The organism is Prosthecobacter sp. Pr1, assembly GCF_057652315.1.
This window is the reverse complement of record NZ_JBYFBS010000012.1, coordinates 115,344-173,014: the sequence shown is the minus strand read 5'-3', so window position 1 is coordinate 173,014 and position 57,671 is coordinate 115,344. Positions and strand designations below refer to the sequence as shown.

39 protein-coding genes, 1 tRNA gene and 2 pseudogenes (2 of these 42 cut by a window edge) are annotated in these 57,671 nt (G+C 58.8%); 28 read left to right on the top strand and 14 right to left on the bottom strand.

The genetic code is table 11. The features are described 5' to 3' along the window. Window positions 1–976, bottom strand: the 5' portion of a protein-coding gene (locus AC24GY_RS19320) for an MFS transporter (protein ID WP_422317942.1). It extends 410 nt beyond the left edge of the window; 976 of the gene's 1,386 nt are visible here — the first part of the coding sequence; it begins with the start codon at window positions 974–976; its stop codon lies off the left edge, out of view. 204 nt (window positions 977–1,180) lie between these two features. Here AC24GY_RS19320 and AC24GY_RS19315 point away from each other — a divergent pair, with 204 nt between their 5' ends. Both AC24GY_RS19315 and AC24GY_RS19310 read left to right on the top strand, forming a co-directional pair. Then, window positions 1,181–1,909: a peptidoglycan recognition protein family protein gene (locus tag AC24GY_RS19315; protein WP_487686506.1), complete on the top strand. Its 729-nt coding sequence runs from the start codon at window positions 1,181–1,183 to the stop codon at window positions 1,907–1,909. A 6-nt stretch (window positions 1,910–1,915) separates the two neighbouring features. After that, window positions 1,916–2,842, top strand: coding sequence for a hypothetical protein (locus AC24GY_RS19310; RefSeq protein ID WP_487686504.1), 927 nt, complete (start codon window positions 1,916–1,918; stop codon window positions 2,840–2,842). A 5-nt stretch (window positions 2,843–2,847) separates the two neighbouring features. Here the strand turns inward: AC24GY_RS19310 and AC24GY_RS19305 are convergent, their stop codons facing one another. Next, window positions 2,848–3,774: a dihydrodipicolinate synthase family protein gene (locus AC24GY_RS19305; RefSeq protein WP_487686502.1), complete on the bottom strand. Its 927-nt coding sequence runs from the start codon at window positions 3,772–3,774 to the stop codon at window positions 2,848–2,850. Window positions 3,775–3,841: 67 nt separating this feature from the next. Here AC24GY_RS19305 and AC24GY_RS19300 point away from each other — a divergent pair, with 67 nt between their 5' ends. Beyond that, window positions 3,842–5,161, top strand: a complete 1,320-nt coding sequence (locus AC24GY_RS19300) for a PQQ-binding-like beta-propeller repeat protein (protein ID WP_487686500.1) — start codon at window positions 3,842–3,844, stop codon at window positions 5,159–5,161. A gap of 102 nt (window positions 5,162–5,263) precedes the next feature. Beyond that, entirely contained in the window at window positions 5,264–6,634 is a 1,371-nt protein-coding gene (locus AC24GY_RS19295) for a DUF1501 domain-containing protein (RefSeq protein ID WP_487686498.1), read from the top strand. Between the two features lie 40 nt (window positions 6,635–6,674). On the opposite strand, the gene AC24GY_RS19290 is transcribed toward AC24GY_RS19295, so the two are convergent. Both AC24GY_RS19290 and AC24GY_RS19285 read right to left on the bottom strand, forming a co-directional pair. After that, the gene (locus AC24GY_RS19290; RefSeq protein WP_487686496.1) at window positions 6,675–8,879 is read right to left on the bottom strand and encodes a M60 family metallopeptidase; all 2,205 of its coding nucleotides are present in this window, start codon (window positions 8,877–8,879) and stop codon (window positions 6,675–6,677) included. 20 nt (window positions 8,880–8,899) lie between these two features. Further along, window positions 8,900–9,502, bottom strand: coding sequence for a helix-turn-helix domain-containing protein (locus AC24GY_RS19285; RefSeq protein WP_487686494.1), 603 nt, complete (start codon window positions 9,500–9,502; stop codon window positions 8,900–8,902). 114 nt (window positions 9,503–9,616) lie between these two features. Between AC24GY_RS19285 and AC24GY_RS19280 the strand changes: the two are divergent. Next, window positions 9,617–10,657: pseudogene (locus AC24GY_RS19280) on the top strand (homocysteine S-methyltransferase family protein); the annotation flags it as partial. 57 nt (window positions 10,658–10,714) lie between these two features. After that, window positions 10,715–13,786: pseudogene (locus AC24GY_RS19275) on the top strand (vitamin B12 dependent-methionine synthase activation domain-containing protein); the annotation flags it as partial. A gap of 13 nt (window positions 13,787–13,799) precedes the next feature. Here AC24GY_RS19275 and AC24GY_RS19270 read toward each other — a convergent pair. Together AC24GY_RS19270 and AC24GY_RS19265 are read right to left on the bottom strand one after the other, a co-directional pair. Beyond that, complete coding sequence (locus tag AC24GY_RS19270) at window positions 13,800–15,977, bottom strand: transglycosylase domain-containing protein (RefSeq protein ID WP_487686492.1); 2,178 nt, start codon at window positions 15,975–15,977, stop codon at window positions 13,800–13,802. An 82-nt stretch (window positions 15,978–16,059) separates the two neighbouring features. Then, a complete protein-coding gene (locus tag AC24GY_RS19265) occupies window positions 16,060–16,500 on the bottom strand; it encodes a hypothetical protein (protein WP_487686490.1) in 441 nt (146 codons plus the stop codon). 123 nt (window positions 16,501–16,623) lie between these two features. Between AC24GY_RS19265 and AC24GY_RS19260 the strand changes: the two genes are divergently transcribed. Then, window positions 16,624–17,736 (top strand): hypothetical protein, encoded by a 1,113-nt coding sequence (locus tag AC24GY_RS19260; RefSeq protein WP_487686488.1) that lies wholly within the window; start codon window positions 16,624–16,626, stop codon window positions 17,734–17,736. Continuing rightward, on the top strand, window positions 17,733–18,737 hold the full coding sequence (locus tag AC24GY_RS19255) for an Ig-like domain-containing domain (protein ID WP_487686486.1): 1,005 nt from the start codon (window positions 17,733–17,735) through the stop codon (window positions 18,735–18,737). The genes AC24GY_RS19260 and AC24GY_RS19255 overlap by 4 nt, the downstream gene beginning before the upstream one ends. Before the next feature lie 15 nt (window positions 18,738–18,752). Here AC24GY_RS19255 and AC24GY_RS19250 read toward each other — a convergent pair whose 3' ends face one another. Beyond that, entirely contained in the window at window positions 18,753–19,337 is a 585-nt protein-coding gene (locus tag AC24GY_RS19250) for a DUF2726 domain-containing protein (protein WP_487686484.1), read from the bottom strand. Between the two features lie 140 nt (window positions 19,338–19,477). Here AC24GY_RS19250 and AC24GY_RS19245 point away from each other — a divergent pair, with 140 nt between their 5' ends. Next, entirely contained in the window at window positions 19,478–20,764 is a 1,287-nt protein-coding gene (locus tag AC24GY_RS19245) for a Y-family DNA polymerase (RefSeq protein ID WP_487686482.1), read from the top strand. An 81-nt stretch (window positions 20,765–20,845) separates the two neighbouring features. Here the strand turns inward: AC24GY_RS19245 and AC24GY_RS19240 are convergent, their stop codons facing one another. The 3 genes from AC24GY_RS19240 to AC24GY_RS19230 all read right to left on the bottom strand — a co-directional run bounded on the left by AC24GY_RS19240 (window position 20,846) and on the right by AC24GY_RS19230 (window position 25,107). Beyond that, window positions 20,846–21,673, bottom strand: a complete 828-nt coding sequence (locus AC24GY_RS19240; RefSeq protein WP_422321764.1) for a PEP-CTERM sorting domain-containing protein — start codon at window positions 21,671–21,673, stop codon at window positions 20,846–20,848. A gap of 484 nt (window positions 21,674–22,157) precedes the next feature. After that, window positions 22,158–23,042 (bottom strand): polysaccharide deacetylase family protein, encoded by an 885-nt coding sequence (locus AC24GY_RS19235; protein WP_422321763.1) that lies wholly within the window; start codon window positions 23,040–23,042, stop codon window positions 22,158–22,160. 85 nt (window positions 23,043–23,127) lie between these two features. After that, the gene (locus AC24GY_RS19230; RefSeq protein WP_487686480.1) at window positions 23,128–25,107 is read right to left on the bottom strand and encodes a TonB-dependent receptor; all 1,980 of its coding nucleotides are present in this window, start codon (window positions 25,105–25,107) and stop codon (window positions 23,128–23,130) included. 229 nt (window positions 25,108–25,336) lie between these two features. Here AC24GY_RS19230 and AC24GY_RS19225 point away from each other — a divergent pair, with 229 nt between their 5' ends. The 6 genes from AC24GY_RS19225 (at window position 25,337) to AC24GY_RS19200 (ending at window position 35,635) form a co-directional block, all read left to right on the top strand. Continuing rightward, window positions 25,337–25,978 (top strand): response regulator, encoded by a 642-nt coding sequence (locus AC24GY_RS19225; RefSeq protein WP_397384597.1) that lies wholly within the window; start codon window positions 25,337–25,339, stop codon window positions 25,976–25,978. Window positions 25,979–26,105: 127 nt separating this feature from the next. Next, entirely contained in the window at window positions 26,106–28,388 is a 2,283-nt protein-coding gene (locus AC24GY_RS19220) for a bifunctional SulP family inorganic anion transporter/carbonic anhydrase (RefSeq protein ID WP_487686478.1), read from the top strand. A gap of 19 nt (window positions 28,389–28,407) precedes the next feature. After that, the gene (locus AC24GY_RS19215; protein WP_422321760.1) at window positions 28,408–29,718 is read left to right on the top strand and encodes a sensor histidine kinase; all 1,311 of its coding nucleotides are present in this window, start codon (window positions 28,408–28,410) and stop codon (window positions 29,716–29,718) included. A 206-nt stretch (window positions 29,719–29,924) separates the two neighbouring features. After that, entirely contained in the window at window positions 29,925–32,852 is a 2,928-nt protein-coding gene (locus AC24GY_RS19210; RefSeq protein ID WP_487686476.1) for a DUF2309 domain-containing protein, read from the top strand. Window positions 32,853–32,879: 27 nt separating this feature from the next. Beyond that, a complete protein-coding gene (locus tag AC24GY_RS19205; protein WP_487686474.1) occupies window positions 32,880–34,229 on the top strand; it encodes a proton-conducting transporter transmembrane domain-containing protein in 1,350 nt (449 codons plus the stop codon). Between the two features lie 14 nt (window positions 34,230–34,243). Continuing rightward, a complete protein-coding gene (locus AC24GY_RS19200; RefSeq protein ID WP_487686472.1) occupies window positions 34,244–35,635 on the top strand; it encodes a proton-conducting transporter transmembrane domain-containing protein in 1,392 nt (463 codons plus the stop codon). Here the strand turns inward: AC24GY_RS19200 and AC24GY_RS19195 are convergent. Genes AC24GY_RS19195 through AC24GY_RS19185 form a run of 3 tightly spaced genes read right to left on the bottom strand, consistent with a single transcriptional unit; the run spans window position 35,629 to window position 36,927 of the window. Next, window positions 35,629–36,243: an RNA polymerase sigma factor gene (locus AC24GY_RS19195; RefSeq protein ID WP_487686470.1), complete on the bottom strand. Its 615-nt coding sequence runs from the start codon at window positions 36,241–36,243 to the stop codon at window positions 35,629–35,631. The genes AC24GY_RS19200 and AC24GY_RS19195 overlap by 7 nt on opposite strands. Next, window positions 36,221–36,658 carry a Spy/CpxP family protein refolding chaperone gene (locus tag AC24GY_RS19190; protein ID WP_487686468.1) on the bottom strand — a complete coding sequence of 146 codons (438 nt, stop codon included), beginning with the start codon at window positions 36,656–36,658 and terminating at the stop codon, window positions 36,221–36,223. The genes AC24GY_RS19195 and AC24GY_RS19190 overlap by 23 nt, the downstream gene beginning before the upstream one ends. Window positions 36,659–36,675: 17 nt before the next feature. Then, window positions 36,676–36,927 carry a hypothetical protein gene (locus AC24GY_RS19185; protein WP_487686466.1) on the bottom strand — a complete coding sequence of 84 codons (252 nt, stop codon included), beginning with the start codon at window positions 36,925–36,927 and terminating at the stop codon, window positions 36,676–36,678. Between the two features lie 206 nt (window positions 36,928–37,133). On the opposite strand from AC24GY_RS19185, the gene AC24GY_RS19180 reads away from it, so the two are divergent. The 9 genes from AC24GY_RS19180 to AC24GY_RS19140 all read left to right on the top strand — a co-directional run bounded on the left by AC24GY_RS19180 (window position 37,134) and on the right by AC24GY_RS19140 (window position 51,767). Then, the gene (locus AC24GY_RS19180) at window positions 37,134–38,075 is read left to right on the top strand and encodes a patatin-like phospholipase family protein (RefSeq protein ID WP_487686464.1); all 942 of its coding nucleotides are present in this window, start codon (window positions 37,134–37,136) and stop codon (window positions 38,073–38,075) included. After that, a complete protein-coding gene (locus tag AC24GY_RS19175) occupies window positions 38,029–39,516 on the top strand; it encodes a phenylacetate--CoA ligase family protein (protein WP_487686462.1) in 1,488 nt (495 codons plus the stop codon). Before AC24GY_RS19180 ends, AC24GY_RS19175 begins: the two co-directional genes overlap by 47 nt. Before the next feature lie 4 nt (window positions 39,517–39,520). Further along, the gene (locus tag AC24GY_RS19170; RefSeq protein ID WP_487686460.1) at window positions 39,521–40,792 is read left to right on the top strand and encodes a thiolase family protein; all 1,272 of its coding nucleotides are present in this window, start codon (window positions 39,521–39,523) and stop codon (window positions 40,790–40,792) included. 35 nt (window positions 40,793–40,827) lie between these two features. Then, window positions 40,828–42,861: a 3-hydroxyacyl-CoA dehydrogenase NAD-binding domain-containing protein gene (locus AC24GY_RS19165; protein WP_487686458.1), complete on the top strand. Its 2,034-nt coding sequence runs from the start codon at window positions 40,828–40,830 to the stop codon at window positions 42,859–42,861. A gap of 26 nt (window positions 42,862–42,887) precedes the next feature. Continuing rightward, the gene (locus tag AC24GY_RS19160; RefSeq protein WP_487686456.1) at window positions 42,888–44,744 is read left to right on the top strand and encodes an acyl-CoA dehydrogenase family protein; all 1,857 of its coding nucleotides are present in this window, start codon (window positions 42,888–42,890) and stop codon (window positions 44,742–44,744) included. A gap of 91 nt (window positions 44,745–44,835) precedes the next feature. Beyond that, window positions 44,836–45,303 (top strand): MscL family protein, encoded by a 468-nt coding sequence (locus AC24GY_RS19155; RefSeq protein WP_487686454.1) that lies wholly within the window; start codon window positions 44,836–44,838, stop codon window positions 45,301–45,303. A gap of 445 nt (window positions 45,304–45,748) precedes the next feature. Continuing rightward, on the top strand, window positions 45,749–50,293 hold the full coding sequence (locus tag AC24GY_RS19150; protein ID WP_487686452.1) for a putative Ig domain-containing protein: 4,545 nt from the start codon (window positions 45,749–45,751) through the stop codon (window positions 50,291–50,293). An 89-nt stretch (window positions 50,294–50,382) separates the two neighbouring features. Then, a complete protein-coding gene (locus AC24GY_RS19145) occupies window positions 50,383–51,297 on the top strand; it encodes a hypothetical protein (protein WP_487686450.1) in 915 nt (304 codons plus the stop codon). A gap of 5 nt (window positions 51,298–51,302) precedes the next feature. After that, window positions 51,303–51,767 carry a hypothetical protein gene (locus tag AC24GY_RS19140; protein ID WP_487686447.1) on the top strand — a complete coding sequence of 155 codons (465 nt, stop codon included), beginning with the start codon at window positions 51,303–51,305 and terminating at the stop codon, window positions 51,765–51,767. 397 nt (window positions 51,768–52,164) lie between these two features. Here AC24GY_RS19140 and dnaB read toward each other — a convergent pair whose 3' ends face one another. After that, on the bottom strand, window positions 52,165–53,676 hold the full coding sequence (gene dnaB / locus AC24GY_RS19135) for a replicative DNA helicase (protein WP_487686445.1): 1,512 nt from the start codon (window positions 53,674–53,676) through the stop codon (window positions 52,165–52,167). A gap of 262 nt (window positions 53,677–53,938) precedes the next feature. Here dnaB and AC24GY_RS19130 point away from each other — a divergent pair, with 262 nt between their 5' ends. From AC24GY_RS19130 to AC24GY_RS19115, 4 genes are all read left to right on the top strand, one after another. Further along, window positions 53,939–55,654, top strand: coding sequence for a tetratricopeptide repeat protein (locus AC24GY_RS19130; protein ID WP_487686443.1), 1,716 nt, complete (start codon window positions 53,939–53,941; stop codon window positions 55,652–55,654). Window positions 55,655–55,726: 72 nt separating this feature from the next. After that, window positions 55,727–55,802 (top strand) — tRNA-Ala (locus tag AC24GY_RS19125). 311 nt (window positions 55,803–56,113) lie between these two features. Further along, on the top strand, window positions 56,114–57,211 hold the full coding sequence (gene dnaN, locus AC24GY_RS19120; RefSeq protein WP_422320642.1) for a DNA polymerase III subunit beta: 1,098 nt from the start codon (window positions 56,114–56,116) through the stop codon (window positions 57,209–57,211). 28 nt (window positions 57,212–57,239) lie between these two features. Continuing rightward, window positions 57,240–57,671, top strand: the 5' portion of a protein-coding gene (locus tag AC24GY_RS19115; protein ID WP_487686441.1) for a hypothetical protein. Its footprint extends 60 nt past the window's final position; the window shows 432 of its 492 coding nt (coding positions 1–432); its start codon is at window positions 57,240–57,242; its stop codon lies off the right edge, out of view.

Sequence of the window (57,671 nt, the reverse complement as noted above, 5' to 3'; positions counted from 1 at the left end):
CCAGCTTGGCCACATTGGTGAACAAGGTCATGCCGACCGCAGCACCCATCATGTTCCAGAGATAGGCCACGGAGATGGCATTGTTCACTTCGGCGGCCACCTTGTCAGGAGCGACGCCCGCCTTTTCAAAGTACTGTTTGAACACCACCTTCTGCAAATCGACGGCATATTCACCGATGGCCCAAAGGCCGATCACGCCCGTGCTGGCGATGACGGCGCCCACGAACAGGTTTTTGCGCCAGCGGGCGCTGGCCAGCAGACTGGCATAAGGGGCGAAGATGCTGCCTTTCGGCAGCTGGTTGGTGTCCTTGAGGTGCTGCCATGAGGCAGGCTCCTTGAGGTAACCACGGGTGAAGATGATCATCAGCGCAGGGGCCGCGCCGATGAGGAACATCCAGCGCCAGCCAGATCCGGCGGTGATGGTGTGATTCGCCTCCAAGGCATCAATGCCGATCTTTGCAAAGCCTGCGGTGATGTTCCCGATGGTAGAGAGAATCTGAAGCAGTCCAAGGCACTGGGTGCGCGCGCCATTGGGAACGGTTTCAGCGATCAATGCCACGGCAAGGCCAAACACGCCGCCCACGCCCACGCCGGTGAGGAAGCGGAAGATGGTGAAGTCGAGCTGGGTTCGGCTGAAATAGCTCAGGCCGGTAAAGGCGGAGTATATCAGGATCGTCAGCGTCAGCATTCGGGCGCGGCCGAATTTGTCTCCCAAGGCACCGAAGGTCAGTCCGCCGACGCCCCAGCCGATGAGGAAGCAGGCGGTGACGACCTTGCCGAAGGCCTGCAAATCAGGATTCGTCGGCGGCAGCTTCATCAGTTCCACCAAGGCCGGCACACGAGCGAGCGAAAACAGGCGCTGGTCCAGGCAGTCAAAGAACCATGCGGCAGATGCGACGATCAGCACAAACCAGTGGTAGCCGGTCAGCTGCTTGTACCAAGGCGCATTGGAATCGGGAAGGGACGGGGTGCTCATGAGAAGCGCGGATGTTGAATGACGTGGAGGAGGATGACAATCCCGAAATCAAAGGAATCATGCCGCACCACAGGGGTCGTTTCTTTCACCTATTCGTGGTCGGCTGGAGAAGTTTATGAGACCAGAATGTGCGGCAGGTACGTTCTGCATGAACTTGCTTGAACAAGCGCATTGAATTTTGACCATTGGCCTTTAAACACTCTTATGCGCAAAAACGTCGCAATCTTCCTACCACTGACGCTTGCCTTCATTGTCGCGGCCTGCGCCACCTACGACGGCTCTCGCGTGGCACGCTGGGAGTCGCGGTTTGCGCCGGTGCCGCCCGGGGCGATGACGCCGGACCAGCTGCTCGCCGAGGCGCGCATCAAGCTCGACATCATCCCCGCCGGCACGGTGGGCCGCCGCTACTACCGGCCGATGAATCCGCGCTACATCACCATTCATAGTACGCAGAACTACACCGGCAATGCTTACCAGCACGCGCTGGCGCTGAAGCGTGGCGCACTGCGCGCGACGAAACGCAAGGGGGGCAACCGCATCGGCTTTCTCACCTGGCATTTCACCGTGCAGGATGACATCGCCATCCAGCACCTGCCCTGCCGTGAGCAGGGCGAGCACGCTGATTTCGACGGCGTCGGCAACAATTACAGCATCGGCATCGAAATGTGTGAGCACCATGGCAATGACCTTGGCCAGACCATTGACCGCACGGCACGGTTGGCGGCGTATCTGATGCGTGCGTATAACATTCCGCTGGATCACGTGGTGCCGCACTATCATTGGCCGCGTGTCGGAGTCAGCCCGCTGCACAAAGACTGTCCGCATTTCCTGCTGGAACATGGCCGCCCGGGTCAGACCTGGCGGTGGTTTCAGGGCCGTGTTCAGTTTCATTACAACCGAATGCTGCAAGGTCCGGCAACGCCGCTGGGTTGAAAAAACATGAATGCGTTTCTGCTCCAGTTTGTGTTCGCACTCACGGCAGTTTCTGCCTGCTGCGGGCAGAGTGCGGTCGCGTGGCCGGAAAAGCCGGTGCCCAGCACGAGCAAGCAGGTCGCCATCCTGGAAAACAAGCGCCTCAATGAAAGCTCCGGTCTGGCGCTGAGTGTCCGTGATCCCTCGATTTTCTGGACCTCGAACGATTCCGGCGGCGAGCCATGTGTCTTTGCCATCGACCGCAGTGGTAAAACGCGCGCCAAGGTGCGTGTGCGAGATGCGGCGAACTTTGACTGGGAGGACATCGCTTCCGGCAAAGATGAGCAAGGAACTCCGACGCTCTTCATTGGCGACATTGGCGACAATCTTTACATCCGCGCCTCGATTCAGGTCTATCAGATCCACGAGCCTGAAATCAGTGCGGCGGGCCAGCCTGTGGCGGAAACTGAAACCGCCGCGCCGCAGATCTGGCGCGCCAACTATCCCGACGGGAAGTACAATGCCGAAAGCCTGCTCGTGCACCCGCAGACACGTCGCCTTTACGTCCTGACCAAGAGTGATGACGGCAGGTGCGCGCTCTATGCTTTTCCACAGACGTTGCAGCCCAAGGTGAGCATGGTGCTCGAAAAAGTGGCCGACCTGACTTTTCCGAAGTTAATTCGCGCCGGCAAGCGCCCCCATGACAACTGCATGACCACGGCAGCGTGCTTTTCGCCGGATGGATCACGGATGGTCGTCTCCACTTACAGCAGCCTGTATGAGTGGCTGCTGCCCAAGGAGAAATCCCTCGCGGAGGCCCTGAAAGAAGCGCCGGTGCGCATCGAACCCCAACTCCTGCGGCAGCTGGAAGGAGTCTGCTATGACAGCGACAGCCGCACGCTGTGGATTATCAGCGAACACCTGCCGACGCCTCTGATTCGGATCACACGCTGATCTGCTTATTTGACCCACTCGAAAAAGCCCATGGCTTCGAGTTCGCCGTGCAGCCGGTCCTTTTGTGCGGGAGTGAGCGTGGTGTTGGGAAGGCGCGCCGGACCGACATCGACCCCGAGCATCGCCATCACAGCTTTTGCCGCGCCCATGTAGCCATAGTTGACAAGGGTGCTGATGATCTGCACCCCGCGAAACTGCTCTCGCTGAGCAGCAGCAAAATCGTTCTGAGCAAACGCGGCCAGCAGTCGCAGGTAAATAGGAGCGGCGAAATTGAACCCGCTGCCGACAGCGCCCTTTGCACCCATCGCCAAAGCACCGAGCATGTGCTCATCGCAGCCAAAGGGCACGTCCCAGGCACCATTGTCGGCACGCAGCGCGTACTGGTAGGCCATGAGGTCGGGATTGGTGAATTTGACGCCGGCCAGATTCGGGATGCGCTTGCCTGCCTGCTGCAGGAAGTCGGGCACCGAGAGATTCACGCCCGTCATCGAAGGGATGTCGTAGTAGTAGAAAGGGGTGTCCGGCGCTGCTGCAGCGATCTGGGCCATCGTCTCCACCAGCACCTCGACATTCTTGGGTTTGAAATACATCGGCGCCAGCGCTGCGATGGCTGCTGCGCCCAATTCCTCGGCCTGTTCCGCCAGCGCTTTCGCATCGGCAACGCAGTTGGCCCCCACGTGCACCACCACGCGCATAGCGGTGCCCTTCGTGACCGCCATCCAGAATTTGGCCAGGAGATGGCGCTCTTCATAGGTAAGCGAGTGGCTTTCGCCGGTGCTGCCACCGATGAAAACGGTGTTCACTCCTTTCGACAGGAGGAACTCCAGTTGTTTTTCCACGACCTTGAGATTAAGGGAGCCATCGGGATGAAATGGCGTGTGGGTGGCCGTGACCAGGCTGTGCAGGCGTTGGGAGTCGGGCAGGTTCATCATAATGCTCCAAACCTGCGATACACGAAATCCTCTGCAACATGATTCATGGTGGTGAGTTTGTTTGTCCATGCGCGCTGCCTTTTTCATCCTTCTCCTGCTGTCCGCCATGCTCCGTGCCGATGACTGGCCGCAGTGGCTGGGGCCTCAAAGCGACAGCGTCTGGCGCGAGTCCGGCATCATCGACACCTTTCCAGCAGGTGGTCCCAAGGTGCTATGGCGCGCGAAGATCGGTGGTGGCTACACCGGTCCGGCCGTCGCGGAAGGCCGGGTTTATATCATGGACCGCCAGGTGGCTGAGAAGAGCAACGTGCCCGGCAATGCCTTTGCGCGGGGCATCATTCCCGGCACCGAGCGCGTGTTTTGTCTGGATGCGAAGTCGGGTGCGCTCGTTTGGGAGCATCGCTACGAATGCACTTACACGATGAGCTATTCCACCGGCCCGCGCTGCACTCCGGTGGTGAGCGGTGGCAAAGTGTGGACTCTCGGCGCGGAGGGAAACCTCCTGTGCCTTGATGCCGCAAACGGCAAGGTGCTATGGTCGCATGACTTCAAAGCCGAATATGGAGCGAAGACACCGATGTGGGGTTTTGCCGGACATCCGCTGCTCGATGGACAGCGCCTGATCTGCCTCTGCGGCGGACCCGGCAGCGTGGCGGTCGCTTTTGACAAGGACAGTGGCAAAGAAATCTGGCGTGCGCTGGATGCGCGCGAGCCCGGTTACTGCCCGCCGACGATGATTGAGGCCGGGGGCTCAAAGCAACTCATCCTCTGGCATCCGCAGGCAGTGAATTCGCTCGATCCTGCCACGGGAAAAGTGTTCTGGTCCTATCCATGGGAGGTGCGTTTTGGCCTCACCGTAGCCACACCACGCCTTGCTGGGGATCTGCTCCTCTGCAGCTCCTTCTACACCAGTTCAAAATGCTTCAAGCTGGATGCCTCCAAACCAGCAGCCACGCTGCAATGGGAAGGCAAAAGCTTCAGCGAAAAGAATACGGACACACTGCACAGCCTCATCAGCACTCCGTTCATCGAGAACGGTCACATCTACGGCGTCTGCAGCTACGGTCAGCTCCGCTGCCTGAAGCTCGACACCGGCGAGCGTCTCTGGGAAACCTTCGCAGCCACCACTGGCGGCCCGCCCGTCCGCTGGGCGAACGCCTTCATCATCAAACATGAGAACCGCTTCTTCCTCGCCAACGAGCAGGGGGATCTCATCATCGCCAATCTCACACCCCAAGGCTATGAGGAGATCAGCCGCGCCAAGCTGCTGAAACCCACCACCACCGATCCACGCCGGGCCGTTGTGTGGTCACACCCTGCCTTCGCCAACCAGTGCGTCTTCATGCGGAATGACGAGGAGATTGTATGCGCTTCACTGGCGAAGTGATTCTCTGCTCCGAAGAATTCCCGGCTGGCAGCCGTATGGTTGCACATGCCTTCTGCCTCGCCCAAGTCTGTTTGTTCCGGTCCCTTGGACCGACGTGGCTTCATGCGCTTCGGACTCACGGGATTTGCGAGCCTGGGCTGGCCGGGATTGCTCAAGCTGCGCGCTGAGAATGCCGCGAAGCCTGCGCGTGAACGCACCGCTGTCATTTTGGTGTGGCTGCGAGGTGGTTGCTCGCACCTCGACACCTATGACCCCAAACCGGACATCGGCAGCGAGTATCGTGGTCCGTTTAAGACCATCAAAACGAAAGTGCCCGGAATGCAGCTCACCGAGTTGATTCCATTGCAGGCAAAGATCGCCGACAAATTCACCCTGCTGCGCTCCATGACGCACACCGGTGGCGGACATCCGGCGGGATCGCTGCAAATGCTCAGTGGCGATACGGATGCGCGTGACAAACCCAAGCCCTTGCTGCCGGACTGGATGACCGTGGCGAATTTCATGCGCTCGAAAAACAAGCGCGGCAGTCCGTTGCCGAACTACATCGGCGTGAACCCGATCATCAATTACGACAGCTTCACCATCGCCGGCCCGGGGTTTGTCAACGCTGCCTATTCGCCGCTGGCGGTGCTGAGTGATCCCAGCCGCCCGGATTTCGCCGTTCCAAACGTCGGCCTGTCCGACCCGTCCAAGCTGGCCCGTCTGAATGACCGCATGGCCTTGCTGCACAGTCTCGACAATCTGGAACGCAACGTCGATGCCGCTGGTGAAATGGGCGCGATGGATCAGTTCGAAGCGCAGGCGATGACGCTGCTCACCAATCCGCAGACGAGGCATGCGTTCGATCTCTCCAAAGAAGACAATCGCACACGCGAGCGCTACGGCATGCATCGCTGGGGGCAGCAGCTGCTGCTGGCGCGACGTCTCGTTGAATCGGGTGTGGAGATCATCACAAGCTGTCTTGATGGACCGCAATGCGGTCGTGTGGGCAACTGGGACGATCACGCCGTCAACCACCATGTCTTTGATGCGCTGCGCTTCCGTGCTGGAGCCTTCGATCAGGCCGTTTCAGCATTGATTGAGGATGTGTATGCGCGTGGCCTCGACAAACGCGTGCTCGTCGTGGTCAGTGGGGAGTTTGGGCGCACCCCAAGAATCAGTCACGTTGCCAGTTCCGGCGCAGGCGAGGCCAGTGCGCCGGCGGGTGTCGTGCAGCCGGGCCGTGACCACTGGCCGCGTGCCTTTACCAATCTCTGGGCCGGGGGCGGCCTGCAAACCGGCGGCATCATTGGTGCCAGCGACAAACGCGGTGAAGACGTGGCCGAGCACGCCTGCTCGCCGCACGATTTCCTCGCCACGATCTACCACCATCTGGGGATCGACTCCGCCAAAGAAACGATCAACGACTTCAGTGGCCGCCCCACTCCCATCGTTCCGAACGGGACACCCATCCGCGAATTGATTCGAGTGTAGGTGAGAGGTCGCAGGGAGGCGGGAGGCGAAGTAAATTGCCTCACATCCCTTTCGGCATCCACGGATCCAGCTTGCTCACTTCCGCCTTCGCGGCTGAGCTGACGGGAATGCCCCAGGCATCGAAGAAGGGGCCAAGGTTCTTGTTCGTGATCTTGGAGTAGCGCACGAGGAACTGGTCACGGCGCTCGTCATCGCCCTTCGGAGCGGGGCCGTATGAGGAGTCATCAAAGCTGTAGAGATATTTGCGCCAGCTCTCCCAGCCGAACTCCTGCATGAGCTGGATGTAGGTGGTCAGCGCGGTGAAGGGCTCGTTTTTCCACACCTGCCACTTGTTGGACGCCTTCTTGATCTTTTGAATGTTCTCCTTGCGCGCTTCTTCAGTGATGGCGGTGTGGCCGATGAGCCAGTCTTTCTTCAAGACGGCGTCATAGCAGTACATGCCGATGACGTTGTTTGTGACCTCGCCGGTGCCATCGAAGGTGAAATCGCCACGCTGATGGTTGTGGCCGATTTCGTGGTAGAAGCCCCAGCCGGGGAACTTCAGTTTGCCAAAGGTCGTCATCTCCGGTGCGGCGCTCGTCGGAATCATGATCGGATAACCGCTGTGCATGTAGCCGGCGCTGATTTGCACATCGGCCACGATGCGTTCGGGGCGTTTGCGTTCGGCTGTTTGATTGGTGATGTCGTCCTGCGCTTCGACGATCTTCTTCCAGAACTCCATGAGCTGGGTGGGATTGTTGATGGCGCGCGCGACCTCGGTGGGGCAGCTCACGATCATCTTGTCGCAGGCGAGCTCGGCCCACGGGGCGGGGCGCTTTTTAATCTCGCTCCATTTGGCATCGTCATCCTGACCGAGCACGAACAGCGGTGCAGGCACGGCGTTTTGAATCGTGGCGGTGAAAGGCTCGTCGTCCTTGGCGCGGCCTGGAACTTCGATGTAGATGAGCCCGCCAAAGGAGCTGGCGGTTTTCGTGGTGGCGGTGGCTAATCCGACGCTGCGGGTGATGTCCGGTGCGCGTTCCCATTTGTCGAGATGGTAAAGCGTGTCGCTGTGGCAGCCGATGCGCACGGCGTAGCCTTTGTCTGCGAGTTTTTCCGGCAGTGTGACGGTGATGGTGTCGCCTGCGGCCGCATAGAGGCCGGTGCTGGTCCAGCCGGGAATGCTGGGAGTCACTTTGATCTCTCCCGAGACACGTGGTGCACCCTCAGGCACTTTGCCGGGGAAGGATTCATGCGCAGGATGGGCGGCCACGCCTTCACCGGCGGCAAGGCGCAGCACGCGTGTCTCCATGCCGAGGCGCAAACGCTGCGCGGCATTTTTCTCGGCGGTAAGCGGTACCTGTTTCGTCGGCACCACGGCATCGGCGCCAGAGTTGCCCAGTGCGGCGAGCACAGCGGTCTTCAGATTGCTGCGGTCCGGTGGTTGAGCCGCCATGGCGATCTGGATGGCGTTCGTGCCCTGCTTCATCTGCTCAGCCGTCAGCGCCGGGCCGCCGTCGCGTTGCTTTTTGATCGCGCTGATGGCTTCCGAGGCGTTCATCATTTGGGGCAGTTCCACGCGTGCCTCAAAGCTGCGTAGCTGGTCGAATGCACTCATGTCCGTGATCGCGATGCCTGCGGGCATCAGCGCCTGGTTGAGGCCGTGCGACACCGCCAGGTCTTTGCCGCCGCTGGTCTGGCTGAAAGCCCAGCCCGTCATGCCGCCGATGAAGCCGCCGCCGCCTTTGACATACTCGGCCACCGCCGCGCCTTCCTCGGCGCTGATGATGCCCTGCATGTTGACGATGACGACATCGAAGTCGCTCAGGCTTTTCTTGTCGATCTTGTCAAAGGTTTCCACTTTGAATTCGTGCTGTTTGTACAAATTGACCGCGTTCACGCCTTTAAGGCCCAGACGAGGCTTTTCTTTGTTGGCCGCCCAATTCACGCAGTTCTCCATGAGCTTCGCGTGATCTCCGCCTTCACCCCCGGCGAGGTAGCTGTTGTGACCAAAAAGAATGACGCGCCCCTTGGCATAACCTGCCGCCGCTGCGACGGCGATCTCGACCCCATCTTTGTCAGGCGCGGAGAGAATGGGGAATGCCATGTTTCCCCAGATGCCGATGGGGCCCGGCGCACCTGCCTTCGGCACCGATTTGACGCCGCCGAGGATTTTGGCGCGTTCGGCATTCACGAGCGCAGGCGGCATCTGCGCATGCAGGACCCCGACAAAAGCGAGGAGGACGAGGGTGGTGGCTGATTTCATGGTTGGTTGAAAAAATGAGGCTAGCGGTAGATCACGACGAGGAACACCAGCGCGTCCCCTTTGCCGGTGTTGACGATGGCGTGCGGCACGTCGGCGCGATAGGTGCCGGAGTCGCCTTTGCCGAGTTCTTCGCTGTTTTGGTCGGATTCGATGCGCACGCTGCCATCCTCCACGGTCAGGAATTCGCGGGTGCCTTCAAAGTGAGCCTGGCTGCGCAGAGTGCCGCCGGGGCGCAGGGTCATCTCGTAAAACTCCACGTCTTTTTCGAGATTGATGGGTGAGAGCGTGCGGATCTCGCACTGCTTGTCGCTGCGGTAGACCTGAGCGCGGTCGCTGGCCCGGATGACCTGGATTTTCGAGGCGCTGGCCTCGGCGCTTTCGATCAGCTCCTGCAAAGTCAGCCCAAAGGCCCGGGCGATGCGGAAGGTAACGGTGAGGGTCGGATTGGCCTTCTCGCGCTCGATTTCACTGAGCATGGAGCGACTCACCCCGCTCGCCGTGGCGAGTTCTTCGAGCGACCAGCCGCGGTCCCCACGCAGTTTTTTGACGCGTTTCCCCAGATTCTCATTGATGGCCTCAGGGCTGGATTCAATAAGGGGGACGGCTTTGGGTTTTGGGGGCATGGGTGTCGGTATAACGGATGAATCTCTTGTAAATTAGAAATAATAGTCACATGCTCAAATCATGATGCGTTGATATGACTGTTGACCTGCCCAGCTGGAACGCTAATTTCCACCATGCCTGCACGACCCAATGTCCGCTCTGAACTCGAAGCCGCCATGCGCCAGAGAATCCTGGTTATTGATGGTGCCATGGGCACGACCATTCGCGGCTATGGGCTGAAAGAGGCCGACGCACGCGGCACCCGCTTCCTGTCGAACGAGAAGGATCTGCTCAACAACGGCGACATTCTTTCCATCACCCGCCCAGATATCATCGAGGACATCCACCGCCGCTTCCTGGAAGCCGGGGCGGACATCATCGAGACCAATACCTTCAGCGGCACCAGCATCGCCCAGGCGGAATTTTTCAAAGAGGTGCCGGAAGGACGGCGCAAAGATCCCGAGTTCTTCCAGACCGTGCTGGAAGACAAGTTCCTCAACGACCTCGCGTGGGAGATCAATTTCGAGTCCGCCAAGCAGTGCCGCAAATGGGCCGACCTCGTGGGCGAAAAGACCGGGCGGAAACGCTACGTGGCAGGAGCCATCGGGCCGCTCACCGTTTCGTTGTCGCAGTTCCCAGACCTTTCCGACCTCAGCTTCCGTTATGTAACGTTCGATCAAGTGAAGGAGGCGTACAAGCACCAGGTGCGCGCCCTTATCGCCGGTGGGGTGGACACCCTGATGGTCGAGACGATCTTTGACTCTCTCAACGCCAAGACCGCCCTCGTGGCGATTCGTGAGGTATTTGCCGAGGATCAGGTGGAACTACCCGTGCAGATCAGCGCGGCTGTCGGACCCGGTGGCGAGACGATGATATCGGGTCAGGTGACCGAGGCTTACCTCAACGCCATGCGGCATGTGAAGCCGCTGTCCATCGGTCTGAACTGCTCCCTTGGGCCGGACAAGATGCGCCCCTTCCTGGAGGAGCTTTCCTCGAAGGCTGACTGCTTCGTCTCTGCCTATCCGAACGCCGGCATGCCCAACCCGCTGGCCCCGACGGGCTTTGATCTGCTCCCACCAGACATGGCCGCCTATGCTAAGGACTTTGGCAGCAGCGGTTTCGTGAACATCATGGGCGGATGCTGTGGCAACACGCCGGAGCACATCGCCGCCATTGCCAAGGCGGTGGAAAACCTCCCGCCGAGGCAGGTGCCGAAGGATCCGCACACGATGCGTCTCAGCGGCTCTCAGCCCTTTGTGTTTGCCCCGGGCGCTCCTGCCGCCGACGATCCCGAGGCCAAGCCAACGCGTCCGCCCTATCTCATGATCGGCGAGCGTACGAACGTGGCCGGATCTCCCAAGTTCGCCAAGCTCATCAAGGAGGGCAAGCTGGAGGAGGCTGTGGCCGTAGCCCGTCAGCAGGTGGAGAGCGGTGCCAATGTGATCGACGTCTGCATGGACGAAGGCCTCATCGACGGCGTGCCCACGATGACCAAATTTCTGATCCTGCTCCAGACCGAGCCGGAGGTGAACAAGGTGCCAATCATGGTGGACTCCTCCAAATGGGAGATCATCGAGGCCGGTCTCAAATGCCTGCAAGGCAAGGGTATCGTGAACTCCATCTCCTTGAAGGAAGGCGAGGACAAGTTCAAGGAATACGCCCGCAAGATCAAACAGTACGGTGCCGCAACGGTGGTCATGGCTTTCGATGAGCAGGGCCAGGCCGCCACGTATGAGGACAAAATCCGCATCTGCGAACGCGCCTATCGCATCCTTGTGGATGAGGTGGAGTTCCCGCCGGAGGACATCATTTTCGACCCCAACATCCTCACCGTGGCCACCGGTCTGGAGGAGCACAACAACTACGCGCTCGACTTCATCAACGCCACACGCTGGATCAAGGAGAACCTGCCTTACGCAAAGGTAAGCGGCGGCGTCAGCAACATCAGCTTCAGCTTCCGCGGCAACAACAAGGTGCGCGAGGCCATGCACAGCGTGTTCCTCTATTATGCCATCAAGGCCGGCATGGACATGGGCATCGTGAATGCCGGCATGCTCGAAGTCTACGAGGAGATCCCGAAGGACATGCTCGAAAAGGTGGAGGACGTCATCCTCAACCGCCGCCCGGATGCCACGGAGATTCTCGTCGATTACGCCGAGCAGTTCAAAGGCCAGGCCGGCACCACCAAGAAGGTCGAGATCGACATGAGCTGGCGGCAGGGGCCAGTCAGCAAGCGTCTAGAACACGCGTTGCTGCGCGGCATCACGGACTTCATCAATGAAGACACCGCCGAAGCGCTGGCCCAGCTGGGCAAGCCTCTCTCTGTCATCGAAGGTCCTCTCATGGACGGCATGAGTGTCGTGGGCGATCTCTTCGGCGCTGGCAAAATGTTCCTCCCGCAGGTCGTCAAAAGCGCTCGCGTGATGAAACAGAGCGTGGCCTATCTGCAGCCCTTCATGGAAATCGAGAAGGCCCGCAGAGCGCGTGAGCGCGCCCTGCTGCTCGAAGTTGCCGCCAAGACTGTCACTGCTTTGGAAAGCGGCAGTGCTGTCGCCGTGGTCGAATCCTTCAGCTACATGCCCAGCAGTGGCCTGAGCCTCGAAGAGCGCCGTGCGGAAGTGAAGCTTGCCGCCGAACTTGGCGCTGTGTTTGAAGTGGAGGGCGAGGCCGCTCTTCAGCAAAAGCTTGAAAGCCTGCGCAAGGACGCCTCCAACTCCGACCGTGTCGTCGCCCCATTCCTCAACCACGCTCAGCCCACTGCCGGTGGTGTTGCCGGTTCTGCCAATGGCCTGACTGCTGAAGACTTGATTCCTGCCGAGGCTGCCAAGCAAGGCGGTGGCAAGATCGTGCTCGCCACCGTCAAAGGTGACGTGCATGACATCGGCAAAAACATCGTGGGCATCGTTCTGGCCTGCAATGGCTTCGAAGTCACGGACATGGGGGTCATGGTGCCCTGCGACAAGATTTTGGAAAAGGCTCTCGAAATCGGTGCCGACGTGATCGGCCTCAGCGGCCTGATCACACCTTCGCTGGATGAGATGGCGCATGTGGCCAGCGAGATGGAGCGCCGTGGCTTCAGGCAACCGCTGCTCATCGGTGGTGCCACCACCAGCCCGGCGCACACCGCCATCAAGATCGCCCCGAAATACAGCGGCAGCATTGTGCATGTTTTGGATGCCTCCCGCAGCGTGCCCGTCACCACTTCTTTGCTCAGCGAAGATCAGCGTGAAACTTTTGTGGCCAGCAACGAGGCCCGCCATGCCCGCCTGCGTGAGGAGTATGGCAAGAAGAAGGACCGCGTGCTTCTCAGCATCGCCGAGTCTCGCGAAAAAGGCGTCAAGTTCGACTGGGCCACACAGGACATCGCCACGCCGACGTTTCTCGGCACGAAGATCTATGAAGGTCCGCAGCTTGTCGCCGCGCTGCGCGAGTTCATCGACTGGTCGCCCTTCTTCCATTCCTGGGAACTGCGTGGCCGCTGGATCGCTGCCGAGCAGCGTTTCTCCTCTGCTCAGGAAGATGCGGAGATGAAAGGCAAGGCCGAGGCGGAGGCTCTCAAACTTTATAAGGATGCCAATGATCTGCTCGACCGCGTCATTGCTGAAAGCCGTTTCAACCCGCGTGGCATCATGGGCTTCTTCCCCGCCAACGCCATTGGCGATGACATCGAAGTCTACACGGACGAGTCACGCACCACGGTGAAAACCACCTTCCATACCCTGCGCCAGCAGGTCATCAAGAAAGATACGCCGAACTACGCGCTCAGCGATTATATTGCGCCGAAGGGCAGTGGCCGTGCTGACTACATCGGCGGATTCGCCGTCGGCATTCACGGCGCGGATGAGTTCGCCAAGGAGTTCGAAGCTGCACACGATCCCTACAGCGCCATCATTGCCAAGGCCGTGGCTGACCGCCTCGCTGAGGCCTTCGCTGAATACCTGCATCAGCAGGCCCGCTACGCCTGGGGCTATGAAAAACCCGGCGAGCTTTCCCGCGAAGAACTCATCAAGGAAAAGTATCGCGGCATCCGTCCAGCGCCCGGCTATCCCGCCCAGCCTGACCACACCGAGAAGCCCATCCTGTTTGATCTTCTCGATGCCACTGCCAAGACCGGCGTGGAGCTGACTGAAAGCATGGCCATGCACCCCGGCAGCGCGGTCAGCGGCCTCTACTTCGCACATCCAGAATCGCACTACTTCGGTATCAGCGTTCTGGGCAAAGACCAGGTGGAAGACTACGCGCAGCGCAAAGGCATGACGCTTGCCGAGGCTGAGCGCTGGCTAGGTCCTTGGCTTGGCTATTGAGGCTTCTCCAGATTCAACGAAACCATCCACGGATGCGGTCGAACAGGCCGCGTCCCTGTGGCCGGTGCTGCACCTGCGGCGGTGGTGCCCGGTAGCCCATGTGCTCCGTGCAGAAGGGTTTGGGAACCAGGTCGTAGGGCAGGGCGTCTTCATACGCCATGCCCGCTTGGCCGCAGCCATCGGTGGCCAGCAGGCTGCTCACGCGGCAGAGGGTCACGCGTGAGAGCGGCAGCGTGACCTTGGGCACTTCGGTTTTGTAGCCGAGCGACACGGCTTTTTTCATCACGTCCGCCCAGATGGGCAGGGCAAGTGTGCCGCCGTAGCCGCCTTCGACAATCGTCGCTGGCTTGTCGAGACCCACCCAGATGCCGCAGCTCACGCGATCCGTGAAACCGGCGAACCAGGCGTCCTTGTAATCGTTCGTGGTGCCGGTCTTGCCACCGCCGGGTTCTTTGAAACCGTATTCATTGCGCAGGGATGCTGCAGTTCCCCGATCCAGTACCTGGGCGAGGATGTTGCGCATTAGGAACGCCACGCTCGGGGTGATAACCTCGGATTCGAGCACGGGGGTCTGGTAGATGATGTTACCCGCTTTGTCGACAATGCGGTCAATGAGGAAAGGGCGGCGGCGCAGGCCTTGATTGGGGAAGATGCTGATCGCGCTGGTGAGCTGGCGCGGATTGCCGCCGATGTTGCCAATGAAAATCTGCGGTGTGCGTTCGGCCGGTTTGCTGAAGCCCGCGTTGGTGAGCAGATCGATCACACGATCAAGCCCCGCATAGTTGCCGAGGCGAAGGGTCATGGTGTTGCGGCTTTTCACAATGCCGTCCGTCAGCGTGGTGGGCCCGAGGAATTTGCCATCCGAGTTCTGCGGACTCCAGCCCGGATCAGCCCCGTCAATCTCACCGGGCTGGATTGGCGCATCATTGATCAGCGTGCCAGGCATGAAACCGGAGGCGATGCCTGCAGCATACACGAAGGGCTTCACCGTCGATCCGATCTGCCGCTCTCCCTGGGTGGCGCGGTTGTATTTGCTGTGGCGGTAGTCGCGGCCGCCTATGAGGGCAAGGATGCCGCCGGTGCTGTTGTCCTGTACCATGAGCGCCGCCTGCAGATAAGGCGTGGAGGCAATTTCCTGCGCGCCATCCCAAGTCTTGTCAAAGTCCGCCTTCTTGGGGTGCGCATAGCCATGCTGCTTTTCCACAGCATCCAGGCGCTTCTCCACAGCAGCCTCCGCGGCGTCCTGCAGGTTTTTATTCAGCGTGGTGAAGACCTGCAGTCCGCCGTCCTCGATCTCCTGCTGCTCCAAAATCAAATCCAGGTCACGCCGCACGGTGTCCAGCGCGTAGCCACCCTGGCTTTGAAACACGGGCTGCGCATGCAGGGCGATGTCCGCATACTTGGCTGCGATCTCCTCCTCGGGCGTGATCACTTTCGTTTCCAGCATGCGCTTGAGCACGGTGTCGCGCTCCTTCAGCGCGCCTTCGTAGTTGCGGAAGGGCGAGAATCGCACCGGGCTGCGGATGATGCCCGCGATCATTGCCGCTTCACTCAGGCTGAGCTGGCTGGCATGCTTGCCAAAGTAAACCTGGCTGGCCCGCTGCACCCCGTAGATCCCAGGACCGTAGAAGATGCGGTTGATGTAGTGCTCGATGATCTGGTCCTTGGTGCAGGCCTTTTCGATGCGGCGCGCCAGCATCATCTCCACCAGCTTGCGGTGGATGCTGCGGTCATCGAGATCCGGGAAGCTGTTCCGTGCCAGCTGCATGGTCAGCGTGCTCGCGCCCTGCACCACGCGCATGTCCTTGAGGTTGCGCACCATGGCGCGCGCCACGCCTTTGTAATCGATGCCGCCGTGATCGTAGAAGCGTGAGTCCTCACGTGCCAGCAGGGCTTTGACAAACCATGGCGACACCTCGCTCAGCGGTACGATGATGCGGTTCTCGCCATGCATGCGGCCAAGGACTTCGCCTTTGTAATCCATCACGATGGTCCGCTCCGGCATGTCCCCGAGCTTGGTCAGGTCGTAAGCCTTCGCCAGATGGCTGTAAACGCCGATGATCACCGCCGCCCCGAGCGTGCAAAGCAGCGAACCTCCCATGAGAAAAATCACCCCAAGCCGCTTGAATGACTGCCAGCGCGACAGAGTGGGTTTCGTCGGCTTGCGCTCTTCAGTGGGCTTCTTTTTCATGTGTGCAGGCATCGGGTCGCTGGTTTTGGACCAAAGATCAAGCCTCAGACGATGAACTCGGTGTGAACTTCAATTTCACATTTCATTTGGAAGCCGATCCAGTCGAAATGAAATCGGGCGGCACCCGGTAGATGCGGGTACTCAACTCATCAGAAAGTGCCGCCGAGGTCAGGACAACGGCGTGGGCATCCACCCGGACCTTCAGACCCACTGCATGGGCGATGTGATCCAGGGCGCTGCGCAGCGAAATCTCCCGAACATCGAGGCTGATCTTCTTTTCCTTTTGCTCCTCACTGGCCCCCAGGATGATCACATTGAGGCTCCCGTCGCCAAAGGCATGGAGGTTTTTCACCGCCCGCTTCACATAAGCCACCGCTTCCTCCAGCGTGGCATCTTTGAATTTGACCTCGCCAAGCATGATCGGTTTGGCGCAATCCGTGATGAAGGCTTTCGTGAAGTGCAATCCCGCCAGGAGAATCAGCGCACAAAACCACCCTAAGGCGAAGCGAGATCGGGGGGGCATGAATGCTTTCATGGGAAATTCGACCGATCTTATGAAATGCCACTTCAGAAGGCAATCCTACTTTGGGCGTGACATTTCGCCTTCGGTTCACGTACCCTACGACCGCAACCACTCCATCCGACCATGAAAGCACTCTGTCTCTCCCTCCTCATCGTCACAACGTTCAGTGCGTCCGCCGCACTGCTCGAGTCACCGCAGCAGGGCGGTTTGCAGATCCAGTCTCTCAGTTCGCTCAGCTTCGGGCCGGAAGGTCTGCTGCTGGTGGCGGAGCCGGCATCGGCCAGCGTGGTGGCCATCCAGACGGGTGATGCCGGACCCAAAAGCGAACGTCTTGCCAAGCCGGTGGCCGACATCGGCGCGCAGATCGCCGCCGGACTTGGGGCCAAGAAGGAGGACATCACGGTCAAAGATCTCGCGGTGAATCCCGCCAGCGGGCGCATCTATCTCGGCGTACAGCGCCGCCCTGACAATGCGGTGCTGATTGTCAGCGTTGGCGCAGACGGCAAGGTGGCTCCGCTGAATCTCGCGCCCCTGTCCTGGGTGCGTATCACACTGCCCGGCGGCACCGCCAGCAAGGTCACCAACATCACCGATGTGGCCTTCGACAAGGACCGCGTCTTTGCCACCGGCACCTGCAATGAAGAATTCGCCTCCCGCATTTTCACCATCCCCGTGCCGCTCAAAAACGGTGCCACGGCCAGTGTGTTCAGTGCGGAGACGTATCATGTGGCGCATCGCAAGTGGGAGACCAAGGCACCGATCCAGAGCTTCATCCCCTACCAATCAAAGGAAGGCACCTTTGTCGTTGGCGCTTTCGCCTGCACGCCGGTTGCCAAGTTTAAGGTGGACGACATCCAGAGCGGAGCGCAGGTCAAAGGCGTGAGCATGGTGGAACTCGGCAGCGGCAATCGCCCCCTTGATCTCTTCAGCTATTCCGACAAAAGCGGCAAGGAGTGGCTCGTGGTTCACACCCAGCGCTTCAAGCAGAACGCCTTTGGCCCCAGCAAGATGTGGGGTGCGCGCATCAGCATGGATTACCTCGATGCCAAGGCTCCAGAGAAGACCAATGAAAACGCCGCACGCCGCGATGAGAAGGAGCCCAAAGGCCCCGAGGGCATCGAAATCGTGGATGCGCTCTTCGGTGCCGTGCAGGTGGACAAACTGAGCGATACCGAAGCCATCGTGCTGCGCGACACCGAAGGCACGCTGAGCCTCGAAGTGGCAGCACTGCCGTGAAACGCTGGCTCAGCATTCTGAGTCTTGTCTGCTCTGCGGCATTTGCTGCTGAGGTCCGTGTGAACGAGTCAGGGCAGATCGAGGCCCATGGCCGTGATGTGCGCGTGTTTCGTGGCGATGCCTCCCAGCCTCTATTTGGGAGCGTGGTGAAGACGAGTGACAGCGTGTGCTTTGCCGCCGCACTGCCTCTGGCACCTGGAGAAACCTACCGCATCGAGATTCAAACAGCCGACGGTGCGTGGAGCACCCAGCGGCTGAAGTTCAAGCTTCCGGCGGCGGTTGCGCCGACGGTGAGCATCACGCCCTCTCCCACCATGCTGCCTGCCAATGCGCTCAAGCTCTACCTGCACTTCACTCAGCCGATGGAGCAGGGTGTGTTTCTGGATCGCATCACCTTGCAGCGTCAGGATGGCAAGGAGGTTCACGGCGCTTTTCGTGAGACTGAACTGTGGTCGCCGGATGGGAAACGTCTCACCCTCTGGCTGCACCCGGGCCGGCAGAAGACCGGCGTGAATCTGAATCTTGATGAAGGGCCGGTTTTACAAGAGGGCAGGCAGCACACGCTCAGGATAGCTGCCAGCTGGCGCTCGACCACCGGTGTGGCCTTGGGAAAGGAGGCTGTGTTTGCACTTGCAGCTGGTGCCGTGGATCACACCTGCCCCAATCCGCTGCGCTGGCAGATCACTGCGCCGAAAGCGGGAACTCGCGATCCGCTGGTGGTCAGGTTCGATGAACCGCTGGATCCCTCAATGCTTGTCTCCGCATTGAAGGCGCAACGTGGTGAGGGTGAAGTCGCAGGTGTGGTGAGTGTGGCCGCAGATGCACGCACTTGGTCATTCACGCCAGTGGTGGCTTGGACGCCAGGGGACTGCGTTTTGAAGATCGACCCGCTGCTCGAAGATCTGGCGGGCAACAACCTGCTCGGCCCCTTTGAGGTGGATCGTGATGCGCCGGCGAAAGCGGCCGCTACGAGCACGCTGAGCTTCAAGGTGGGCGGATAGAAATGCGCCGTGCCTTCAGGAAATCGAGGAACAGGCTGCGGAGGTCATGCGGCTTGTATTAGCGCTGGAATTGGGGCTTGAACTGGAACTGGACGTGGCGGCCAGCAGGGTGGTCGTGGGAGGGTGAGGCGCGCACTCCCCACTGGGTGGGGGCATGATCTCCAGATTCGCATTGCGCTGCTGCCAGGCATTGCTGAGTTTGTGAACGAGAGTGTCGATCTGGTTGATGTCCTTGGCAGTGACCTGCAGCAGGGGAATGCCGAAGCTCGAAAAAATGTCGTCCACCAGATGGCGGTCACGTGGTTTTCGGCTGGCCTTGCCTGGGCTGTCGTCCTCAAATTCGATGGCCACCATGGGCAGCCAGTCTCCTTTGCGGTAGATAAGGAAGTCGATGTGGCGCTGGCAAATCTTAAGAAAGCCCGCAACGTTTTCAGCATGAAGGATTTCGAAGAGGCGCGGCTTGCATTGAATGTGGCAGCGTTGGGCGGTGATGTTCTCTAGGCAGGCATGAAAAAGAGCTTCGTCGGACGATAGCAGGGGGTAGGGGGTGGGGGATGTTTCAGGGGAAGAAAGGGGAGGATTAGCAGAAGCGGGCTGCATACCTCATCATTTATGGAAATTATAACCCCATCAACCCGGCATTGGTAAGAAGCATGTAAGATGGCTTGAATGAGATTTTAGCTTAATCTGAATAATGTTCTATTGAACAGTTTTTGATTTGGGCGAGAATCGGTCCGCCAATGCCTGCTAATCGTGCCATTCCTGATTCCCAACCGCTCGTTGACTGGCTGTTTCTCGACCTAAATAGTTACTTCGCCAGCGTGGAGCAGCAGTTGCATCCGGAACTCCGGGGGAAGCCGATCACAGTGGTGCCGGTGGATTCGGATGCGACCTGTGCGATAGCAGCCAGTCATGAGGCCAAGAAATTTGGAATCAAGACCGGCACCAACATCGGTGAGGCGAGGCGGCGCTGCCCGGACCTCATCACTGTCATGGCCAGCCACGATGTGTATGTGGAATTTCATCACAAGATCATTGAGGAGGTGGAGCGGCATTTCCCGGTGCACGTGATCTGTTCGATCGACGAGATGGCCTGCAAGCTGGATGCGCCGCGTCGCCGGATGGATGCAGCGCTGGATCTGGCCAGACGCATCAAGCAAGGGCTGAGGGAACGCGTTGGCGAGTGCATCACCTGCTCCATCGGTCTGGCACCGAACCGCTTTCTGGCAAAGGTGGCCAGCGACATGCAGAAGCCGGATGGTCTGGTGGTGCTGCTGCAGGAAGAATTGCCGGGACGGCTGCTGGAACTGAAGTTGAGTGATCTGTGCGGGATCGGCCGCCGCATGGAGCCGCGCCTGCATGCCTGCGGCATTCGTACGATGGAGGATCTGTGGGCGGCAGGGCGCGAGACGCTGCACCGGGCCTGGGGTGGCGTGGGCGGAGACCGGTTCTGGCATGGCCTGCATGGCGGCACGACGGAGGATGACGTTCCTCCGGCGCATCGCACCATCGGACACAGTCATGTGCTGGCTCCCGAACTGCGCACACCACCGGCCGCAGGCATTGTGGCTCGCAGACTGTTACTGAAGGCCGCGAGCCGGCTGCGCCGCATGAAGTACCGCGCCAGACACCTGCACCTCAGCGTGCGCACGGAGGACGGACCGCGCTGTGAAGCGCAGGCAAAGTTTGAGGAGGGATCTGACAGCATCGTGCTGGCACGCGTGCTGGCGGAGCTGTGGCAGCAGGTGATGAAGCAGGCGCGCTGGCAGCGGGTGAAAAAGATCTCGGTGACCCTGTTTGGCCTGGTGGCCGAGGCATCCCCGCGGCAGCTCGAACTTTTCGACGACTCGGGTGCATCGGCACCCAAAGAACAGCGCGAGCAGCTCAGTCGTGTGCTGGATGAGATCAATCAGAAGTACGGCCGCGACTCCGTGGTGATCGGTTTCACTCCTGACACCGTGCGCACGTTTTCGGGCACCAAGATTGCCTTCACACGCATTCCAGACCGCGAAGAGTTCAAAGAGTAGATTCTGATGAAGTGAGGGCACAAAAAAGCCGTGGGAGAATCTCCCACGGCTTAATTTGAAGGGCTTGTTCGCAAAGACCGGTTACTTGGAGCTAAACAGGTCCCGGGTGCGGCGGCGCGTGATGATCAGCGTGCCGAGGCCGGCACTCAGAATGAGGAAGGCGGAGCCGGGCTCAGGAATCGAGGCGCACTCGCAGCCGTTCACAGCAACGAGGAAATAAGGGTCGCTATTGACGGCCATCGGGCTGCCTGCGCCATTGTGGGTGTCTGCGGCCAGCGTGAAACCGGAAACCAGCACGCCGGGGCCGACCAAGGCGTCCAGATTGAGCTTCCAAAGATCAGTCTTGGCGATTGGATCCAGGCTGCTCAGGAGGGTCATGGCGTTGCTTGCCAGGATGTCCGCAGTCGAGAAGTTTCCGAGCAACGAATTGCCGATGCCGTAGATGGAGATGGTCGGGGCCACTTGGCTCGGGTCGGCGTCGGTCGAGTATTCATTCAGGCCGAAGTCTCCCAGGGTGGCGGACAGGCCGTGGCTCGAGACCAGTTGATCGAAAGCGATGTTCAGTCCGGTTGAGGCTGTCTGGATACCGGGGGCATAGCTCGCATCGTAGAGGCCGATGCCAAAGTCCGTCTGTATGCCGTAAGCATCCTCATAGCGGACCCCGAAACCACCTTGGAAATCAAAATTCACATTTGGATTGGCCCCTGCCGATGTTCCACCATCCAAGGTGAGTGGAGTGAGATTTTGCAGTGCCGTGATGCGGTAGTTTTCGCCCGCCGGAGCAAAGGGCTGATCCAGTTCGATGGTCGATGCGGCAAAACCAAGGCTTGTAAAAGCAAGCAGCATGGCCACAGCAGCAGCCTCAATGGGCTTACGTTGCAGCTGGGGAGCAGAGGATGGCGTTTTCATGTTTGCAAATGTTAACAGATTTGACACTCAAATTAGATTCGCTGAATCCAAATGGAGGGCCGGTAACAAACTATAATTGAAAAAATTCTCTGTAAAGCGTTTCAATTATGAATTTTTCAATTAATTATGCTTGAATGGTTGGGGTGTTGAATGAATTAATCGCTTTATTGCAATTCATTTACAACTACTTACTCAATTTTGACAATTGTGACGAAATGATGACACCTCCAAATGAGGGGGATTTGAGAGGTCATGTGGCTACCACCAAAGAATCGATGGAAACCGGCATTTTTGAGGTTCGGCCATCGCAATCTGCTCGTGGCAAATGAGGAAGGGGGGCGTCTCATTCGACATCTGGGCGAAGCTTGATGTCAGGCGAAATGGTGTGGAAATGACTCCTGCCAGTACTTAATGGTGATTCACGGCTCTACGCGGCTCAAGGACTGAGCCAGTAGCACGGCCAAAGATCTTTCGTTTCTCGCTTTTATTCTACCGCCTTGGCTGTGTCCTTGCCAGCAGTCGCAGGAGGCGGATCGGCGAGAGGGATGGCTTGCAGGGAATTTGGCGCTGGAGGCCCCATGATTTCCGGCGGGGTGGTGTAGGAGATCAATTGAGTGACCGTGGCAAAGCGATAGCCGCGAGCGGTGAGGTCATCCAGCGTGGCAGGCATGGCGGCGACAGTCGTCTCGTGGATGTCATGACAGAGGATGATGGAGCCAGGGCGCGTCTGGCTGTGAATGCGGTCATACACCTTCTGCGCACTGCGAGGGTGCTGCCAGTCCTGAGGATCTACATCCCAGAGGATGGCAGGGTAGCCGAAGTTTTTTTCGATGCGTGCGCGCTGCGATACACGTACAGCACCGTAGGGCGGGCGGTATAGCAAAGGTGCTGTACCACAAGCTTTTACGATAGCGTCGTGCGTGCGGCGCAACTGACGGTCCACGCTCTCCGGGCCGAGTTGGGTTAGCAAAGGATGTGACCAGCTGTGGTTGCCCACCTCATGTCCTTCTTCCACGATGCGGCGCACCACGTCGGGGAAGGCGGCGGCATTTTTGCCGACCAGAAAGAAAGTGGCATGAATGCCACGCTGCTTGAGCAAATCGAGCAGACGTGGGGTGAGCACCGGATCAGGACCGTCATCAAAGGTGATGGCGATAAGCGGCAGTTTTGTCTCGCAACGGCTGTAGACGCCCTGGCGATTGACAGGCAGCACGCGGGGCAGTTTGGCTGTGTCTGGCAGAGCGGGCTGTGGGATGTCGTCAGCCGGAAGTGCGCGCCGTACCTCGATCTTCAGTGGCGAACCGGTCACCTGCGCGGTGAGCGTGGCAGAAGTGCTAAGGAGAAGGGCGAGCAGGCGCGGCAGAAACATGAGGACCCAAGGTCGTATGCTGTGGAAGCTTTGACAACAGGCCTCGGCCGTTTCTTTGCCTGCTGGGCACCGTGAAAATATCCGCCTAGAAGCGGTAGGTCACCGAGAGGCGAAACATGCGTGGTTCGATGGGATGCACGTGGACGCCGTCCACCGGGGAGGCATCATTTTTAAGCTGGGAGGCATAGTAGTAGGCCACATCGTAGTCGCTGCGGTTGAGCAGATTCAGACAGTCCATGGCGATCTCCCAATTGTTCCTGCGATAGCCGAGGCGTGCATTTACCTGCAGCGATTCGCGCGTTTTGACGTCCACCACCGAATCCAAGGGGCGCGGTGCGAAGTAACGAGCACGCAGCGAGCCGAAGAAGCCCTGCGCGCCGCCGAGGGTGACGCCGCCGTTAAACGTGTAGGGAATGGAGTTGGGGATCTTTTGATTGGAGGGGCTGGTATTGACGAGGTGCGCGTTGGTCAACGTTGCCTCAATGTCGACCATGACCCAATCCTCGGGACGCCAGTAGCTGGAGAGCTCGATGCCCTGGCGCATTGAGGCGGCTCCGGGCTCGGTGGTTCCGGCATCGCCCGTGTAGATCAGTTCCGAATCGCTGTGCAGCATCCAAAAGGAGAGTGTGTTCACTAGCTTGGGAATGGACTCGTTGCGAATTCCGATTTCGGCGCCGTAGGTGCGCACCAGAGGACTGACGCGGTCTGCCGGGAGACCCGTGTTGGGATCGGTGGTGATGTTTACGCCACGTGCATCATTGCTGTGGAAGCCCATGCCGGCGTTCACATAGAACTCTGTCTTGGCCCAGGGACCGAACACCATGCTGAGCTTTGGACTGACGATGCCCTTGGTCAGAGATCCGGCATTCTCCGGGAGATTGCTCTTCTCCACGTTGAATTGAAAGAGGTCGCCGCGCAGGCCGGGGATGATGCGCAGCCAGCGCACGGGCTTGAGCTCTGCCTCTGCGTACATGCCGTAGGTGGACTGGGTGATGTCATCCTGCCGCACGGTGTTCCAGCGCTGACGCTGAGAGGTGTTGTACAAGCCGAGGCCGGTGATGATGTCGGTGCGTAGCTGCATGCCGAGTGTGAAACGCTGCTCCTGGCCCATGGCATCGAAGTGCCAGTCACGCGCGAGTTCGCCGCCGAGAAACCAGCGATGGTCCTTTTGCTCGAACTGGTCGCCCAGAGTGTCGCCACGCGCGAAGCTATCAAGATAGAAGGTGAAATTGGAGAATAGATCGAGGTCGTAAAAGCCCGCGTAAGCATTGGCACGGGTGGTGGTGCGGCCTTCATTGCGCACCCAGTCGAAGGAAAGGCTGTAGCGCTGTGAATTGCCGCCGTCGGTGGGATCGAGGTTTCCATAACGACTGATCAGGCCGCTGTCGACGGCGCGCTGCGGCACCTGATCGGTGGACTTCCATTTGCCGTGATAGCCCATGAAGGTGAGATTAATCTTGTCCGTGGCGTCTTCCCAGTGCCAGCGCAGGAAACCGTTCAAACGGGTGGCGTCTGAGTGCATGTCCCAGGGGCCGTTGTAGTACTGATGCTCCAAGGCCACGGTGAGCTGCCCGGCACCCGCCTGGATCGTATCTGCGACGAGCGTGCGCGAGTAATCATACTCGCCCCAGGTGGTGGAGATGATGCCCTGAGGAAGGGCGTCCAGCAGCTTGAAGCGCGCCGCGCCGGTGGAGCTGAGATCCCCATGCTGCGCGTAGTAGCTGCCCTTCCAGTACTCAAGCTGACCGACCAGTTCCGGGATGATGAAGTTCGTGTCTGCATAGCCCTGGCCGTGCGCGTGGTTGCGGAGGTTCACCGGCATGCCATCAACGTAGATGGCAAAGTCGGTGCCGTGATCGAGGTTGGTCCCGCGCAGGTAGTACTGGTTCGCCTTGCCATCACCGCTGTGCTGGGTGGCGATGAAGCCCGGGATGCTTTCCAACAACTCGCCACGCCGTGAAAAGGGCCGCGCCAGCAGTTCCTTGGCGCTGGTCTGGCCTTTTGAGGCGGAGGTGGCGATGCCGATGAGGCTCTCTGCCTTGCCCTCAATGACGATTTCGGGCATTTCGAGCGTCAATTCTTCAGCCAGTGAGCCACCTCCATCGGGAGCCTCTATCGTTGACTGAGCTTGGCTCAGCAGCGGCATCAAGGCGATGACGAGGCTGATTCTGGATAGGCGGAAGACTGGCATTGGAGGAGGGGTTGCGGCAGTTGGGACGACCAGCTGCAGTGGGTTCCCACAAAATGACCGCAGATTTTGCTCTTTGCCGCTCGTTGGCTATTCTGATCCCCTCATGTCTGCCAAATTAACCCGCATACTTCTTGCCGATGACCACGCCGTGGTCCGCAACGGCTTCCGGATGATCCTCGCTGCGCAGTGGGACATGGAGGTCGTGGGAGAGGCCGCCAATGGACGGGAGGCCGTGGAAAAAGCCATCAATCTCCAGCCGGATGTCGTGGTGCTGGACGTGACGATGCCCGAGCTCAACGGCATCGAGGCGGCGCGGCAGATCACCAAGGCTGTGCCGAAGGCGCGCATCCTGGCGCTCTCCATGCAGAAGGATTCTGTCTATGTTCGTGAAATGCTGCGTGCGGGAGCCAACGGCTATTTGTTGAAGGACAGCAACGAGAGCGATCTTCTTTCGGCTGTGCGAGCCGTCGCCAATGGCAAAGGATTTCTCAGTCCGGAGGTCAGCGACGCGGTGCTGGATGACTATCGCAAGCATGTGACCAACCCGATCGACCTGCTCTCACCACGGGAACGCGAGGTGCTGCAGATGATCTCGGAGAGCAAGACCAACAAGGAAATCGCCTCCGTGCTGAACCTGAGCGTTTATACTGTGGAAGCGCATCGAGGCCGGATCATGGAAAAGCTAAACCTGCACTCGATCGGCGAATTGGTGCGCTTCTCCATTCGCAATGGTTTGATCGACTAAAGGTTTAAGATGGTGAGGTAAAGAATTGAGTAAGTGTTGGAAAACTAAGGCCGTTTTGTTATTGGCTTCGTTTGTAGGGCAGGTTCAGATAAAATCTCCCACCTTTTAGTCACCCCATTCCTCCTGCATGCCTGCCACTTCCTCGACCTCACCTGCCACCATTTTCAAAGATCTCTCCGCTGGCCTCGTCGTCTTTCTCGTGGCACTGCCGCTTTGTCTGGGGGTGGCGCTGGCGTCCAATGCACCGCTCTTTTCGGGTGTCGTGGCAGGGATCATCGGTGGTATTTTGGTCGGAGTTCTCAGCGGATCACAAACAAGTGTCAGCGGACCTGCCGCAGGTTTGACCGCCATTGTGGCGGCACAGATTACCAAGCTGGGGGCTTTTGATGTGTTCCTGCTGGCGGTGATGTTTGCGGGTGTGCTGCAGATCATCCTCGGGGTCTGTCGTGCGGGTTTCATTGCTGCGTTTTTCCCTTCGAGTGTGATCAAGGGCTTGCTGGCCGCCATTGGTGTCATCCTCATCCTCAAACAAATTCCCCACGTCATCGGGCACGACCCCGACCCGGAAGGTGACATGGGTTTCGAGCAGCCCGACCATGAGAACACTTTCACCGAAATTTGGTCCGCTTTGTTTGACATCCAGCCCGGCGCCGCGCTGGTCGGTGTGCTTTCCATCTTGCTGATGGTTTTTTGGGACAAGATCAAGCCTTTGAAAAACAGCGTGGTGCCCGCCCCGCTGATTGTTGTGCTGCTGGGAGTGGGGGTCAGCATGCTGCTGAAGCAGTATGGCAGCGCCGCATGGGTCATCGAAGCCTCGCACCTGGTGCAGGTTCCGGTGGCGAAAGACCTCAGCGCGTTCATGGGCTTCCTGGTGTTTCCGAATTTCTCCGCTCTGGGCAATCCGGCAGTATACGGCGCTGCCATCACCATCGCCATCGTCGCCAGCCTGGAGACGCTGCTCAATCTTGAGGCGGTGGACAAGATTGATCCGCAGCAGCGCAGCAGTCCGCCCAACCGGGAACTGATCGCGCAGGGGATTGGCAATGTTACCGCGGGGTTGATCGGCGGGCTGCCCATGACGAGCGTGATTGTACGCAGCAGTGTGAACATCAATGCCGGCGGCAAAACCAAGCTCTCCGCTGTTTTTCATGGCTTCCTGCTGCTGGGCTGCGTTCTGCTTGTGCCAGATCTGCTGAACCAGATCCCGCTTGCCGCGCTTGGCGCCATTCTGCTCATGACCGGGCTCAAGCTCGCCAGTCCCCGCCTGGTCAAAGAGATGTGGAGTGAAGGAAAGAACCAGTTTCTGCCCTTCATCATCACCGTTGTGGCCATCGTTCTTACAGATCTGCTCATCGGCATCGTCATTGGTCTTGCAGTCAGCATAGGATTCATTTTGCACAGCAACATGCGCCGTCCTCTGCGCAAGTTCATGGAGCAGCACATCACAGGCGACGTCCTGCGCATTGAGCTGGCCAATCAGGTGAGTTTTTTAAGCCGTGGCACGCTCGAGGAAACCCTGCGCAGTGTTCCAAAGGGCGGCCATGTTCTCCTTGATGCGCGCAGCACGGACTACATTGACGCGGACATCCTGAGCCTGATCCACGATTTCCAGCACAAGACCGCCACGGCGCGCGGCATCAAACTCAGCATGGCGGGATTCAAGGACAAATATCCCCAGATCAAAGACCGCATTCAGTTTTTGAATTACAGCAGCCGCGAAGTGCAGAGCAGCCTGACGCCGGAACGTGTGCTGGAAATCTTCAAAGAAGGCAATGAGCGGTTCCGCGAAGGCAGGCATCTCACACGTGACATCGGCCGTTTGGTCGATGCGACTTCCGCCGGTCAGTTCCCCATGGCAGTGGTGCTCAGCTGCATCGACTCGCGCACGCCTGCAGAACTCGTTTTCGACTTGAGCCTGGGGGATGTCTTCAGCGTGCGCATCGCGGGCAACATTGCGCGTGACAAGGTGCTGGGGAGCTTGGAGTACAGCTGTGCCGTGGCGGGTGCGAAGATGATTTTGGTCATGGGGCACACCTCCTGTGGTGCGGTCAATGCCGCCGTGGATCTCATTTGCAGCAATCAAACCGCCGCAGAAGCCACCGGCTGTGTGAATCTCGATTCGCTCGTCATTGAGATTCAAAAGTCGGTCGATCTCAAGTCCTGCAAGCGCGAAGGCGAATGGCTGGCCGGTGAGAAGGCGGCCTACGCCAATGAGGTCTCCCGCCGCAATGTGCTGCGAACCATGCGCAAGCTCACGGAGCGCAGCAGCACTTTGACAGGACTGGTGCAGGCCGGGAAACTGGTCATCGTCGGTGCTATGTACGACATCCAGACCGGCATGGTTACTTTCTTTCAGACCCAGGGCTCCAGCCACTCGTCACTGCCGATACCCATGGTCGAGAGCGTTTAAGTTTCTATCCCTGCCCGTCATGTCGTTCACCTTTCTGCGGATTACTGAACGCTACGTGCTGCGCGTTCTCGCGCTGGGTTTCCTGCTGGTGATGGTGCTGCTGGGAACGGCGGGCCTCATCGCCGTGCGCCAGAGCCAGGGCATCCGGCACGGGGTGGAGCAGATGGCGCGGGACCAGTTCCTCATCGCCCGTTTGCGGCAGGATGTGCAGTCGGAGGAAAACACCATGACCGGAGTACTGCATCAGTTCGCCCAGTTTGAACTGAAGCGCGCCGATCTGGCCAAGTTGCTGCAGGAGCTGGATGAAAGTGATCGCCAGATTTCACGCCTGGGACCGGAAGTGCGATCCCTGGCGGATGCGGAACTATGGGCGGACCTGGACAGGGGGGTCAAAGCTTTCACCCAGGAATCACACCGGCTGCTGGAAAGCCATGAACCGGTGCAGCGGGAAAAGTTGGAGACCCTGTTCCTGCATCACAGCCAGGTCGTCGAGCTGGTCAACAAGCTCATCAAAAGCAGCTCAGAGCATCTCACCAAGACTGAACGTCAGTTGGAGAAGCAGTCGCAGGATCTCAGTGATGACTCCACCCTGCTGCTGGGTTCCAGCACCATCCTGGCCGCGATCTGCGCCATGCTGACCATTGCCTTTGCCCGCAAAAGCATTCAGCGCATCCGCTGGCAGTCCGAGGAGCTCAGCCGTGTGTCCTGGCACATGCTGCAGACCCAGGAACAGGCTGCACGGCGCTTTTCTCATGAACTCCACGACGAACTGGGTCAGTCGCTGGCCGCCGTGCGTTCCAACCTGACCAAGGGCTCCACGCATGATCTGCCCTCTCTGCGCGCCGACTGCCTGCATCTCGTGGATGAATCCATCGCCAACGTGCGTGAGCTCTCCCATCTGCTGCGGCCCGTCATTCTGGATGATTTTGGCCTGGATGCCGGCCTGCGCTGGCTGGCGGAAAAATTCGGCCAGCGCACGCGCCTGAAAGTGGATTACGTTTCTGACTTCACGGGCCGGCTTGCTGATGAAACGGAAACGCACCTCTTTCGCATCGCCCAGGAGGCTTTCACCAATATCGCCCGGCACTCGGAGGCTACGGAAGTGAAGGTCAGCCTGACGCATCGGGATCAAAACATCCTTCTCACCATAGAGGACAATGGCAAAGGCCTGCCCAATCACACTGGCGATATTATTTACAGTCCCAGCCTTGGCATGGTGGGCATGCGTGCACGGGCACGGCAGTCCGGCGGCGAACTGACCGCCAGCAGCGTTTTGCCTCAGGGCCTTCGAATCGAGGTGGTCATTCCGCTGAAGGCACCGGCGGCCTGACAGGGGCCGCCCCTGCCCGGTTTGGGTATGGGAATGGAGTTGCTGGCAGGTGTGAAGGCCATGGATGCAACTGCATGGACCAACCCGGCGCTGAATGATTGGAAACGACTGGCAAAAGCGCCCCCTGTGGTTCGTGGTGAAATAACCCCTTGATTAAGGGATGGCGCAGTCCGCGAGGAGGCTTTTTAATAGACCTTTGATCTTCGATGAGCATCCGCACCCATGCCAGCCCCTGTGGCTGTCACGACTCCTGGCAGGAAACTCAACCGGCAGAGGGGCGTCTTGAGCACCTGCGCCGGGTGGTGGAGCATGCGGCTCATTCGCTGCCTGTACAGGGCCCCCTGGGGGTTTTCGTGCATTACAACACGCTCCGTTCGTTGCAGCACCGGAGGTTTGAAGACGCTGTCATCGAGGGGGGGGATTTGTTCAAGGCCGAGCCTTTTCTTTCGGAAGAGGCTTATCAAACCGAGCGGAGCAGACAGCGCATCCTCGATGAAGATATCGACGCGGTTCTCAGTCGCGAGCCGGATGCGGACATCCTGCCGGGCAGGCTCACGCGGCGTGAGCTGAGGCGCGTGATGCTGGCCCCCGGTATGCGCCGCGTGAATGGCATCAACATTTCCTGGCAGCTGGAGGAGGGCGGCTGGCTGGATGCGTTCCGCAGCGATCTGCCGGAACCCTCCGCCACGGCCTTGCGCAGAGATTCTCCGTCGGCGCTCTGGGACGCATGCATGGCCAGGGTGAAACCTCGGCCAGCACCACCTCCTGCGATGCCGAAACGCCCGCGCGATGTCGTGCTGGCGCAGCACGGCATCGACATGGATGCGCTCATTCATCCTCCTCTCATCCGCCTCACCGGGGCCTATCTGGACCAAGGCATCGCCTATTGGCCCATGCCACACCGTGACAAGGGGCTGCTCCGGGCTGCGCGCAAGATCATGCCGCAGGCGTTTGCCATCTTCCCGGCGCATCTCAGCGGTGTGCGCGCTGAATTTTTGAGGCAGGAGGCTGCCAATTTGGACGCGGGCACCGTCGTGCTGGAGGCGCTCGAACAGCTCGCTCTGCCTCTGGGGCAGTGGGAGGAGTTTGTCACGGAGGAACTGCTCGCGCTGCGCGGCTGGGCGGGCATGATCCGCATGCTGGAGGCGGACGTCACGCTGGCCCCGCATGATCGTGTGCGCTGCTCCCTCATGGAGTTTCTCGCGCTGCGCCTCACCTACACCGTGGCCGCGCTCAAGGATATCTCCGGTGACACGGCCGCATGGCGCACCACCCAGCTGCCTGTCCCGCGCTTTGACCCGCTGACCCACGTGGCGCGTATGTTTGATGTGGTCCAGCTGCTGGGCATCAGCAGCAGTGAGCTCGTGGCTTTCACGGATGAGGACTTGGCGCGGCTGGGGCAGGAGATCCTTGCCTGCCATGAGACCGAACGCCGACGGCTCCTGCATCTGGCCTATGAGCGCAGACATGAGCGGCGTGTGCTCATTCCGCTGGCCAGGCATCGCAGCATGCCGCGCGTTTTTCCAAGCAGCAACCGGCTGGTCGCCCAGGTGGTCTTCTGCATTGATGAGCGTGAAGAGTCAATACGGCGCGCACTGGAAGAGGTCGATCCCAGCATCGAAACCGTTGGGGTCGCGGGCTTTTTTGGCGTGGCCATCAATTATGCCGGCATAGATGACCCGGGCGGTGTCTCATTATGCCCCGTGGTCGTCGATCCGCAGCATTCCGTGCGTGAGGTTCCGGTGGAGGATGATGCGCACCTGCAAAAGCAGCGTCAGGGACTGCGGCGTGCATGGGCCGGCGTGGTGCGCAATGGTTTCATCTCCTCGCGCTCACTGGTGCGCGGCTGGATCAGCACAGCCTGTCTCGGTTTCCTGAGCCTTTTCCCGCTGGCGCTGCGCGTGCTCACCCCGCTGGCCTACGGTCGTTTCATCAAGTGGCTGAACCGCGCCTTCCTGCCGGAGCCCAGGACAGAGTTTGCCTTCATGAGCGATGACGCAGCCTCGCGGGGCGCCACCACCGGGCTCATGAGCGGGTTCACCACCGAGGAGCAGGCGGAGTGTGTTTATGAGGTGCTCGGGCCTGCCGGGCTGCACAAGGGGCATGCGAGACTGGTGGTCATTCTCGGTCATGGTTCCACCAGTTTGAACAACCCCTACGAGTCCGCCTACTGCTGCCAGGCCTGTGGCGGCCATACAGGCGCACCCAACGCACGCCTGTTTGCCCTCATCGCCAATCGCCCGGCCGTGAGGGAAGCCTTGCGGGCCAAAGGGGTGGTCATTCCTGAGGATACCTGGTTTCTGGGCGGTTACCATGACACCTGCAATGAGGATATTCACTTCTTTGACACGGACCTTCTGCCTGAGACCCACCATGGGGACCTGGCGCGTGTGCATCAGTCGCTCGACAAAGCTCGCACGCTCAACGCCCATGAGCGTTCACGTCGGTTTGAGGCGGCTGGCCATGACATCACTCCGGAATCCAGCCTGAGGCATGTGCAGGAGCGTGCGGAGCACATCGGCGAGCCTCGCCCTGAATACGGCCACTGCACCAACGCCGTGACCTTTGTCGGACGGCGTGAGATCACCAAAGGCCTGTTCATGGACCGCCGTGCCTTTCTCGCTTCCTACGACGCCACCAAAGATCCCACCAATGAAGCGCTGGCGCAAGTTGTCGGTGCGGCGCTTCCAGTGTGCTACAACATCAATCTCGATTATTACTTCTCCGCCGTCGATAACGATGTTTACGGCAGCGGCACCAAGCTCCCGCATAACATCAACGGGCTGGTCGGCGTGATGAACGGTTATCAGAGTGATTTGCGCACAGGACTGCCGGCGCAGGCTGTCGAGCTCCATGAGCCGGTGCGCATGCTTTTCATTGTCGAAACCACGCCTGAACGTTTGATGAGCGTCATCAAGGCGGACAGCGAACTCAACGAAATCGTCTGCAACCAGTGGATTCGCCTGGCCACCATGGACCCGGATGACGGGCATGTGGAGGTGTACCGGGACGGTGTTTTTAAGAGGTTTGAAGGCGATGAAGAGCCGCTTCCTGTGGCTTCCAGCTCAATGGCCTGGTATCGCGGCAAAATGGAACACCTCCCCCTGGCCCGCATCGATCCCCGGGCCGCATAATATGCCCGCCAGATTCTCTATGTTTTTATGCCTCTAAAAACCCTCATCCCACTGTTCATCGCCATGCCAGGCATGCTCTTCCTCGCGCTGAGCATCGTCTGGCTGCTGGGCGGCAGTGTGCCGGAGCGTGTCATGGCGTGGATCACCAAAGCGGCTTACTCGCTTCTCGCACTTCTGGCGGTCATCATCGGCTGGCGCATGGGTGCGCAGGGGCTGCATTCCGTGCGCGTGATGCTGGGAGACTGGTTCACCGTGGGGCATTATGGCTATCCTCTGTCCCTGCTGATTGACCGGCTCTCCCTGCCGATGGTGGGCCTGACCGTGGTTCTGGCCGGCATCGTGGGCTTCTTTTCCGTGCGTTACCTGCATCGGGATCCGGGCTTCCACCGCTTTTTCCTGCTGCTGCACCTGTTCACCTTTGGCGCGCTGCTTGTCTTCACAGCGGACTCGCTGGATCTGCTCATCGTCGGCTGGGAAACGGTGGCCATCACCTCGGTATTGCTCGTCGGGTTCTTCCAGTACCGGCCTGAGCCTGTACGCAATGCGCTCTGGGTCTTTACCTCCTACCGTGTGGCGGATTTGTTCATGCTGATGGCCATCTTTCTGGCGCATCACTGGTTCGGCACCACTTCGTGGGAGGGCATGTTCAGCGGTGAATGGCCTGGCTGTCAGAGCCAGATGCAGGGTACCCATGGGACAATCATCGCAGTGCTGCTGGTGATCGCCGCTGGCGGGAAATCCTCTCAGGGACCGTTCTGGGGCTGGCTGCCACGGGCCATGGAGGGGCCCACGCCTTCCAGCGCTGTGTTTTATGGAGCCATCTCCATCCACACCGGGGCCTACCTGCTGCTGCGGATTGAGCCGCTTATTCGCCAGTCATGGATCGCCACCGGGCTCATCATCATCACCGGTCTGGCCACGGCCTTTCTAGGCACGCTCGTCCACCGCACCTGCGCCGACGCCAAGACCTCTCTCGCCTATGCGGCCCAGACGCAGATCGGCCTGATCTTTGTCGAGATCGGCTTCGGCTGGACCACCTTTGCCGTCATCCATCTGGTCAGTCATGCCGTGCTGCGCACGCTGCAGTTTCTGCGCACTCCGTCCATGCTTCGGGACTATCATCGGGTGCATGCCGCCGCTGGCGGCAAGGTCAGCCCCACGGGCAGCCAATACGAATCTCTGCTGCCACCCGCCGTGCAGCTCTGGCTCTACCGCCTGGCGCTCGGCCGTGGATTTTATGACGCAATCGTGGAGCGCTGGATCGTTGCACCCGTCCAGGCCGTCGCACGCTGGCTCGCCGTTTTTGAGCCGCAGCCACCCAAAAAACAGCCGGCGGCAAATGCACCCGCACAAGCGGCTGAAAGCACGGTGTCCTGATTCAAGACAAACTCATGGAGCACCTTTCACTGCCATACATCACCGCCGCCCTGACATCCCTTCTGGGTGGTGTGCTGGCATGTTGGAAGACCGCGCAACCACGACGGACGGCGGTTGTGGCCGCAGTGCTTGCTTTGATCTGCTTTCTGGCCGCCGCGTATGAGTCAGGCACCACAGGGCAGGGGGCGCGGCATGATCCGCTGCTGTCCTGCTTCGTGGCGGACGGGCTGAACGCCCTGCCCATGGCTTTCTATGCTGCGCTGACTCTCTGCGTCGTGGTACTGGCACCCAGGCGCGACGTGACAGCAAGAGCTCCAGGCGGAATGCTGCTGATTTCCCTCGCCATGCAGACGTCTTACGCCGCCGCCAACTGGATTCCCATGGTGGCGGGCTGGTGGCTTTCCTGTGTGCCGTTTGCCCTGGGCATGTTTGGTGCACAGCGTGAGAGCCGTCTCACCAGCGGCATCCGCCTCGCCAGCTGTGTGGCCCTGACTGTAGCTGTGCTGCTGCTGCTGGGCAGTGCGTCGGTCAATGATCTCGCGCATGGCGGGAAACTGGTCTTCGGTCTGCTCATTCTGGCGGTCGTGTTCCGCAAAGGATTGTTTCCCCTGCATGCCGGAGTGGTGCAGGCCTTTGAGCATGGGCCGTTGCTGCCCAAGGCGCTGCTCTTCAACGGCCACCTCGGCGTGGTGTTGGTGGCGCGGACGGAGGCTGCCGCGTTGCCGGAGGCTGCCAGGCATGCCTTTGACGTGCTCAGCATTGCAGCCGTGGCCACGGTGGGCATTGCCAGCCTGCGGGCTTTTGCGGAAAAGAAACCGCGGCGGCTGCTGGCTTACCTGTGCATCAGTCAGGCAAGTTTCATGCTCGCAGGCATCACCACTGCGAATGCCGAAGGCATCACTGGGGCGCTGACGCACTGGCTGGTGGTCGCGGCTGCCTCTACGGGGCTTATCTGCATCGTGCGTGCGCTGGAGGTGCGGGTCAGCAGCAGCGAGGATCCGCTGATGCATCTGGGACTGGCGGCCAAGGCCCCCCGGCTGGCCACATTCTTTCTGATCTGCGGACTGGCACTCGTCGGCCTGCCCGGGACGCTGGGCTACTGCGCTGAGGAGCTCATATTTCACGGCATGCTGCAAAATCACCTGGTGGCCGGCATCGTGCTGCTCGTCGCCACAGTCTTCAATGCGATCAACCTGCTGCGATTGTACAACACCCTGTTTCTGGGTGTGCTTCCAAAGCATGTGATCAACATCCCTGACGCCCTGCCGCGCGAGCGCTGGCCACTGACCGTCTGCATTGTCTTTTTGATATTTGGCGGTCTGCTTCCCAGCACGATCATCGGCTGGCGCGCCGATGCCGCGCAGGTCATTGAAAAAGCCTTGGGTGTGGCCGCAGACGGTCACTGACCCTCTTCGTCCCACCATTTTAACAGCATTTGCCGGGCTCGGTAAATGCGGCCCTCGGTGCCTCGCACTGAACAATTCAGTACTTTGGCGCATTCCTCATGGCTCAGGCCTTCCATGGCGCTGAGCATCAGCGCCGTGCGCAGTTTTTCCGGCAACTGCGCCAGCCCGCGTTCGAGTTTTTGCATCTCGCTCTGCCATTCCGCGCTCGCATCTGGGGCATTCTGCGGACACGGCAGCGGCTGGTCGATGTCGTTGATCGTTGTCGTATTTTCACGCTGTCGTGAGGCGCGCGATTTGGCGCGGTCACGGCACAGGTTCAGCGCGATTTGATACAGCCAGGTCGAGAGCTTGGCCCGTCTTTCAAATTCAGGCAGCGCCTGCCAGGCGCGTACAAAGGCATCCTGGCAGACTTCACGCGCATCCTCCACACAGCGCAGCCAGCGGCAGCAGAAGGTGAAGAGTCGCGCTTCATGCTGCCGGACGATCCATTCAAACGCGGCCATGTCGCCAGCTTGAGCGGCACGCAGGTATAGAGCCTCCGCTGAATCGTCAGCGGAGACTTCGGCCTGCGGTATTAGCAGTGCATCAATCGCGGGTGAGGCTGTCATGGGTCCACTCCAGAAGTTTGGCGGCCTGCGCGGGACGCAGGTAGCGTTTCATGACGAAAAAATGATCGAGCGTGGCTTTTTGCAGCGCCCCTTGAGCCTTGTTCAACCGTTCCAGGGCCGTATTCATCGCGGCTTCGTCCACTTTGGGCTCACGGATGGTCTGGGCCAGCGCCACATCCGCCAGACGAACATCATCCTTCAATTTCAGGCGAAGCTTTTCGAACTCCGCCTCAAGCGGTTCCAGTTTCTCATGCTGTTCGGGCGTGATGTCGAGGTGCTCATGCATCCACGTATGCAGATCTGTGGGTGCATGATCGTGGGCGTGGCTTTCACCATGGCGGTGCAGCGTCCAGTCCGTGACCAGCCATGCGGTTCCGCCAGCCAGGGGCGCGGAGAGGAGAACCGAGATTAGCATCCATTTCACTCGTGAGGTCATTGCGGCTTTCCTGTGCGAAACAGTTCCATGGTGGGTGGTGTGGTATGGGTGGTGTCGCGTGAAGCCAGAGCCCACCCGATCAGGCTCGCAGTCACAATGCCCGTGAGGGCGGCCAGAATCAGCAGCCACTGGACAAACGACCGCCAGCGTCTGGCCCGGCCATCATCAACCCGTACGCGCGCCATGATCGCTTCCTCCAGTGCGCTAGGCACGGCCACCGGGGGGGTGGTTGCGGCATGTTTGAGCATGCGACTTAGATCCGAATTGTTCATGGCATGCGATCTATGCACAAAGATTCGCCATTTTTGAATCAATTTCTCACATCAGGGGTCTAAAACGATAACAACACCCGCAGGTCATGAACACCCAGCTCCAACTTCCCTTCCGGGGATGGAGTCGTGCCGAAGAAAGCTCAAAGCACGGCTCAGGGGGAGGGAAAACGCCCCGAATCGGCTTGGTTCTATCCAGTGGCGGCGCGCGCGGGCTGGCGCACGCCGGCGTCATTCAGGTGCTCGAAGAAGCGGGCATTCCCATCACTGCCATTGCGGGTTGCAGCATGGGTGCTTACGTGGGTTCCCTGTGGGCCGCCGGTCTCAGCGGTGCGCAATTGGAGGAGCGCGCAAAAGAGATCAAAGATCGGCCCACGCTGAAAGCACTCATGGATTTCATCATTCCACCTTCGGAAGGATTGATTCATGGCGAAAAACTGCGCAAGCACCTCGAACGCGATCTGGGTGACAAGACCTTTGCCGATCTCGACAAACCGCTGATCGTCATCGCCACCGATCTTGACCGTCTCACGCCGCACGTCTTCGATTCCGGCAGCGTTTCCCATGCCGTGCATGCCAGTTCGGCCATCCCGGCAGTATGTGCTCCCGTCCGGCTGAACGGACGGCGCTACACTGACGGCGGCGCTTCCGAACCCCTGCCGGTAACTCTGCTCAGGAAACGCTTCAATTTGGATGCCATTATTGCGGTGAACGTCATGCCTGCACCGGACGATTTCGAATCCAAGAGTGACCGTGCTCTTATGACAGACGACAAACCCGCATTCCATGTTTTTTCGCGAATGTTCCGTACGCTTTGGCAGAAGGTCAACCTGCTTGCCTATGGAAACGTGCTGGACACCTTCCGCCGTGCTTTGATGGCGGCGCAGCTGCATCTCATTGCCAAGGAGGAGGCCGCTGCAGATGTCGTCATCCATCCGCATTTTGTCACTTCGACTTGGCATGACTTCGAAAATTTTGGGCAATACCTGCAGGCTGGTCGTGACGCTGCAACCGCCGCGCTGCCTGCCATGCGTGCCCTGCTTCAGATCGAACCCAACCTCAACCAGGAGACAATCAGCCATGAAATTGCTCCATCACACACCAGATTGGAACGCCACGCCGCCTGAGACCTGGCGCGAGTGGCAGCTCACGCAGCTACGAGAGTATTTGAGCCACCGCGTCATACCCTTCAGCGCGTACTACCACCGCGTTTTTGAAGAGCACGACATCCAGCCGCTCGACATCAAATCATTCGAGGACTGGAGCCACGTGCCATTCACTTCAAAGAAGGATCTCGCCAACCCGCGTGATTTTGTGCTGGTTCCGGATGAGGCGGTTCTCCGCCGCGAACCCGGCATGATTTGCACCGCGCTGCTGCATGGTCGTGCTGCCGCGAAGGATCAGGCGGAGGCGGAATTCCGCCCCCTTCTGCTTACCAGCACCACGGGCCGTTCATCTGATCCCGTACCGTTTCTCTACACGAAGCATGACCTGCACAATCTCGACATCAGCGGCAGCCGCTTGATGCTGGCAGGGCGCTCGCAGCGGGATTTCAAGCACATCAATCTCTTCCCTTATGCGCCACATCTGGCCTTCTGGCTGGCTCATCATGCTGGGCTTGGTTTTGGCACCTTCATGTTGAGCACCGGAGGCGGCAAGACCCTTGGCACCGACGGCAACATCAGGCTCATCGACAAAATCCAGCCTGATATCCTCATCGGCATGCCCACCTTCATTTATCATGTGCTGCGTGAGGCCTATGAAACCGGCAGGCAATGGCCCCATTTGAAACGTCTCGTCCTTGGCGGTGAAAAAGTCGCCGATGGCCTGCGTGCCCGCCTGCGCGATCTCGCCACCCAGCTCGGCAGCCCGGATGCGCATGTTATGGCAACCTATGGTTTCACCGAAGCGAAGATGGCCTTCCCGGAATGTGTCGGCCAATCCCACGAAGCCAGCGGCTACCACCTGAGCCCCGATCTTGGAATCGTGGAGCTGATCAATCCAGAAACGGGAGAAGTCGTTCCGGATGGCCAGCCCGGTGAAATCGTCTTCACACCGCTCAATGCGCGTGGCACTGTCGTGCTGCGCTATCGCACCGGTGACATCGCCGAAGGCGGCATGACCTGGGAAAAGTGTCCCAACTGCGGCCGCACCTGCCCGCGCCTGCTGGGCCCCATCTCTCGCGTGAGTGAAGTGCGCGAGCTGCATGTGGACAAGCTGAAGGGCACGCTGGTGAACTTCAACCTGCTTGAGCATCTGCTGGATGATCAAAAAGGCATCGCAGCCTGGCAGATCGAACTGCGCAAGCGCCATGACGACCCTCTGGAAATGGACGAGGTGCATCTGCATCTCACCGCTGAACTCGGCGTGCGCGAATCTGAACTCGAACTCGCCGTGTCCCGCCGCTTTCACGAAGCCACGGAGATCACGCCGAACGGACTCCATTTCCACTCAATGTCCGAACTTCGCGATCAACTCGGCATCGGACGCCTCCTGAAGGAGGAGAAAATTGTCGATCATCGCCCCAAAGCCCAACCCGCCGCAACGCATGTGGCACTCAGCTCCTAACGCCATGAAAACTCCCTCACTTGTCATAGTTGCTGCTGTGCGCACGCCATTCTCGCGCGCCGGAACCGATCTCGCGCATCTCGATGCGGTTGAGCTTGGTCGTCACGCCGTCGCAGCGCTGCTCACCCGCACTGGCATTGATCCGATGCTGGTGGATGAAACCATCCTCGGCTGTGTCGGCCAGCCACCGGAAGCGATGAACATCGCCCGCGTCATCGCGCTGCGCGCAGGATTGCCGGAATCAAAGCCCGCCATGACCGTGCATCGCAACTGCGCCTCTGGCCTGGAGGCGCTCACCCTCGCGCACGCAAAGATGTGCGCAGGGCAGGGTGAGGTCTTCGTCGTCGGTGGCACGGAAAGCATGAGCAACATGCCGTTCTATTTCTCACGGCCTGCCGTTGAAAAATTCACCGCGATGAGCCGCGCGCGGGATTTCACCGGTCGTGCAAAAGCCGCGCTGCATTTCCGCCCGTCTGACTTTGCTCCCGTCATCGGTCTTAAACTCGGCCTGACGGACCCCGTGTCGAGCTTGAACATGGGGCAGACTGCAGAGGTTCTCTCGCGTGAGTTTGGCATCACTCGCGATATGCAGGACGCCTTTGCCATGCGCAGCCATCTGTGCGCCACGCGGGCAAATCACCTGCTCAATCAGGAAATTGCGCCCGTGTTCGGTCACAACGTTGTCGCGACGGACAACGGCATCCGGGCCGACTCCAGCCTCGAAAAACTGGGCAAGCTCAAGCCGCTCTTCGACACGGTCACCGGCACCGTGACTGCAGGCAACTCCAGCCAGATCACCGATGGTGCGGTGGCCTTGCTCGTCGCCACTGAAGAAGCCGCTGCGGCACACAATTGGAAGCCACTGGGACGCCTTGTCAGCTATGCAGCCACGGGCTGTGATCCTGCACGCATGGGGCTGGGCCCGGTGCGTGCGCTGGATGCCGCACTTCATCGCAGCGGCTGGAAACTGGATGAAGCCGACGTCTTTGAAATCAACGAAGCCTTCGCCGCCCAGGTGCTCGCGGTCATGAAATGCCTTGCCGATCCCGCCAGCGCCCGCCGCGCCGGATTGGAATCACCGCTGGGTGAAATCGATCCCGCGAAGATCAATGCCTGCGGCGGAGCCATCGCCCTGGGCCATCCCGTCGGAGCCACCGGTGCGCGCCTCGTTCAGACGGCGCTCAATCAACTGCATGCCAGCGACGGCAAACGCGCCGTGATCAGCCTTTGCGTGGGAGGGGGGCAGGGGATGGCGGCCTGCCTCGAAGCACTATGAATTTAAAACAGAACATTCTCATCCAACTCAATGCCATGAAAACTTTCCTCAACCACCCCTCAATCATCCACGATCCGCCACATGTGCTGGAGGACATCATCCACGGTCATCCGATGCCGCCGAAGCATTTTCGGCACGAAATCGATTTCGACGGTATCGCCTGGATCACTTTTGATTCCCCCAAATCCTCCGTCAATGTCTGGAACGAAGAGACCCTGCGTGAGTTCAATCATCTGCTTGAAACCATCGAGCACGACACCCGTGTCAAAGCCTTGGTTTTGCGCAGCGCCAAAGAGCGCATCTTCATCGCAGGCGCTGACATCAAGGCCATTCGCACCATGCAGCATGTCCGGGTGAATGATCTCATCTGGCTCGGACAGGCCGTTTTTGACCGTTTGGGCCGGTTGAAGGTGCCAAAGATTGCCGTGATTCACGGTGCCTGCATGGGCGGCGGATTTGAAGTGACCCTCGCCTGCGACTGGCGCATCGCCAGCGATCACGACAGCACCAAGATTGGCCTGCCTGAAACCCAGCTCGGCATTCTCCCTGCCTGGGGAGGTTCCACGCGGCTGCCACGGATTATTGGCGTGCGCAAAGCGCTCGACCTCATCACCACCGGCAAGCTGCTCAATGCCACCGCCGCCAAACGTACAGGTCTCGTAAGCCACGTGGTGCCAGCTGAGCGTCTTGAGACACTGGCCCGCCGTCTGGCGCGTGAAAAACGCCCAGTTACGAAGTTCCAGTTTGAAAATGTGTTCTCTCCTGTCATCGGCTATCTGGCGAAACGCAAGGTGCTCGAAAAGACACGCGGGCTCTATCCTTCAGTCACCAAGGCCGTCGAAGTCGTGACGCATGCAGTTCATGGCGAGATTGAGAAAGGTTTGTTGCTTGAGCGCAACGCGGTGGCTGAACTGATTAAAAGCCGTGATTCGGCCCGGTTGATTGACCTGTTTTTTAAGCGCGAAGAAGCCAACAAGCGATCTGCCACAGGCGGCACGGCGCTGCCCATTCACGATGCCACCGTCATCGGTGCGGGCGTGATGGGGGCTGGAATTGCGCATATCTTGGCTTCGCGTGGCATCCGTGTGCTAATGACGGACGTCACCAACGACAGCCTCGCGCGTGGACTGGAACGGATTCATGGCCTCGTTTCAGATGCCACGCGCCGAAGGCTGGTGACGAAGGTTCAGGCGAGGGACACGCTGGACCACATCAGCACGACGCATGTGCCGGTGCCGCTTAACAGGCACCATCTTGTGATCGAGGCTGCAACGGAGAGCATGGAATTGAAAAAGAAGATCTTCGCGGATCTGGCCGCACGTGTCTCGGCGGACACCATTCTGGCCACGAACACCAGCGCGTTGTCTGTGTCGGATTTGGCAAAAACGGTGCCCCATCCGGAGCGCGTCGTCGGTCTGCATTTCTTCAATCCGGTGCATCGCATGCCGCTGGTGGAGATCATCACGCTGCCGGAAACCTCGCCTGATGTGCTGGACACGGTGGTCAGTTTTGTGCAGAAGCTGGGCAAGACGCCGGTGGTTGTCAAAGACAGCCCGGGATTTCTGGTGAACCGCATCTTGGTGCCTTACTTGATGGAGGCAGTGAGATTGCATGAGAGCGGTATTCCGGTGAAGGACATCGACGAGGCGATGCTGGAGTTTGGCATGCCGATGGGGCCGATGCGCCTGCTGGATGAAATCGGTCTCGATGTGGCCGTTCACGTGGCCAAGACACTTTCCAGTGCTTTCCCGGATCGGTTTCCGCATACCGATGCTCTCGACAAGATGGTCAGTGCGGGACACCTCGGCAAGAAAACGGGGCAGGGATTCTACCGCTATGAGGACGGCAAGGAGATCTTGCCCACGACTCATTCAGATCTGCCAAGGCACGAAAGCATCCAGACCAATCTTGCGCTGCTGATCAGCCAGGAGGCGATGCGCTGTCTCAAGGAGGGCATCGCGCGCAACGCGGATGACATCGATCTGGCCATGGTGCTTGGCACCGGCTACCCGCCGTTCCGTGGAGGTCCCATCACTTTCGCCCGGGATACGGGCATCATTGACTATTAAAAACCATCCTCTGGAGAAATCAGGCCATGAAAACTACATTGGAAGAATCCAACACTGAAGCGAGGACGCACATCGACACGTCGCGCATGAATTCGGGGCAGCGTGCTGCGCTCGAAATGGCAGAAGCTGCGCGTGATGAACGCCGCAACACCGGAATCGCCGCCGGAATCTTTTTTGGCGAGCCGGATTTTGGCAAACTGCTGCCATTTCCGAAACAAAGCGGCGAAGACCACGATCAGGGCGACGCGTTCCTGCACCGGCTTGAGCGAGTGCTGGACCTCTATGCGGATCCTGATGAGATCGACGAGAAGGGCGAAATACCTGACATGCTGCTGAGCGAACTGGCGCGGATCGGTGCCTTCGGCATCAAGATCCCCGTGAGATATGGCGGGCTGGGGCTTTCGCAGACGAATTATTCGCGCGCGGCCATGCTGCTGGGGAGCCGTTGTGGCAACCTCGCGGCGCTGCTTTCTGCGCATCAGTCCATCGGTGCTCCGCAGCCGCTCATCTTGTTTGGCACCGAAGAGCAGAAAGCCAAATACCTGCCGCGCTGCGCCAAAGGGGAGATCAGCGCCTTTGCACTGACGGAAAATGAAGTGGGATCAGACCCGGCGCGGATGAAGACGACGGCCAGACTCGACGCGGATGGCGAGAACTACATCCTCAATGGCGAGAAGCTCTGGTGCACCAACGGCACGAAGGCAGGCTTGATTGTGGTGATGGCCAAAACACCGACACCCGAGAAGCCCAATGCCACCACGGCATTCATCGTTGAAACAAGCTGGCTTGGGGTGGAGATCCTGCACCGCTGCCGCTTCATGGGGCTCAAGGCTCTTTACAACGGGGTCATTCATTTTGACAACGTGAGGGTGCCGGTGGCGAATGTGCTGGGCGGTGTCGGTCGCGGCCTCAAGGTGGCGCTGACGACGTTGAACACGGGGCGCATCACTTTGCCTGCCGCATGCACGGGCTTGTCGCAGCGTTGCCTCGACATCAGCAAACGATGGGCGCGCTCTCGCGAGCAGTGGGGGCAGCCGATCGGCCGCCACGCCGCCATTGCTGACAAACTCAGCCGCATGGCTGCGGACACCTTCGCCATGGAAAGCATTGTGCGTTATGTCTCGGCGATGGTGGATCGTGACAAGCATGCCGATGTCCGTCTCGAAGCCGCCATCGGCAAGCTCTGGGGCAGTGAAAAATCCTGGCGCATCATGGATGACACGATGCAGATGCGCGGCGGTCGTGGATTTGAAACCGCAGCTTCGCTCAAAGCGCGCGGGGACGTGCCCGAACCCGTGGAACGTCTGTTCCGCGATTCCCGCATCAACACGATCTTTGAAGGCAGCAGCGAGATCATGAGGCTGTTCATCGCGCGTGAGGCGCTGGAGCCGCATCTCAATCTTGGAGCAGATGCGGTGAATCCTACCCTGCCGTGGAAGGTGCGCGCCAAAGCCGCCATGCGTGCCGCAGGGTTCTATGCCACTTGGTACCCTCTTAAGTGGCTGCCGCTGGGCGCTGGAGACGCGAGGGATTTGCTGCATCCCTCCCTGCAGTTCGAGCTCGATGATATCGCCCGGCAGAGCCGGGTGCTGGCGCGGCGGCTGTTTCTGGCGATGGCGCTGAATGGTCCCAAACTGGAAAAGCGGCAGGTGCTGCTGGGCCACTTTGTCGATGTGGGAGCCGAGTTGTTTGTCTGGGGCTGCACACTGGCCCATGCGCAAAGCAAAGTGAACGACTCGTCCATGTCCGAGGTGGAAATCGACAAACTGGTGAGGCTGGTGCGCTTTTTCGGCAAGATGACGCGTGAGCGCATCGCCAGCAGCTACAGGCATCTCAAGGAGAACCTTGATGCCGAGAGCTGGCGAGTCGCTCAGGAAGTGTGAGCGCATTTTGTGCTGGCCTGATGCCTGCTGGTGGGTTTAGAAGGTGACCGGTTCCATGAATCGGTCACCTTTACCTCAACATCCACCTGCCATGCTCAAAGAATTCAAAGCGTTTATCCTCAAGGGCAACGTCGTCGATCTCTCCACGGGGGTGATCATTGGCGCAGCCTTCACAGGCATTGTCACGGCATTTGCCAAAGGAATCGTGGAGCCGCTTCTGGCGCTGTTTGGCGGAGGTCCGAGTCCGAAGCTGACGATCCCTCTGCGGGAAGTGACCCTGCATGTGGCCAAGATGGGAGCGGATGGCAAGCCGCTGGTGCAGGCCGATGGAACGCCGGTCATGGACACGGTCAAAAAGATTATTGAGCTCGATATCGGCAGCATCATCGGGGCGGTCATCAGCTTCTTGATCACGGCGGCAGTCGTGTTTTTTGTGATCGTCAAACCGATCAACAAACTGATGGCGATGACGCGGAAAAAAGAAGCGGACGCGCCGCCACCTCCGCCGCCTGCTGACATCGTGCTGCTCACGGAGATCCGGGATCTGTTGAAGAAGTAGGATTGGAGGGGACTCGGCTTCTTTGTCTGCGACTTCCATCTTGGCTCCGGCGTAGTCGGAGCGGGTGAGGAGACCAACCCTGTGACGTCCTGCTTGATGTAACTGGAATGGCGGGAGGAAGGCTTTTATCCGCAATGAGGGGATCGTGGCAGGCGGTCGGTTTGGAAATGAAGGGGGATAGGACGACAGGCATCGATTTGGAAGGGCTGCGTCATGTCCTGCTCTGCTAGACACGAGGATTAAATAAAGGCTTATGAGTAATTGGATTAAGTCTTAACAATCCCTAAAAACGTCTTACAACCCTAATCTCGACAACCGTGGGTGATCATCATGATAGTGGCAAGATTCACGAATTTCCACTATCCGAATGAACGTCACTCTCCTATCACGCCTACGCCGAGCACGCTGGTTGCATGTCATTCAAATCCTGGTCTTTGTTTCATGGATGATGAACCCATTCCCCGGAGCCTTCTCTTACTGGACGCTCAGCAATGGCGTTAAAAGTGAAATGGCCAACTTCCCCGAAGGCGATCCTTGGCACGAACAAGACGGCGATGGCGACGGCTTCAACAATGCGCAGGAGGCGCAGTTTGGCAGCGATCCCTACCGCCTTGATTCTGACCTCGACGGTTTGCCAGACCTGGTGGAATACCAGTATTCACTGGCGGCTGTCACAGCAGGCACTCCGCTGCCCTACGATCCTTGGAGCTGGGACAGCAATTGCAACGGCTTTTCGGATTTCGACGAGTACTACCAGCAGATCCAGGGGTACAATCCGGTGGTGAACTATGCCAGCCTCACTGCGGGCACCTTCTGCAGCTACTCGGATGCGGATGGCGATGGATTGAAAAACTTCGAGGACAGCGAACCCTTCAATACCGACCGCGATGGGGACCTCTTGTTAAACTGGAACGAAGCCGCCGGGCAGATGGATGACCCCTACAACGGCGCAGGGCCGCCAAATTCCGATCCACCCCCGCCGACCGATCCCGGCGTGATCATCGGCGGGAACTGGTACCCCACAGGCACCATGGACAGCGATGGTGACGGCACGCCCGACCAGCTCGACTCGTTTCCCTATGGCAGCTTCTGGTATCAGGGCATCGAGTACGGCGGAGCATCGAGCGACCGTGACCTCGACGGCATCCCCGATGTGGCAGACCCGTTCCCGGATGGCAGCTACTGGTACAACGCTACGGAATACGCCGCGCCCTGGGTGGATCAGGATGGGGATGGCATTCCCGATGGGTTGGACCCCTGGCCGACGATTGCGGGCAGCTACACCTACAATGGTACGGAGTACCCCGGCCTTATACTCGATGCGGACAACGACGGCATCCCTGACGCACTTGACCCCACCCCCAACGGTGAAGCGCCTCCTCCTAACGAGCCGGACCCCTGGAACGGCCTGCCTCATTACACTTACAACGGCATCGAATATGCTGGCTCTTGGAGCGATCAGGACGGGGACGGCATTCCGGATGGCCAGGATGCCACGCCTAATGGCGGCTACTGGTACAACGGCAACGAATACGCCGGCAGTTGGAGCGACCAGGACGCGGACGGCATTCCTGATGCTTTGGACAACTGGCCCGATGACAAGTGGAACGGCGCTGCGCATTTCACGTATCAAGGAGTCGAATATCCGGGCAACATGGTTGATGACCGGGATTGGGACGGCATTCCCGACGCTGCGGACGCCTATCCGGATGACCGCACCAACCGCGCCGACACCGATGGCGATGGCCTGAGCGATTACGATGAGACCACGCAGTACGGCACCGATCCCGCCAAGACGGACTCGGACGATGACCGTCTCAGCGACTCGGACGAGCTCTTCCGCTACCACACCCATCCGCTGCTGGCGAAGTCAAACCCTGACCAGCCCTACAGCGACTTCTACATGGTCAACATGGAGGATGGCGACTCCGATGGCATCCCCAACGGGATCGAGCAGTGGTACGCGGATCAGGGCTTGGGCATGAACCCCGCCGATCCGGCGGATGCCCGTGGTGACCTCGATGGCGACGGCTACACGAACTTCCAAGCCTGGCAAAATGGCTGGAGTCTCACCTCGCATACGGACACTTATGACTATGACCAGGACGGCATTCTCGATGTGCTGGAGGACGCGTGGAATGCGGCCTATCCGGGCATGTTTGACAATCACCACTTCAATGACTCCGTGGAGGATTTTGATGGGGATGGATTGATGAACTTCGAGGAGATCTCCCTGGGCCTGAATCCGGGCAAGGCGAACAGCCGCCATACCAGCGTGAGCGACGTGCAGGAGTGGGCGTGGCGCGGCCTGGTGGTGGGCGGTCCTGTGGGGCTCTCGTTTGCCGGACTGGGACTCAACAGCGGCACGCAGCCCGAGTGGCTGGTGATGGAGGATGCGAACCTCGATGGCGTGCCCGATGGACTGCAGGCCTTCGTGACTGCGGTCAATGCGGACGCGACGCTGGTGACGCTGCCGCAGCGTGCGGCCAGCGGTGACTACGATGGGGATGGCATGCTGGACTATTGGGAGCATAGTTATAACCTCGACCTGCGCGCTGCCACAGATGCTCAGGCCAATCCCGATGGAGATAACTTGATCAATTCATTGGAGTACGCTCATGGCCGCAATCCGTTGGTCAGCGATGATCCGCCGCCGGAAATTCCGCCGCTGGATGATCCTACAGCAACACCGCAGATTGTGACCACCAGCCTGCCGGATGGCATGGTGAACTCTGGCTACAATGCCGGCATTGTGGTCAGCGGGGGTACGGGGCCGTATGCGTTCAGCTTCAGCAGCGGCAGCCTGCCCGACGGGCTGTTCCTTGATGAAAGTGGGGGGATCATCGGCACGCCCACCACGGAGATGAGCAGCACCTTCACCGTGCAGGTGGTGGATGGCAGCGGCCTCAGCGCCTCACAGGCGCTCACTCTCAATGTGTTGCCCGACACCACCGCCGGAGGTGGAGATGGTACCGGTGGCACGGGTGGAAATGGCGACGGAGGCAGTAATCCGCCACCACCTCTGGTGATCACCACCACCGATGCGCAAATGCATGCGGTCATCGGCAGGCCCTATTCTGTGACGCTGGCGGCCAGCGGGGGAGTTTCCAGCGATTATGTCTTCTCCATCAGCAATATGGGCACCCTGCCCGCGGGATTGGAAATGTCTGAGGATAATAAAACCATCCAGGGCACACCTACGGTCACCGGCTCCTGCAGTTTCACCGTCACGCTCACGAATGCCAGTCAAGACGGCTTCATTGTCCCTGGCAGCAGTTCTTATGAATTCACGCTGACGGTGCATGATTTGCTGGCCTTTACGTCGGAATCTGAACTGCCGAATATCATGAAGGGTGTTTTGTTTACGCCGCAGCTCGAAGTCAGCGGCGGCTATGGCCAGAAGCTCTTCAGCCTGACGTCCGGCGCTCTGCCAACGGGCATTGAACTGACTTCGGGAGGGCAGTTCCTCGGGGCTCCCTCTGAGACCGGCCATTACGCCTTCACCGTGCATGTTGCCGATGCGCTGGGACTGGTTAAAGACCAGGAATTCACACTGAATGTCAGTGAGCCTCCTCAGCCCCTGACCATCACCACGTACTCGTTGCCGAGCGGTGGCGTTGGCATCGGCTACAGTGCTGGCATTGGCGTTAGTGGTGGGAATGGTGATTACACCTTCACAGGTGGCGGGGGCATCTTCAGCGTCAGCTCCAGCGGCGGCATCAGTGGCGTCCCCACCGAGGCGGGCGTCTATGCCGTGAGCGTCACCGTGACCGACTCTGCTGAGAACAGCGCCAGCGCGACCTATGTCATCTCCATCGAAGCCCCTGCACTGGCTGTGACCAGTGGCGACAAACAGATCCTCAAAGTGGGAGACACGCCCGAGCCGGTGACGGTATCAGTCACCGGAGGCGGCGTCGGCCTCGCCGGGGTTCCAGTGTGCATGGGCACCCAGAGCACAATCACGGATGAAGGCGGCAGCGCCACCTTCCTGCCTTCGGCTTTGATGACGGAAGGAGCGCATGACTTCGCCATCAATGCCGCAGGCTGCGGAGCGACGGTGCAGATGTTTGCGTTTACGCCACCGCCGGGTGCCGGTGGGACGGCTCCCGATATTTTGCCAGGTCCGCCGGACGATCCGCCGGTAACCCCGGTGGAAGACGATGACGTCATCGTCGAGAGCCGCTCAGTGAGTTACACCAGCGGCACCCTCCAAGCCCATTACAGCAGCGGGATGGGAGTGGCTTACGTCAATGGTCGGTTTCAGGTCTTTTTTGCTGGGGCGATCAACTGCCCAGACTACAGCAGCAGCAAGACAAGGTGGAGCACCAGCGACGGCCGGTCAGGGGAAGGCACACCGCCAGATCTGGAGTCCTTGCCCTGGAGACCGGGCTTGGCTGGCGGGTATGACCAAAAGTTCCCGGACACGAATGATGGTCCAGTCGACGGCCCGGACCTTCCCGGGGGGGAAGGCGGCGGCGCCATCTGGCCGGATTTGGGAAACGCTCCCTTCAAAATCGTTTACAATGGCGGCTACAATGGCAAATCCGTGGGGCGGCAGAAACATACCACTTCTCAGGTGCGTATTAGGCGTAAGCCTGTCGCTGAAGGCGGCAGCGGAAATAATGGACCCATTTCTATGCCTTTTCTGGACGAAACCAAAGAATCAGATGAGAATGGCGCGGAAACCATCATCGCTGCTCAAATGGAAAACCTTGTGCTCAGTGAGACTCAGAATGAATCGGCTACTAGCACGAGCGATCCCAACGCAGCGCCTAGAACAACGAAAGCAAAATCAAAAGCACAGCCGGAATTGATCCTCGACAATACCAACGTGGCCTACAACCCGAACACCGAAGCGCTTGGCGTCAGCAATTACGTTACGACCGATGGTCTGCCACAGAGCAGCCAGTTTGCGGATGTGTGTGATGATCCCAAAATTTCCGCTTACAAGCCAAACTGCCGAATTCTACAGCGACTTCCGTGCAAATGACGTTAGAGGTAATAAGTGACGGTATAAGCATACGTTCATTCGATTACACGCTCGATCAGAAGTCCGGGAATATGGTCCGGGGCCGTTTCATGCGATTGGTTACGGATGATCGTGACAATAAAGCCTCGGGCTCCGGGGCTACTTCTGATTTGAATAACCAAACGATTTTGGTGAAACTAGGAGACCAGATCAAAGTCAGCTACCAAAGCGCAACAGGAAGTCCTATTGTGCAAGAAATTCAAGTGGGTCGTCCCACGAGTGAAGATAACAAAGATCAATCATCCTTCAAGAAAGATGATATTCGTGAAGTCAAAGTTCACTTCGTCGTGGTTAAGATTTCTTCCGAATCAAATGCCCAACCGTGTGTAAATGATGCAGAGTTGAACAAGTTTATTGCTGATGCTAATGAGCGATTGGCTCAGACAGGCATTCGAATTAAACGAGTTTATAAAACGGCAAGTTCTGAAGAAACAGAAATCATGGATTGGCCCACCGGATTCAATGGCTTATTTCATGAATCAGCTTCATTGCTTATTACAAATCCAACTCCTGATGAACTTGCATTTGCACAAGCAAAAGATGCCGACATTAATTCTATTGATGTCATTTTTGTCCCGCTCATGACAGCTTCGGGATATCAACCTGTGGCGAGAAGTTATGCTGCATTTACCAATAAAACTAACGATCCTAACCTGAGTAATTGGATTGTAATCAATGCTTCTTTTGCTACTGCAGTTAAAAGACCACATACGTTACCTCATGAGTGCATGCATATTTTACTAAATATGGCGCATCGAATGAATGGGTCTGATGAAGCAGACCCTTTATCGGCTCTATTTTATGGGCCTCCTGATTATGGGGAATCTGCCAAAAATGTGGACAAAACTAAACGTATCGGACCTTACCCCCAGGCTCTGAGTGCAGGAATTGGTCAAGATGACACACAAGTTATGCGTAAAAATGCGGAAACGCTACCAATTCAATCTGTTGAATCAACACAATAGAACTGATGAACAAACGAACTATATTTATAATATGCACTTTGGTAGGCGCGTCTGCGCTTATTTTCGGATGGCAGGGAAGTCGCCATACTTCAGATCAACCAGAAAAATCGGAAAAACCGAGGGAAAATCAAAATTCAAGTTCCACAAAGGCTGCTGAATCAATTAACTCAGATACATCTGCAAATAATTTAGGACCTCAATCACAAGTTAGCCCCCCGTACCTGAGGGACATCATTCAGCATCGCTATGGGGACGAAGCTCGAAAAGCCATTACAGCCATGGGTGAGTTTCTCAAGACTTGGAACCCAGTTGGTCGCACAACAGGTGAAATAAAGTCCGTTTTTGGCAACCCATCTCTCGAAAAGAAAGATTCAATTCAATATAAATTTGATACCGGTCTTAATGGATGCATCTACGTATTTGTAATTAATCAAGGCAAAGTGACAGCAATAGAGTTAATCTCAATGTGAAAAATGAACCCACGAGCCAACCAATGGCATTGGCGGTGCCAACCCATTTGGAAATTTAAAATCAGCACAGCATCTCGGTTTTTGAACCCTCCTATGTTAAAGCAGCACTGTGAATTTCCCGCAGCCAGCGCTTGCTCACATGAGGCTGCGTATCATCCACGAACTGACGACGCTTTTTGACGGAGAAACGTAAAACCTACTTCCAACTGAATATGCCAGCACCTTGCCCACCTCGGAGTGCTTGTCCCTGATCACTCTTCCGAGGTGCTGACTGACGCGGGTGATGGTCGGTTTCGGAAACAACTTTGGTAGGCATGCGACTGTCCTGACGATGTAGGTTCCTGTTTGCCGCAGAAAGCGGGCTTGAACAAGTGACGAGGCGCATGCGGGCAACGGTTTAAGGGGACTCGGCTTCTTCGCTGCGCTCGACGAAGCGCATGGCGTGGTCGATGAAGCGGAGGAGGACGTCGTCGGTGGGGCCGTTTCGGTTTTTGGCGAGGATGAGCATGGCCTCGCCTTTTTTCTTTTCTTCGGCTTCTTCGTCTTCGACTTCCATCTTGGCTCCGGCGTAGTCAGAGCGGGTGAGGAGACCGACCATGTCGGCGTCCTGTTCGATGGAGCCGGACTCACGCAAGTCAGAGAGGACGGGGCGCTGGCCTTTGCGGGATTCGACGGCGCGGTTGAGCTGGGCGAGGACGATGATGGGGACGTTCAGTTCTTTGGCGAGGCCCTTGATACCGGCGGAGATTTCCGCGATTTCGATCTGGCGGTTGTCCTTGGCACGGCGGCTCTGGGAGGTGACGAGCTGAAGATAATCGATCATGATCATCTGGATGCCGTGCTGCTTTTTAAGGCGGCGTGATTTGGCGCGCATCTCCATGATGTCGAGACCGGGCGTTTCATCGATGAAGATCTGAGCTTTCTGCAAATCACGCGTGGCCTTGGCGAGAGCGTCCTGCTGAGCGCGGGAGAGCAGACCACGAGAGAGGTCCTGCATGCTGAGGCGTGCGCGGGAGACGAGGAGACGACGAACGAGCATGGTGGCGCTCATTTCCAAACTGAAGACCACGCAGGGGGTGTTGCAGTCCACGGCGATGTGCTCGACGATGTTCATCGCGAGGGAGGTTTTACCCATGGAAGGACGGGCGGCGATGACGAACATTTCACCGCCCTGCAGGCCGGAGCTCATGGCGTCGAGCTTGCTGTAACCGGTGGACAGACCACGCAACTGGCCGGGGTGCTCCAGCATGTACTGGATGCTGTCGATGGCGTCCATGACGTGGGTGGAGAGGGTCTTGATGCCCTCCTTGGCACCGACGGATTCACGCACGGCGAGCACGCGTTGTTCAGCATGGTCGATGAGCGTGTCGATGTTCTCGTCCATCTGCTCTTTGCCGTGCTCGTAGGCGTGATGGATGTTCAGCGAGCTGGCGTGGATAAGCTCCCGCAGGATGTGCTTATCGAGGACGATCTTCTTATAATAAGGGAAGTGCGAGGGGATCGGAACGAAGGCGAACAGTTCCGAGATGGCGGCTGCACCACCGACCTTGTCGAGGAGGTTTTGCTCACGCAGCGCATGAGTGAGCGTGACGGGATCGATGGGGAGGTTTTTGTCGTAAAACTCCAGCAGCTTTTCGTAGATGGTGCGATTGGCGTCGTGATAAAAGGCCAGGGCAGGGAGATTGACGCGGCAGTCGCTGAGGCGTTCGAGGGGATCCTGCAGGAGGCAGGAGAGCACGCCTTTTTCGGCCTCGTCGCTGAAGGGGAGGGCGCGATTGAAGGAGGCGAGGAGCTCCTCTGCGGTGGGGACTTCGTTGCGTTTTTTGAAATTCTCCCGCTTTTTGGCAGGCTCAGCAGCACCGTTTTGAGGTGTTTCTGCTGTCGTATTGGGAGTGGAATTTTCGGCCATGGAGGACGTTCAGGATGGAGGGCTGCGGATTTGCGTCAATGACGTGCTCAATCGTGATGCTGTCGGATTTGGCGTCTTTTGGGGCGATTTCGGGAGTTTTGAAAAAACCGCGTCAACGGCACCCCCGCAGAATTTTGTGTGTGAGAATTTGTGCGACCTAATAATATACTTTCATCAAAAGCTTGATGTGTCTTTGGTCGTGTCGAAAACTGAACACCTCCGGAACTACCGGGTCAAACGCCCCTCCAAATCACAACCACCTATGTTACTTACAGCACTCAAACTTAAACTCGCGGCTCTGGTCGCGGTCGCAGGCATCGACACTGCCGAAATGCCCGGAGCTTCGAAAGAGTTCACGGACATCCTCACAGCCCTCAAGGCTGACCAGGACAAAGTTCAGGCGAATCCTGGCGCTGGCCCAGATGTCAACAAGTCCTTCAATGACGCCGTCGCGAAAGTGCGCGAACTGGCGCAGAAGGATGACAAGGACGCCATCTATGCTCTTGCCCATTGGGGAGTGCTCAGCGGTGCGAACATCAACGAAGTCGCCGCTCTGTTCCGCAAGGCTGCCGACAAAGGACAGATCCTTGCCAAATCCGAACTCGCCCAGGTGCTGATGCAGGCTGGTGCGCAGAATCCGGATGCCGTGAAGGAAGCGATCAAGCTGATCAAGGAAGCTGAATCTGCTGACAACAAAGTTTCCCGTCGCATGCTGGCCCAGCTTCATCTGCAAGGCGTCACCGAAGGTGAAAAAGGTCTTGTGGTGGTGGAGAAGAGCCCGGCGAAAGCCAAGGAGCTTCTGGAAAAAGGTGAAAAGGCAGGAGACGGCGAAGCCACGCTCGGCCTGGCACAGATCTACTCCGCCGGAGTGGAAGGCGTCCCACAGGACCAGCAGAAAGCTCTCGACTACCTCATCGAAGCCGGCAAGCAGGGCAGCGCCGTTGCTCTGAGCACCTATGGCGCCCGTCTTCTGAATGGCGATCCTGACACGAAGGAAAGCCCAAAGCTGGTGAAGAAGGATGTGCCTGCCGCACTGAAGATGTTTGAAGAAGCCGCCGGCAAAGGCCTTGCTGCTGCCAACCGCATTCTGGGTCAGATCTATGAAAACGGTGTCGGCCCTGATGGCGCTGATGTGAAGCAGGACGTGACCAAGGCTTTCGACTACTACACCAAGGCCGCCAATGGCAACGACCCCCAGGCTCTCTTCCGCCTCGGCAATGCTTTCGAAACCGGCATCATCAAGGACCCTAAAGGCAAGCGTGACGACAAGGACAACATCCTGATCCAGCCAAATCCAAAGAGCGCCCTCGACCTCTATCGTCTGGCTGCCCAGAACAACCTTGCCGAAGCCTTCTACAACGTCGGCGTGTATTATGAAACCGGCACTGTGGTGGACAAAGATCCTGCCAAGGCATTCACCTTCCTCATGAAGGCTTCCACGGCTGGCATCGCCCAGGCCATGAACCGTCTTGCCGGCCTCTATGCCAACGGAACCGGTGTTGCTCAGGACGTGGTGGCAGCCGCAGGCTGGTACCAGCGTGCAGCAGACATGGGCTTCGCCCCTGCGCAGATTGCTCTTGGCATCCTCTATGAACAGGGTGCAGGCGTGCGTCAGAGCCGCATGGTGGCCGCAGGCCTCTATGCCGATGCAGCCCAGCAGGGTGTGGCACTGGCCATGCTTCGCCTCGCCAACCTGTATGCAGTCGGTGTGGTTCCCGGCACTCCTGAACTTCCCCGTGCCTGGGCTTATGCCAATCAGGCTGATGAAGTCTCCAAGAAGAGCGGCAACAAGGCTGACATGGACGTCACCGCCAACGTGATCAAGCAGCTCGAAGGCAAGATGAAGCCTGAAGAAATCGCCGAAGCGAAGAAGATCTTTGAAAAGCTTCCGAAGCCACAGGCAGGCGCAGCTCCGGCAGCCCCAACCGTGCAGGATTCCGCTCCCACCAAAGCTGGTGATGCGAAGAAGAAGAAATAGCACTTGTCAAAACAGAGCTCTTTGCTAGTCTCCGGCTCCCCAAATCAGGGGAGCCGGTTTTTTTTAATTTCCGGGGCATTAGCTCAGTTGGTAGAGCGCCTGCATGGCATGCAGGAGGTCAGCGGTTCGAACCCGCTATGCTCCACCAAATCCCGTGCAGTTGAACTGCTGGTGTTCAATTGAACCGAAGTCAGCCAATTCCAAAGTTTGAGACCCGACGGCTCTGGAATGCAAACAGAGGATTGACGAGCCTTAAAAGCGACTCGTAGTTTGGATTGCACCGCCCCAAGCAGTTTGGCATGGTGAAACAGGCCTGAATATCCACTTCACCATGAAAATGAAACGCACCACGAAAGTGAAGGAACTCAGATTGCAGTTAGACACCCGGATTTTTCCGCTCAATATCCTTGCCGTTTCATCTGGGTTTGTTAACAAATCGACCCACAGCAGGCATTTTATATGAAGTTTACCATCAGCAAAGAATCCTTCCTGGACGCCATCAACCAGGTTCAGCATGTGGTCAGTTCGCGTACCACACTCGCCATTCTATCCAATGTGCTGCTCAAGGCGAAGGATGGAAGGCTTGAACTCACGACCACCGACCTGGATGTTGGCGTGACTTGTTCGGTTCCCTGCGAAGTCGATGAGCCAGGGGCCACCACACTTCCAGCGCGCCGTCTTGCCACCATCGTTCGCGAATTGCCTGCGGAAGAAATCGAAGTCAAAGTTGATGAGAAAAACGTTGCCTCCATTCGCAGTGGCCCGAGTTATTTCAAAGTGCTGGGCCTGACCAGCGAGGAATTCCCCGCGCTGCCCCGTTTTGATGACGCGCGTGAGTTCCGCATCGAGCAGCAGGTGCTGCGCGACTGCCTGCGCAAGACCAGCTACGCCATCTCCACGGACGAAACGCGCTATGTGCTCAATGGCATTCTCTTCGCCTTCAAGGACAACGCCCTGACCATGGTCGCCACGGACGGACGCCGACTGGCCATGGTGGAGCAGGAACTGGAATTCCCCCAAAGCCAGGAGATCGACATCATTGTGCCCACGAAGGCTGTGAACGAGCTTTCCCGGTTGCTGGGAGATTCGGGCGAGGTGGCCATTCGTGTCACCGGTTCACAGGTTGGCTTTGATCTGGGCGAGAGCCTGCTGGTCAGCAAACTCATCGACGGGAACTACCCGAACTACCGTCAGGTCATTCCTGGTGAATCGAAGGAACGTATTCCGCTGGAGAGGGAAGCCTTTCTCCGGGCCATCTCACGCGTGTCCCTGCTGGTCACCGAAAAATCGAACTCGATCAAATTCATCTTCACGCCCGGAAGCGTGGAAATCGTGGCGACTTCTCCGGATGTCGGCGAAGCGCGTGAAACGGTGGCCATCAATTACAAGGGCGTCCCTATCACCATCGCCTTCAATCCAGAATTCGCGATGGCCCCGCTGCGCAATTTGAGCGCGGATGAAGTGCATCTGCACCTGATCGATGAAATCAGTCCCGGGGTGCTGCGCAGTGGCACGAATTTCCTGTATGTGCTGATGCCCATGCGCGTGAATGCCTGATCCTGTCTTTCCTTCCATCCAACACGCCATGAAACGACTCCTGCAGGCATCTTTGCTGATCGTGACCGCCACCAGCTTCACCGCATGCTATGGCCCGAATCCGCCGCCGCCTCCCGGCGGGCGCGGAGGACGTGGGCGTTCTTTGGATGTCCCGCCCCGCTATGGAGTGCCGCAGGAGCAGACGCAGTATTTTGACGGGGTGGACCTGACCAATCCCAATGCAGCGGCGGTTCAGACCCCTGACCCCAACGCTCCTGTGACGGGTGACAATGTCACGCCTCCGCCAACGACCGGAAATACGACGGCACCACCACCTGTGTCAGTGACACCTCCCGGCAGCACGCCGCCCCCTGCGGCTCCGGCTCCTGCGGAGATACCCTTCGCCACACGTATCACCGGCAAGCCGGGCTTTGTGAAAAGCCCGTTTGACCCGAATGGACAGGCCATTGACGTGCGTGAC

Excerpts from the sequence above, each read along its gene's own strand:
- AC24GY_RS19185 (WP_487686466.1), bottom strand. The coding sequence starts at position 36,927 with ATGCTCAAACATGCCGCAACCACCCCCCCGGTGGCCGTGCCTAGCGCA.
- AC24GY_RS19220 (WP_487686478.1), top strand. The coding sequence starts at position 26,106 with ATGCCTGCCACTTCCTCGACCTCACCTGCCACCATTTTCAAAGATCTC.
- AC24GY_RS19200 (WP_487686472.1), top strand. The coding sequence starts at position 34,244 with ATGGAGCACCTTTCACTGCCATACATCACCGCCGCCCTGACATCCCTT.
- AC24GY_RS19190 (WP_487686468.1), bottom strand. The coding sequence starts at position 36,658 with ATGCTAATCTCGGTTCTCCTCTCCGCGCCCCTGGCTGGCGGAACCGCA.
- AC24GY_RS19150 (WP_487686452.1), top strand. The coding sequence starts at position 45,749 with ATGATGAACCCATTCCCCGGAGCCTTCTCTTACTGGACGCTCAGCAAT.
- AC24GY_RS19295 (WP_487686498.1), top strand. The coding sequence starts at position 5,264 with ATGCGCTTCGGACTCACGGGATTTGCGAGCCTGGGCTGGCCGGGATTG.
- AC24GY_RS19160 (WP_487686456.1), top strand. The coding sequence starts at position 42,888 with ATGAAAACTACATTGGAAGAATCCAACACTGAAGCGAGGACGCACATC.
- AC24GY_RS19230 (WP_487686480.1), bottom strand. The coding sequence starts at position 25,107 with ATGCCCGAAATCGTCATTGAGGGCAAGGCAGAGAGCCTCATCGGCATC.
- AC24GY_RS19310 (WP_487686504.1), top strand. The coding sequence starts at position 1,916 with ATGAATGCGTTTCTGCTCCAGTTTGTGTTCGCACTCACGGCAGTTTCT.
- AC24GY_RS19155 (WP_487686454.1), top strand. The coding sequence starts at position 44,836 with ATGCTCAAAGAATTCAAAGCGTTTATCCTCAAGGGCAACGTCGTCGAT.
- AC24GY_RS19205 (WP_487686474.1), top strand. The coding sequence starts at position 32,880 with ATGCCTCTAAAAACCCTCATCCCACTGTTCATCGCCATGCCAGGCATG.
- AC24GY_RS19290 (WP_487686496.1), bottom strand. The coding sequence starts at position 8,879 with ATGAAATCAGCCACCACCCTCGTCCTCCTCGCTTTTGTCGGGGTCCTG.
- AC24GY_RS19195 (WP_487686470.1), bottom strand. The coding sequence starts at position 36,243 with ATGACAGCCTCACCCGCGATTGATGCACTGCTAATACCGCAGGCCGAA.
- AC24GY_RS19130 (WP_487686443.1), top strand. The coding sequence starts at position 53,939 with ATGTTACTTACAGCACTCAAACTTAAACTCGCGGCTCTGGTCGCGGTC.
- AC24GY_RS19315 (WP_487686506.1), top strand. The coding sequence starts at position 1,181 with ATGCGCAAAAACGTCGCAATCTTCCTACCACTGACGCTTGCCTTCATT.
- AC24GY_RS19210 (WP_487686476.1), top strand. The coding sequence starts at position 29,925 with ATGAGCATCCGCACCCATGCCAGCCCCTGTGGCTGTCACGACTCCTGG.
- AC24GY_RS19260 (WP_487686488.1), top strand. The coding sequence starts at position 16,624 with ATGAAAGCACTCTGTCTCTCCCTCCTCATCGTCACAACGTTCAGTGCG.
- dnaB (WP_487686445.1), bottom strand. The coding sequence starts at position 53,676 with ATGGCCGAAAATTCCACTCCCAATACGACAGCAGAAACACCTCAAAAC.
- AC24GY_RS19265 (WP_487686490.1), bottom strand. The coding sequence starts at position 16,500 with ATGCCCCCCCGATCTCGCTTCGCCTTAGGGTGGTTTTGTGCGCTGATT.
- AC24GY_RS19250 (WP_487686484.1), bottom strand. The coding sequence starts at position 19,337 with ATGCAGCCCGCTTCTGCTAATCCTCCCCTTTCTTCCCCTGAAACATCC.
- AC24GY_RS19140 (WP_487686447.1), top strand. The coding sequence starts at position 51,303 with ATGAACAAACGAACTATATTTATAATATGCACTTTGGTAGGCGCGTCT.
- AC24GY_RS19165 (WP_487686458.1), top strand. The coding sequence starts at position 40,828 with ATGAAAACTTTCCTCAACCACCCCTCAATCATCCACGATCCGCCACAT.
- AC24GY_RS19225 (WP_397384597.1), top strand. The coding sequence starts at position 25,337 with ATGTCTGCCAAATTAACCCGCATACTTCTTGCCGATGACCACGCCGTG.
- AC24GY_RS19300 (WP_487686500.1), top strand. The coding sequence starts at position 3,842 with ATGCGCGCTGCCTTTTTCATCCTTCTCCTGCTGTCCGCCATGCTCCGT.
- AC24GY_RS19305 (WP_487686502.1), bottom strand. The coding sequence starts at position 3,774 with ATGATGAACCTGCCCGACTCCCAACGCCTGCACAGCCTGGTCACGGCC.
- AC24GY_RS19270 (WP_487686492.1), bottom strand. The coding sequence starts at position 15,977 with ATGAAAAAGAAGCCCACTGAAGAGCGCAAGCCGACGAAACCCACTCTG.
- dnaN (WP_422320642.1), top strand. The coding sequence starts at position 56,114 with ATGAAGTTTACCATCAGCAAAGAATCCTTCCTGGACGCCATCAACCAG.
- AC24GY_RS19245 (WP_487686482.1), top strand. The coding sequence starts at position 19,478 with ATGCCTGCTAATCGTGCCATTCCTGATTCCCAACCGCTCGTTGACTGG.
- AC24GY_RS19285 (WP_487686494.1), bottom strand. The coding sequence starts at position 9,502 with ATGCCCCCAAAACCCAAAGCCGTCCCCCTTATTGAATCCAGCCCTGAG.
- AC24GY_RS19235 (WP_422321763.1), bottom strand. The coding sequence starts at position 23,042 with ATGTTTCTGCCGCGCCTGCTCGCCCTTCTCCTTAGCACTTCTGCCACG.
- AC24GY_RS19215 (WP_422321760.1), top strand. The coding sequence starts at position 28,408 with ATGTCGTTCACCTTTCTGCGGATTACTGAACGCTACGTGCTGCGCGTT.
- AC24GY_RS19240 (WP_422321764.1), bottom strand. The coding sequence starts at position 21,673 with ATGAAAACGCCATCCTCTGCTCCCCAGCTGCAACGTAAGCCCATTGAG.
- AC24GY_RS19175 (WP_487686462.1), top strand. The coding sequence starts at position 38,029 with ATGAAATTGCTCCATCACACACCAGATTGGAACGCCACGCCGCCTGAG.
- AC24GY_RS19170 (WP_487686460.1), top strand. The coding sequence starts at position 39,521 with ATGAAAACTCCCTCACTTGTCATAGTTGCTGCTGTGCGCACGCCATTC.
- AC24GY_RS19145 (WP_487686450.1), top strand. The coding sequence starts at position 50,383 with ATGCGATTGGTTACGGATGATCGTGACAATAAAGCCTCGGGCTCCGGG.